This window comes from Apibacter sp. ESL0404, assembly GCF_019469245.1.
Taxonomy (GTDB): domain Bacteria; phylum Bacteroidota; class Bacteroidia; order Flavobacteriales; family Weeksellaceae; genus Apibacter.
In genome coordinates this window covers 1,095,757-1,153,427 of sequence record NZ_CP048267.1, presented here as the reverse complement: position 1 = coordinate 1,153,427, position 57,671 = coordinate 1,095,757, and the positions used below count along the sequence as shown (strand labels likewise).

The window sequence follows — 57,671 nt, the reverse complement described above, 5'->3', positions numbered from 1 at the left end:
ACATTTTATTCTAAAATTGGATTGCTTTTTATTTTTATATTGAGTTTTCAACTATGTATCTGTCAAAAAAGATCAACCAATCATTTAGCCGCCTTACATGCCGTAAAAAAAATTTTAACTGCCAGTACCAATCAAAGTTTTTCCGTACTAAAAGATACAGGTTCATTTCTGATCAATACAAAAATGGAAGAAGCCTTACCCGATGAACTTAAGGATATTAATACGAAACTCGAAACCTTAGGCTTATCCAGTATCGTTGAAAGTGAAAAGCAAAACATCGGAAATGCAGCTCAATCTTCAGTTAATTTATTTAAACCTATCATTAATTCTGCAATTAAAGACATCACGCCTATAGAGGCTGCTAAAATTATAGCAGGTGGAAAGGGAGCAGCCACTCAATTTTTGAAAAAGAAAACGGAAGCGAAACTTTTTGAAGCAATACAACCCGAGGTTGAAAATGAATTAAACAGCAGTGGAGTAACCGCATTGGTTAATTCTGCGTTAAACAACAAAACAATTCAAAATGCCTTAGCCATGATTACGGGAAACCCTGCTTCAACAACTGAAAACGGAGCTAATTCGATTGCAAAGTACGCAACTAGTCAAATTGTTAATGGATTTTTTCAAGTAGCAGAAGAATATGAAGTAAAAAATTCCAATCTTTCTACAGATCTTATTAAATCGTTAGTTAAATAAGCTAATAAGAAAGCTATTTTTGAATTAAACAGTATCTATCACTTAATTTTAGTCATTCGGAAAAAAGTAAAGAAATGGTTAAAATAGAGGATTAGATAACTAAAATAAGTTTTATTAAAATAAAATTAAAAAAAGCCATTCTGATTAGAATGGCTTTTAATGTATCAAAGATAATTTATTACTTTATCATTTCGTAACTTCTCTTAATAAAATCAGTAAGATCTTTACCTTTTAGTATATTTTGAGAAAGTTTAGCTAAGTCTAAAGCTTGTTTAATAATGGAAGCTTTTTCGTCTTTGTTTTCCTTCTTTAATATCTCGGAAGCAATAGGATTATTGGTATTAACGACAAGATTATAAGATTCAGGGAAATTACCCATCATGCCGTACATTCCACCGCCCACTTGTTGCATATCTTTCATTCTTCTCATAAATTCCGGCTGAGTCAAAATAAAAGGAGCGTCATCCTTACTTAAATTTTCTAACGAAATAGTATACGTTTTAGAATCTACATTTTCCTCAATTTCTTTTTTAAGAGTTTCTTTTTCTTCATCGGTTAAAACAGATACGGTGTTTTCGTCCTTCTTGATAAGATTGTTAATATGATCTGCATCTACTCGTACAAAAGAAATATTTTCTTTAGACGTTTCCAATTTTTGAATTAAATGAGGAACTATTGGAGAATCCAATAATAAAACTTCATAGCCTTTTTGTTTAGCCGTTTGAATGTATTGATCTTGCTCATCTAAATTGGTAGCATACAAGATCACTAATTTACCATCTTTGTCGGTTTGGTGATCTTTAATCTTATCTTTTAACTCGTCGAACGTATAATATACATGATCTACTGTAGGATAAAGCGCGAATTTATCTGATTTTTCATAGAATTTTTCTTCAGAAATCATTCCGTATTCTATTACTATTTTAATATCATTCCATTTCTTTTCAAAATCCTCGCGGTTTTCATTAATTAAAGAAACCATCTTATCAGCCACTTTTTTGGTGATGTAAGAAGAAATTTTCTTAACAGCGCCGTCAGCTTGTAAATAAGAACGAGAAACGTTTAACGGAATATCGGGAGAATCAATAACCCCTCTCAATAACATTAAGAAATCGGGAACGATGCCTTTAACCTCATCGGTAACAAAAACTTGATTTTGATATAATTGGATTTTGTCTTTATCTAAATTCAGGTTATTGGCTAATTTAGGAAAGAATAAAATTCCGGTTAAATGAAACGGATAATCTACATTCAAATGAATGTAAAATAAAGGTTCATCAAATTGCATCGGATACAGCTCATGGTAAAATGCTTTGTAATCCTCATCTTTCAATTCAGAAGGAGACTTTGTCCATGCCGGATTAGGATTATTGATGATATCATCAACGATTACTTTTTCGGGTTTGGCATCTTTATCAGCACCCTCAGGTAGCGGTAACATTTCTTCCTTAGTTCCGAATTTAATCGGAATAGGCATGAATCGATTGTATTTTAACAGCAGCTCGCGAATTTTGTATTCTTCTAAAAATTCAGAAGAATCTTCGGCAATGTGTAAAATAATTTCAGTACCGCGATCTTTTTTATCTGCAGGACCTAAATCGAATTGAGGACTTCCGTCGCAAACCCATTGCACGGCCGGAGCATCTGTATAAGATTTAGTTATGATTTCCACTTTATCGGCAACCATAAAAGCAGAATAGAAGCCTAAACCGAAATGACCTATAATGCCTTCTTTTTCAGCATCTTTGTGTTTAGAAATAAAGTCTTCAGCTCCTGAAAACGCTACTTCATTAATATATTTCTGTACTTCTTCTTCTGTCATACCGATTCCTTGATCGATAATATGAAGAGTTTTATCTTCTTTGTTTATTTTAATTTCAATAATTGGACTGCTATATTCAACATTAGCTTCTCCAATATTCGATAAATGTTTAAGTTTTAAAGTAGCATCGGTAGCATTAGATACCAGCTCACGTAAAAATATTTCGTGATCGTTATATAAAAACTTTTTAATCAGTGGAAAAATATTTTCAACCGATACATTAATATTTCCTTTTGCCATATATTTTTTTTATTTTTTTTCGATTTATTAATGAAAATTAATTTTTAAAAGTCAAAAAAAGTACCAATGAAAATCTTATGACAAAATGACGGGAAACAAAGGTAAAAGGCGGATTAGCAATAGATAATTTTTATTTCCATTATTTAAAAATGTATTCACAAATGAATTTACTATATACTATCCAATTTTTTATTTTCTAAAATAAGATAAATTTATTTTAATTTTTTATCTTTAATAGTTTAAATTAAAATTTTTATAAACTTTATTTTAAATGTAAATAAAATGATAAGAAAAGCAGTTAAAGGAGATTGTAAAAGATTAATGGAATTAGTACAAGAATTAGCCGATTTTGAAAAAGCACCGGAGGAAGTTACCGTAAATCTATCCCATTTTGAAGAAAGCGGATTTGGAGATCATCCCGTTTGGTGGGCGTTGGTAGCTGAAGATGAGAAATCTAAAACCCTTATAGGTTTTGCATTATACTATGTGAGATATTCGACATGGAAGGGGCAACGCCTGTATCTTGAAGATCTTTATGTATGCCCCGATTGGAGAGGAAAGGGAATAGGAAGTCAACTTTTTGAGGCTGTGATCAAAGAAACTAAAGATAAACAATTAAACGGGATGGTATGGCAGGTATTGGAATGGAACGAAACGGCGATAGAATTTTATAAAAAGTATAATGCAAAATTTGATGCAGAATGGATCAATTGCAGTATTGATTTATAGTTTCAAGCGTTAAAAAAATGTATCAATTGGTTTATTTTATGCAGCAAAGTATATAATTTACATTTTTTAGTGTTGAATCTTTAGTTTTAGTTGTGATTTGGTAAAAAATCATTGTTAATTTAGGAATAGATTTATCGAAAATGTAAGATTTTAACAGATATATATAATTAAAAAAACAGTTATTTTTCGAATTTCATTATATTTGTAAAATTTATTAAATTCCGTATAAAATAAGATAAATTTTATCTGAAATTATATATTATTTGAAAATAGAGCAAAAATAATTACAATTTTTTATACTAATACTAAATTACTAACTGTAAAGAATTAATTTTGAAGAATTTAAAGTCTGATAGAACAAAGAAAGAATTAAAAAGAGGATTATCTAATCGACATATACAACTTATCGCTTTAGGCGGCTCCATAGGTACCGGTTTATTTTTAGGAATCGGACCGGCTGCTGTCATGGCAGGACCATCCGTTATTTTAGGTTATACCATTGCCGGATTTATAGCATTTATGATTATGAGGCAACTGGGAGAAATGGTGGTTGAAGAACCGGTATCGGGAAGTTTTAGTCATTTTGCCAACAAATACTGGGGACCTTTTGCAGGTTTTGCTTCCGGTTGGAACTATTGGTTGTTATACACGTTAGTAAGCATGACGGAATTAACCGCCATAGGAACGTATGTACATTTTTGGTGGCCGGAAATTCCATTATGGGTATCGAGTTTATTCTTTTTTGTGGTTATTAATTTAATTAACCTGGCTAATGTAAAGATTTACGGAGAAGCAGAATTTTGGTTTTCAATCATAAAAGTTATTGCAATCATTGCTATGATTGTTTTTGGAAGCTATCTTTTGATAAGCGGTTCGGGAGGCCCTAAAGCATCCATAACTAATTTATGGAACGACGGTGGATTTTTTCCTAAGTGCTTATTTAATTCAGATGGAGCAGGAGGTTATCAAGGATTACTTGCCGCAATGGCTTTCATTATGTTTTCTTTCGGAGGGTTGGAGCTGATCGGGATCACTGCTTCGGAAGCAGAAAATCCTGAAGTAACTATCCCTAAAGCAACGAATCAGGTAATATACAGAATCCTTATTTTTTATACCGGAGCTCTACTGATTTTATTTTCACTTTCTCCGTGGAGAGAAATAACAACAGGAAGCAGTCCGTTTGTAACTGTTTTTGATACCCTTAACGGTTTTAGTTTTACATTATTAGGTCATACTTTTTATTTTACAAGCATCATTGCAAATGTTCTGAATGTGGTGGTTTTAACTGCAGCCCTATCTGTTTATAATAGCAGTGTGTACAGTAACAGCAGGATGTTATATGGTTTGTCCGTACAAGGAAATGCTCCTAAATTTTTATCGAAACTGAATGCCAATCATGTACCGGTAATGGCCATATTGGTTTCCGCCTTATTTGCTGCTGTTTGTGTTATTGTAAACAAAGTAATGCCGAAAGAAGCTCTTAATTATTTAATGTCGTTAGTAGTTTCTTCTCTAATCATCAATTGGATAATCATCAGTTTAACCCATTTTTATTTTAAAAGAAGTAAAAATAAAGAAGGAGTGTTTAAAACTAAATTTCCTTCTTTATGGTTTCCGCTGGGAAATATTATTTGTTTGATATTCTTAGTTGGAATTTTACCCATTATGTGGTTTACCGGTATGGAATTATCTATTGAGCTGATTCCTGTATGGTTGTTTGTTCTGTATTTCTGCTATAGATTTCCTAAATATAAATGGATCTTATTAATTATATTTTTAGCCTATTTTCTCTGGAGAATTTACTGCTTAATTTAGTGGGTTATTATATTTTCAAACATACAATGATTAAGAAATAGATTAGGGTTCTAATTAATTTAAAAAAATTAATTAGAACTTGTAAGCTTTTCTAAAGCATATTGTATCATTTTATCTATAGAGGAATAAGGATCTTTACTAAAAGTACCTGCATAACGGTTAGCTACAATAGTGTTTAATGATAAAGCACGATGCCCCATCAATTGAGATAAACCGTAAATGGCTGAAGTTTCCATTTCAAAATTGGTAATTCTGTGATTTTTATATTCGAATCGATTAAGTTTTTCGTTCATCTTTTCATCATCTAAGTCCAAACGTAAAATTCTTCCCTGAGGACCGTAAAAACCAATAGCGGTTGCAGTGATACCGGCTCTGACGGCTGAATTTTCACACATATGGTCTAGTAATTCCTGAGATCCGTCTACAACATAAGGAACTGCTCTTTTTTTATTCCAGTGGGTTTGCGATGTAAACGCTTCTGCAATTTCATTGGTGTAAAAATTTTCAGTATTTGCGTAAAAGCTCATTAAACCGTCAAATCCTAATCCTTTAGATGAGGCAACCATCGTATCTACCGGAATATCGGACTGTAAAGAACCGGAGGTTCCTAATCGAACAAAAGTAAGTCGGGTAGGGGTAGATTTAATTTTCTTATTAACTAAGTCAATATTGGCAAGAGCATCCAACTCATTCAAAACGATATCAATATTATCGGTACCCATACCTGTGGATATTACAGTAAGCCTTTTTGCGTTAAGTGTTCCCGTGTGTGTAACAATTTCTCGTTTTTGAGACGTAACTTCAATGGAATCGAAATATTGTGACACTTTAGGTACACGTCCCGGATCACCAACCAGTATAATGGTATCTGCCAGCTCTTCGGGTTTGATATTGCAATGATAAATACTCCCGTCGGGATTTAATACTAATTCTGAATTTGATAATTTAGAAGGCATAGTTTGTAAAGCTAATTTTTTTAAATTTGATATCTATATTTTATCCGCCCACTCGTTTAACGGAAAATCCTTTTTCTTTTAAAATATCCATTATTTTATCTCGATAATTTCCCTGAATAACAATAATTCCGTCTTTGGCAGATCCGCCCACACCTAATTGGGATTTTAGTTCTTTGGCAAGTTGTTTTAAATCTTCATCTGCTCCGTTATAATTTTCCAAGATAGTAACGGGCTTTCCATTTCTCCCTTTTTTTTCATATTTACAAATAATAGGGTCCTCCTGCATAAATAATTCTTTTTCAGGGGTGGAAGATGATTCTTCAGGTTCTTCAAACTGATGATTCGGAAATAATTTCTTAAGCTGATCTTGCAAATCCATGGTGTTGCTTTATATATACAATTACGAAATTAGTAATTTTTTATTGTAAGGAATGGATTTTACTTATCTATAGTTTGAAATTATTGAAAGGAATTGTTTCAATTAATAAAAAATCTATACGATCGTGTATGAAAAGTAATTTTAGTTTAATTTTGAATTTAAAAGAATTCAGGTAAAATGCTAGAGATACGAAAAATAAGTGAAAGAGATATAGAATCATTGGTTCATATAAGTTATAAAACGTTTGTTGAAACTTTTGGAAGTTCAAATACCCAAGAAAATATGGATCGTTATTTGAATGAACATGTAAATTCAGATCAATTGAAATCCGAGTTAGCTGATTCCAATTCTGAATTTTATTTTGCCGAAATCGATCAGAATCCTATAGGTTATTTTAAAATTAATTTTGGAGAAGCTCAAACGGAAATTAAAGAAAATGAGGGAATGGAAATTGAACGGATATATGTTCTTAGGGATTTTCAAAAACAATTTATAGGACAACAATTATTTAATCAGGCCATTGCCATAGCTAAAGAAAGAAATTGCACTTATGTTTGGTTAGGAGTTTGGGAGAAAAACACTAAGGCTATAAAATTTTATCAGAAAAATGGACTCAAGGTTTTTGATACGCATTTTTTTGTATTAGGAGAAGATAAGCAAACGGATCTTATGATGAAATTGGAATTTTAATATATGTATTTGATCAATTATAATTTATATAAAAATTTCTTGAATTGAATACGTTGAAGCATATAAACAAAAAAATACTATTTAAACATTAAATAGTATTTTTTTAAACTTTTTTATTCTATTACCTTGATTTTATGATCTTGTCCATTTCCAATCTTGATTTTGGAGTTTTAGAAGGTTGATTATTGTCATCCGGATTTCTATATCCAATGGCTACAGCGAAAAGGGTTGTATAATCGTTGAGTTTCAATATTTCATTATATTTTTTAGGCTCAATGCCTTCCATAGGAGTACTGTCAATACCTAAGGCGGCACAGGCACTTAAAAAGAATCCTAAGGATAGATATACTTGTTTTTGAAACCAAGATTTTATTTCAAATTCTGATTGCGGTTTCAGTACTTGATTATAATAAGCCATGCTGCCTTCAGGCAAATAATTAGGCATTTCCTCTTCAAATTTTTTGACATTATCCAGAGCAGTAAACACTATGATATGGCTGCAATCTTTTATTTTTTGTGAATTAAATTCAGAAGCTCCCGCTAATTGATCTTTAAGTGACGGATCTGATATAAAATAAAATTTCCAAGGTTGGCTGTCGATGGAAGAGGGACTAAGCCTCAAGATTTCTTTTAATTTTTGAATATTTTCTTCAGATACTTTTTTAGTGGGATCGTATAATTTAGTAGTATACCTGGTTTTTGCTAATTTCAAAAAATCCATATTTTCTAATTTTAAAATTTAAATAATTATTTATTCTGTTACTAAGTTATGAAGATATGACGAATTAATAAAATTATAGGGTTAATACTGAGATATTTTTACTATTTGATTAAAATCTTACAGTAATAAAAAATTCTATTTAGCATTAGTTTAAATGCTCTTCAAAAAATCGTTCCAATGTATCAAAAGGTATGATTGTTACGTTATCATATAATTCCACATGAACAGCATTTGGAATTAGTAGTAATTCTTTAGGTTCTGAAGCCGATTGATAGGCATCTTCACTGAAATATCGTGAATGTGCATTTTCTCCGGCAATTAATAATATCGGACGGGGTGAGATTTCTTTAATATAGGTTAAGATAGGCATATTCATAAAGGAGAGGGGATTGGTAGCATTCCAAGCTCCCGTTGAATTCAAAGAACGTTCATGAAATCCTCTGGGTGTACGATAGTAATCGTAATAATCTTTTACAAATTGCGGTTCATCGCCATTTAATTTCACAGGATTTAATAATGGGCCTGCATGAAATATGCCATCTTCTGCATCCATCCATCGTTGCTCACTCAATTGCTTTAAAATGTTGGTTCGCTCTTCTAAAGTCATTTTATCAAAATATCCTTTGGACATCACCCGGGACATATCATACATACTTGTTGTGGCAACAGCTTTTACTCGTTTGTCTACCGCCACAGCGTTTAGGGCAAATCCTGCCCATCCGCAAATACCAATAATTCCAATTCTATTTTTATCTACATTTTTTTGAATTCCCAGAAAATCAACGGCTGCACTAAAATCTTCAGTATTAATATCAGGAGATGCTACATTGCGAGGTTCCCCTCCGCTTTCTCCTGTATAAGAAGGATCAAAAGCCAATGCAATAAAACCTCGTTGTGCCATTTGATTGGCATACAATCCCGAAGCTTGTTCTTTAACTGCTCCAAAAGGTCCACATACAGCAAGAGCGGGCAGGGGGTTGTTAGTGTGTTTTTTAGGGATATATAAATCTCCGGTAAGACTAATTCCGTAGCGATTTTTAAATGTAACTTTCTGTCTTGTTACCTTATCGCTTAACGTGAATGTGTAATGTTCGGTTTGTTTTGTCTGATTCATTTCTACTTGATGTTTATTTTGCTGACCTGCTGCCCAAATAACTAGGTTCATTGCCAGTAATAGGATTATTTTTTTCATTCGTTGATGATTAATGGTACTAATAAAATCATTATTTCAACCTTATTAATGATATAATTGTATGGTTTGAATGATATTTATTTTTTCAAGTAAAAGTATAATGGGATTTCTTTTTTTATTTTGTTGTACGGTTCATTTTAATATTCTATAAGGCTCAATTGTAGAAACGAAATATACGTATCAAGTTTATTTAAATACAAAACAATACTAATATCAAAAATTTAATTAGTATTTATAGTTCTAAAATAGTCATCAATTTAAAATTGATAGATTTAATTATATATTATTTTTTTATATCAATATAATTTTTTGAAAATATGATTAAATAATATCTGTGGAATTTAAGTTTTAGATAAAATATTTAGATTTTTGTTATCTTTGCAAGATAATATAAAATTTAATACTATGAATAAAAATTTTACAATTTTTTTATTTTCATTTGCTTTATTTTCTTGCTCAAATCCTATGAAAAGAGAATATAATGCAATAAATTTAGATAGAGATATAATAGCTATCGAAAAGATTGAGAATATGAACCAAGAGGATAAAAATATTCTTAAGGAATGGTTAAGGAATTCAAATTTAAAACATCATTTAACAGGTAAAACATATAACCAAATTTTAGAAGATGCTAAAAAATTTGCTGAAATGGATGAACAGTTTTTACAAGATAAAATTAATAACGATGATGAAAATGAAGAAGATAAAGTAAATAAAGCTTTAAATATATCTATTAATGATTATAATCATAAACCTGCTAATATTAATGATTATCAATTTAATTCTTATCATATATTTAAATATACTATACATAACAATTCGGATAAAGAAATTAAAGCGATCAAATTCGGTTTTCATATTTACAATGCTTTAGGAGATGAAATTGGAGATGGTTATATGAAAAGTTTTACTGATAAAAGAATTAAGCCTTATGGGACATATAAAGGAACGATGAGTTTTGATGCAGAAAATGATATTAATGACCTGAAATTGGTTAATTCAAATTTTGACGATTTAATATTCAATTTTACAGTTAACAAAATTGTTTATACAGATGGAACTGAATTGATGTAAATGATAGGATTAAATTATAATACAAAAAAGAATGATTAAAGTTTTATAAATTTTATTTAAATAATTTCAATTAAAAATTTAAAAATTAATTTTAAGTCTGATATAAAAAATATCAGACTTTTATTTACAAAAATTTTTCAAAAATTTTTATAATGTTTTTTTTCCTTGCAATATATATTATAAAAGCTGAAAGTTTATTAAATAATATGAATGAATCTTTAATTTTGAAATATTTAATTTTCCTATAATTTATATTATGTTAAATAGAATATTTAATACTGTTATTTAAGTTTATCGATTCTATCTCCAAATTAGTTGAGCCTATATGAAAATAAATTTTGTCAACATATTGGAAAATATAATCAATCATCAATTTTTTAATTGAAGAATTGATACCTGTTCTCCAGTATTTCACTGCTATAAAAGTATATCCGATTACGATGCTTTTGTCATTTTCCGAATAATCATAAAACCGAGTACTTCCGATTAATTCTCCGGTTGCTTTATCAATAATTTTAAAAGCTCCTTTACTTTCAACTGCTTCTTTAAAAAATACTTTGAATACGTCTTCTTTCCAACGATTATGACAAGGATGTTGCCCAGATTTTTTTATCTTTTACTACTTGATACAAACTCTCAAAATCGTTGATTTCTAAGGGTAATATTTGTACATAATCATTTTCTAAATTGGGTTGAATTGAAAAATTCATTGTATTAATTCTTAAGGTTTAGTTTTTTATAAATTTTTTTAGGAATGGCTTTTTTGTTTACTAAAATTGCGGTGGTTTTGAATTGTACGTAATTTTTTGTGACGTATAAATATCCTTGATAATCATTGCTTATTCCCCAAGAATTTTTAACTAAATAATATTCCTTACCGTTTTGGTCTTTTGCCAAGCCCACTATATGCATGGCATGATCATCTGTTGTAGTTTTATTATTAAAGGCTTCCTGACGCAATTCTTCAGTGATAACCTTTTCCGGCTTGGGATAATTGAATAAATTTGCTTTTTCTTCGGAAGAAATGGAATAAATATTCGTATCGGGAACATAAGCGATACCATTTTTCCAACTGAAATACGGCTCGCTAACATCGCTGGCCCATCCAATCGTATATCCCGTTGATAAAGCATGATCAATAATTTCAGTCAATTCCTTCATGGGAACATTGTACATCTTGTCTCCACTCCAATTATCAGGTAATGGCGGATAAAATGGTGTATAATATTCGTAATCTTTAAAAGAAGAAATTTCTATATAATCATTTGGATCTAAATCAACAATTTCTTCTGCAAATGTTTTAGGTGTATATTCTTTTCCCTTATAAATAAATGTTTCAGGAACTTTTCCAATGTATTTATCTAAAATAGATGAAAAATTTTGCGTCCATTGGGTATTAATAGGTGCTTTTTGAGATTTTACCGTATCTAAATACTCTTTAAGTTCTTGCTGCATTTTACTGAAATTATTCTTTATAGCACCATTAATTAGTCCGGTATAGGCTTCCTGAGGAACCATTCCATATTTTTTGTACATATTAATAACATCGTGTAAAGAACCTCCATCACCATAATTAACGTAACCGTCCATTAAAATATAATTTTTGGCTTTATCCTCGTAAGTTTTTCTGGCAGTGTATATTTCTGCTATATCTAATACCCGATGATGTTTTTTATATATTTCAGATTCTAAAAAAGAATTTCCTGCATAACTCCAGCAAGTCCCTGAAGATCCTTGATTTTTTACGGAAGTATTATCCAGTTGTTTTATGATGGTAAAACGAAAATCGGTATGGGTTGACTTATTATCTTTAATTTTATTGATTAAATCATCTTGAGCATAACTTATTGAAGGTAAGATCCATAATGCCATTACAAAAAAGATGGTTTTCTTCATAATTTGATAATTATTTTTTATCGTTTGCTTTCTTTTTCTTTTTGTTAAAGTAATCGTATGCAAAATATCCTCCTAACAATAAGATAAATACAGGTATATAATTAGTTTTATCTTTAAGCGGAACATTTGTGTTAACGGTACGAAACATTCTATCCCATCTTATTTTGAATTTGGCAGGATGCCCGAAAGGATCATTTTCGAATAAACCTTGAATGCTTAACCAGGTAAAAATAGGAGTTCCTATAATGTGATCTTCCGGTACATATCCGAAATAACGGCTGTCTAAAGAATTATCTCGGTTGTCCCCCATCATCCAATAATAATTTTGTTGGATGGTATAGGTGTTAGTTTCCTTACCGTTTATGTAAAATTTGCCTTCCTTTTCCTTCAAATCATTATATTCATAATTTTTAATGATTCTTCTATATTGATCTATATTTTGACGGGTCAACGTAATAATATCCCCTTTTTTAGGTATCATGAGAGGTCCATATTGAGAGCCGTTCCAACCACTATGAAGGGGAAAAATGGAATTAGTTGTATCAATTTTTGTTTTTGCTATATCTCTATAATGGATGCCCTCCTCTCCTTTATTTGCATATAAAATCTGAATAGAGTCTACCGTATCAAAATTTTTTATTTTGTTTGCATTTTCTTGGGTAAGCCCTTTGAAATAATAAATAGTATTACCCTGTTCGTTCATTCCTTCTTGATACGTGGCATAACCCAATAGATCTTCAATTTTTCTTTGACTGATTCCGGCTTGGGTTGTATATACTAAATAGTCTCTTTGTTGTTCTTCATCTTTTTTTATTTCTTCGGGTTTTCCATTGATAAATAAATTTCCATCAATCAATTGAATTTTATCTCCCGGTAAACCCACACAGCGCTTAACATAAGGATCTTTCCTATCGATGGCAGTATGCAAAGAATCTGTAGGATAATTAAAAACAACGATATCATATCTGTTAACCTTTGTCCAACCGGGAAGTCTCATATACGGCAAACGAATTTTATCTACATAAGAATTTATTTGATTTTGAGGCTGTTGATTGTTTCCCAACGGAATTTTATTTTGTAAAAAAGGCAACGCTACCGGAGTCATCGGAATTCTTATTCCGTAATTCAACTTACTGACAAATAGGAAATCTCCTACCAGCAAGGTTCTTTCCATAGAAGCAGTCGGAATGGTAAACGGTTGAATGACGAAAGCATGGATGACTGTGGCAAATATAACGGCAAACAATACGGCAGATATAAATGTTTCTTTTCGTTCTTGTTTACCACTGTATTGTGTTTCAGGTGAATAGTTTATATATGCTAAAAAAATAAATGAGAAGAATAAAACTAAAACGGCATCTAAATACGAACGACGATTGTAATGTCTTATAAAATCTACTAATATAATAGCTCCCATAATTGGACCGACAATCGGGATAAATACTATAATAAACCACCACCAAGGTCGATGAATAATTTTTAAAGTAACTAAAATATTATAAAAAGGAACTAAGGATTCCCATGCTTTTCTACCTGCTTTTTGAAATAATTTCCAAGCAGTCAGGAAATAAAATATATTTGAAAGTAAAGCGAATAGTAAATAATAAGTTAAATAATGCATGAGATAATCTTTAAATCTTTTTAATATTTAGTTATTTAGTAGCCTAAAATAAAATAGTTTTTATCTAAAAGCCTAATACATCTTTCATGGTGAATACCCCTTTTTTTCCGATAAGCCATTGGGCTGCAATTAATGCTCCCATAGCAAATCCTTTTCTAGAATGGGCTACATGTTTCAGTTCAATATCGTCTATAGGCGAATTATAAATCACAGTATGTGTTCCGGGAACATCATGAACTCTTTTAGCTTCAATTCCCAATAAATTATTATTGGTTTTATAGGATAAATTCCATCCGTCAAAACCATAAATCGGTATGATTTCATCTGCAAGCGTTATGGCAGTACCACTGGGTGCATCTTTTTTTTCTGTATGATGAATTTCTTCAATGTGAACCGTATATTCCCGGAACTTCTGCATAATTTCAGCCGCTCTTTTATTTATTTCGAAAAATAAATTAACGCCTAAACTGTAATTGGAAGAATAAATAAATCCCCCGTTATGCTTTGCGCAATATTCTTTTACTTGAGGAAGTTTATCTAACCAGGCAGTTGTTCCACAAACAACAGGTATACCCAATTCTAAACAAGCAATTACATTTTCATAAGCAGTAGAAGGAGTTGAAAATTCAATAGCTACATCCGCACCATTTAAATTTTTTTGAGTTGGTTTTTCTTCTAATCGGGCTACAATTTCGTGATTATGATTTTTAGCTATTTCTTCAATGGCCTTACCCATTTTACCATAACCTACTAAAGCTATTTTCATAAGAATATATATTATTTTTTATAAACATTAATCATTTTAAAAAGACAAGCAAAATGAAAGTCCTACTTTTTGATTAGTAAACCAGGTATCGGCGTCTTCCATAATAACAGGTCGTACGGCAAGATCTTTATCTTTGTCGAATATTGATAGATGAGCATCAACGGTGGCATCAACAATATTTAAAAGATAAGCCAGAGAAGTCAGCACAATCGCATAATCCCTGTTTCTCCTTTCCGAATCTTGAGCGTTAGCTAAAACTTTAGGACTGATTCCTGCTACATCTGAAAATCGATGCTTTTGTCCGCTAAGTTCCGCTAAATAGGCTTTGTGATATTTATTATATCGATTGTCGTAGTATTTTATAAAACCGATCCCCGCACCAATAACCCCTAGCACAATAGGAGCTTTAATATATTTTTTATTGTACAATTGTCCTAAACCGGGAAGTATGGCAGAGTATAAAGAAGCTTTCAGAGGGCTTCTCAACATGGTTTGAGTAAGTGAATCTGTATGATTAATATTGCGTATTATAACGCCATCATCACTAATGGTGGCATGGTTTGTTTCTTGATTTTGCGCTAAAATAAAACAAGTAAGAAATAATGAAAGTATAACCAATATTTTCTTTTGTATCATTCTAATAATTTCTGAATTCTTTCAAATTCTTCCGTGGAATCAAAATTAATGATAATTTTTCCTTTTCCTTTTTCTGTAGCCTTTATTTCAATAGTTGTTTCGAAATAATCCTCAAAATTTTTCAAACCCTTTTTTAAATGATTGGGTAATTCTTTTTCTTTGGAAACTTTTTTGCTTTTAGGATTTTTAAAGGTTCGAATGAAACTTTCGGTTTGTCTTACGGATAATTGTTCACGTACAATTTTTTCATAAACAAATAATTGTTTCTCTTGCTCTTCCAAGGATATGAGCGCCCTTCCATGTCCCATGGAAATTATCCCGTCTCGGATTCCCGTTTGGATAATCGGAGAAAGTTTTAAAAGTCTTAAATAATTGGTTATGGTGCTTCTGTCCTTCCCTACTCTGTTACTCAAATTTTCTTGAGTAATATTGATTTCTTCAATTAATTTTTCAAAGCTTAAGGCAATTTCGATAGGATCCAGATCTTTTCGTTGAATATTTTCAACTAAAGCCATTTCTAAAAGTTCCTGATCGTTAGCTAATCGAACAAATGCAGGTAATTTTTTTAAACCGGCCTGTTTGGAAGCGCGATATCTCCTTTCTCCCGAAATTAAATCGAATTTGTCTCCATTTTTACGAACAGTTATTGGTTGTATTAATCCTAACTGTTTAATAGAAATGGATAATTCATCTAATGCTTTTTGATCAAAATTAGTTCTGGGTTGATTGGGATTGGTTATGATATCATCAAGTGAAATTTCCAAAATGTTACCCACTAATTCTTCTGCTCCTTTTTCTTCGGCAGAATTAACTTTTTTAGAATTCTCACTTAAGATTGCGGATAGACCTCTACCCATAGCTCTTTTTTTGTCTATAGCCATAATTTATTTAACTTCAGCCTTGTTTTTATTTAATACTTCTTCAGCAAGTAAGATATAGTTTATAGCACCTTTGCTTTCTGCGTCATATTTTAATATGGATTCGCCAAAACTCGGAGCTTCGCTTAATCGCACATTTCTTTGTATGAGACTGTCAAACACCATATCCGGAAAATGAGTTTTGACTTCTTCTACCACTTGGTTCGATAAACGTAAACGGGCATCATACATAGTTAATAATAACCCTTCAATAGTTAGATCCGGATTGTGCAGTTTTTGCACGCTGTTTATCGTATTAAGGAGTTTTCCTAAACCTTCTAAGGCGAAATATTCACATTGGATGGGAATTATTACAGAATCGGCAGCAGTTAAAGCATTTAAAGTAATTAATCCTAATGACGGGGCACAATCAATGATTATGAAGTCATATTCATCTTTTATATCTTTTAAAGCTTTTTTTAACATGTATTCTCTATTAACCTTGTCAACCAATTCAATTTCAGCAGCAACAAGATCTATATGAGCCGGTATTAATTCCACATTTGGGGAAGTAGAAGGTTGTATGGCATCTTTGGCAGAAGCACTGTGTTCCAACACTTCATATGTACCATATTCTACTTCTTCGATATTAATACCTAATCCGGAACTGGCATTTGCCTGAGGGTCTGCATCGATGAGTAAAACTTTTTTTTCAAGCACCCCTATGGCCGCAGCCAAATTTACGGCTGTGGTGGTCTTTCCAACTCCTCCTTTTTGATTAGCTATAGCAATAATTTTTCCCATCAGTATAATAAAATTTCAAGCTGTAAAAATACAATTTTTAAACGGTATATTCAGAAAAAATTATCAACATTAGAGGGATTTATAGCAGGTTATTGACTATTTTTTTGGTATTATTATGCTATTTTTTCTCTCTAATTTAATTATTTTACTTTGAACTTTATTTTAATTTTATTTGGTTTTAAACATTCATCGCAAAAGTATTACAAGTTAAAAAGTTTGCTCTTTATTATATATTAAAAAAATAGTTTAGAATATATAACTTTAAATTAAACCTTTTAAAATATGCTTTGTCAATAAAGTTGTAAATCTAAAGTTATATGAAAAAAATAATTTTTGTAGGAGCATTAGTATTTTCCTCTACTTTTGCTTTTACACAATCTAAATGTGAGGATCCTAAGGATCATGATAAAAAAGAAGAAAAAGTGAAAGAGATGAGGGATAGGATGGCTAAAGAACTTAATTTAACGGAAGATCAAATTAAAAAGATTAATTTAATTGAGGATAAATATAAAAGCCGTGAAGATGAATTGAGGAAAAAGTCAGAAGAATTGCGTCAACAAATTCATCAATTAAAGGAAGATAAAAAATCTGAAATAAATAAAGTTTTTACTGAAGAACAAAGACAAAAGCTTAAGAAAATTAAAGAGGATATGCATAATAAAAAGCATTTACATAAACAGGGTAAAAAATTTCATTCCTAGAGAAAATAGTATATAATACAATTCTTATTTTAATTAAAAAGTGCTTCTATTAGATAGAAGCTCTTTTTAATTTTATAGTATATATATTATTATCAAAAAGTTAAGAAAAATTTTGCATGTCAATTAATTTTTTATAAATACCATTTTTCTCCAATAATTCAGCATGAGTTCCTTGTTCCATTATTTTTCCTTTATCCATCACCACAATCATATCTGCATTGACAATGGTTGATAATCTATGAGCTATAACCAGGGATGTTCTGTTAGACATAAGATTATCTAAAGCATCTTGTACCAATCGTTCACTTTGGGTATCTAAGGCAGAGGTTGCTTCATCTAAAATCATGATAGGTGGATTTTTCAATATAGCTCTGGCAATAGCAATTCTTTGTTTTTGTCCACCCGATAATTTTCCGCCTCCTTCACCAATGGTTGTTTCGAAACCTTCCGGCATTTGCTCAATGAATTCCAGTGCATTGGCAACTTTAGCAGCTTCTATAACTTCATGCATCGATGCATTTGGATTGCTTAATTTAATATTATTGGCAATGGTATCATTGAATAATATGGATTCTTGGGTAACCATGCCCAGTAATTTACGGTAAACTTTTAAATTTAAATCTCTTAAATCATGACCATCCACATAGATCACGCCGCTGTCTACGTCATAAAACCGTGCAATTAAATTGGCTAAAGTAGTTTTACCGCTACCGCTTTGTCCCACTACTGCAATTGTTTTGCCTTTAGGAATAAATAAATTTACATCTTGAAGAATGGGATGTCCGTCAACATATTGGAAATTAATATTTTTCAGTTGAATTCCTTCTTTTATTTCGGATAATTCTATGGCATGTTCCGGTTCGTAAATCTGTATGCTGGTTTCTAATGTTTCCACCAAGCGATCTGTAGAGGCCGTACCTTTATGTAAATTCGTGATGGAAGTTGATAAGGTTTTGGCCGGTTCCAATAATTGAAAAAATAGGGCTATATAGACTAAAAAGGAAGGAAGATTTAAACCTTCACCGTCTAAAATAAGAACTCCGCCGTACCAGGTTATAAAAATCATGGCAACAGAACCTAAAAATTCAGAAGAGGGCGAAGCAAGTTCATATTTTTTCATCATATTTATGGATAGCCTTCTGAGATTAAGAACGCTATTCATAAATCTGTTTTTCATGGATTCTTCGGCATTGAAAATTTTGATTATTTTAGTTCCGTTTAGGGTTTCATCAATTACTGAAAGTACATTACCCGATTCGGCTAATCCCTTTTTAGCATCTTTTTTCAAACTTTTTCCAATTGCGGAAATAATCCACGCCATAAAAGGCAGAACAATAAATGCTATTAAAGTTAACGAAGGACTAATGGTAATCAAAGCGATAAGAGTAAAAAGAATGGAAAAAGGCGTTCTCCAAAGCTCTAAAATAGAAGTTAAAATATTGCCTTCCACCTCTCCTACATCTCCGGAAAGTCGTATCATAATATCCCCTTTTTTTCGATCAGTGAAATAAGAAACCGGAAGCGTAAGGATTTTATCATACATAGCAACCCGCAAATCTTTGGAGACTCCGCTTCGTAACAGTACAATAAAATATTGAGCTAAATATCTGAAAATATTTCTAAATAAAAATAAAACTATAACAGTAACACAAAGATAAGCTAAAATCGTTTTAGGATTGGTTCCTTCAAGGGAATGATCTAAAAATACATAAAATTTATATTTCAGCTCAGCCATCATACCCGTTGAGGCTTGCATTTCTTTTTTCGTTTGTTCAATTAAAATTTGATTTTTTCCTCCTAAAAGCATTTCCAAAATGGGCATAATGGAAAAAACGGAAACTATTGAAAATAAAGAATATAGAACGTTAAATAGAATTCCTAATATAAATTCTTTTCTGTAGGGAGAGGCAAATTTTTTTAGTATTTTTTTTAATGATTTCATGCTACCTTGAGATTAATACAAAGGTAAACAAAAATTCGATTCTATTTTGTCAAAAAGTAGCTTGTATTCCAATATGAATTTTAGAATCTGAAAAATTTACAGGTTCAGAATCGTATTTGCCAACGGCATAGTTCAATGAAAAAATCCCGAAACGTGTTAAAAAGCTAATTCCTACTCCGGTTCCCAGTAAAAAGGGTCTTGTATTTTGATTTTTATTCTCAATCCATGCAACATCTGTAAATAAACTTAAATACAGTTCTTCAAACGGAACGTATCTGTATTCTAAACTTCCAATGATATACGCATTGGCATAAATGGATTGTTCATTGAATCCGCGGATAGTTTTCAAACCACCGATTTTAAATAATTCATTTACTGTCAACGTATCCGACAGTAAGGTTGAAGCATTTATTTTCGGTTTTAGATAATGAGAAGCAGATAATTTTAATAATTTCTCTATGGAAGCACTTACATTATATTCAGTTAGATTTTTTCGATCTTCCGGTATATTCCTATATGCAATTCCTTTTATAGAGTATAAATTTTTAGGACCTAAAATTTCATTTTCATTTCTTTCTTTGTATTGATAACTTATGCCTAATCCTGTTTTGGAAAAGTTGTTATTATTATCTAATTCCGATACATATCGTGAGTTTTCATATAATCCTTCTATACCTAACCGTTGGTTTACGGTATATTGATAATATATATGTTCATTTAGGCGAATAGTTGCATAGGTGCTGTCTTGTTTAAATATAGTTAACGATGATTCCGATCCGAATTTAGATTTAAAAAGATAGGGTACGTTGACTTGAACTTCAAAGTTTTGAGATTTATCCGGTGTGGACAACCAATTTAAGTTAATGGTTTCAAATGAATTCAATACATTACCTAAAGAAAGTTGCAGTTGACCGTTGACTTTGAATTTTCCTTTTTCGTCATTACCAAAGCCTAACATTCCATCCAATGAACTGGCTTTTCTTTTTTTCAAATATAAATAAATCTTGGTAGAATCGGGAGTGAATAATACTTGCGGATTTTTTTCTTCTACTATAAATGCTGTTCCTTGTAACATAGCTGAAATTTCATTAAGTCGCTCGTCTGAGTAGGTTTTACCAAGAAATCCATATTCTAATTCTTTTATTATTCCTCGAGGAATTTTGGTATATCCGTTTAAAACAAATGAATTGATGATTCTTTTTTGATGAAGTTCAACATGTATGGATGCTTCTAATGGTTCATTTGCAAGGGATAATTTTGTGTGGACTTGGTTAAATGCATAGCCTTTTTTTATATAATAATAATGGATTACTCCTGCTAAAGAATCAATATTATCTGTTTGAAAATGATTTTTGTTAGTAATTGCCGCTTGCGAAAGTGAGTCTAATTGTACCCATACTTTTTTATAAAATTTTCCTCTGTTAATATAAACTAAGGTTTCTTTTTTATCTTTTTTTAAAGAATCCAGTTTTAGGGTATAAAAACCTAGATCTACTAAAGAATCTAAAATCGAACCTACTTTATTTTCAGAATAGGTTTTTGAAAACCATAGTTTTTGATTATTATATATCTTAATGAAATTTTTTTCTACTTGGCCATGAAGCAAAATGGGAAACATAATTATATAAATATAGAGCAGCTTAAATTTCATGAGTTATACTAACAAAAAAGCTCAATGGTAAGGTACAAATTTAAATCTAAATTATTTTATATTTTTATTTAATAAAATTCTTTAGTTTTTTGTAGGCGTCATTGTAAATGATGCTATTAATGGGAAAATAACAGATATTTTAGTATAATCGTCATGTAATAAACTATATAAATACTTATATACTTTCTAATTAATTATAGTTATGTATGCATTTCCTTTAAATAGATTGTAAAATATTTTGTGAATTTTTTACTAACTGAAATTTGAAAGAAAATGTAAGAGGTTATATATCAAAATTTTAAGATTTAAGGTTATTTGAGTTAATAATTTCTAACATATGCTCTTTACCTATAGTATGGGCTGTTTTAAGTGACAGAATCCATTGGATGGTATGATCCAGCTTTTCTTGTTTTTTTATACTATCTTTTTGATTGATACAATGAAGAAGCATAAACAGTATTGAAAAAAGAAGTAAAATAATAGCCAACGCAAGCGCGGGATTAAATTGTTGATAGGCGGAAGGTGATGGATTTACATCATAGATCCAATTAACTAATAAAACAAGGGCGGAAATTATAAACAATCCAATAGCTGTCATATAATTAAGCAATGATAATTGTCTTACTTGCTTTATTTTTTGTTCAGAACTTGCTATCCATAATTTAAATTCTTCCTCCAAGTTTTTCCAAGAATCAGAAGTATTGTTTTGTTCTTTTTTAATGAGCGTAAATTCATCGGTAGTAAAATGAGTGAATACCCAATATTCCCATCCCAAGCCTAAAGACAAAACAATTACAATAAAAATTATAGAAAGAAAGCTGTAAAATATCTCTTGGATGATATGGTAATAAAATCCTAAACCTACTAAGACTAACCCTAATAGGGTAACTAAAAAATACTTTAAGGATCCAGAATTTTTTTTCTTCTTTTGATCATTATCTTTTTTATCGATATTATCAATAGTATTTCCTATATTTTGTTTATCTGATATATTTTTATCCATTTTATAAATTTATTAACAAAATTATATAATATTTTAATAAATTCATAAAAAATTAACGTAAAATACCACCGGTTATCATTCTACCGGAATTTATGGTTTGCCTTCTTGCCGAAAAAAATAAATTAGGTTGAGTAACCGTACATAAATTTTTTATTTCAATATGATGAGCGATACAACCTGCTTGTTCCAGTAGCAACTGATTTGCTTTTCTAAGATCAATATGATATTTTCGGGTTTCTTTATTTTTAAAACTAATTAGATTACTATCAAAACCTTCTTTAATAAAATCTTCTATGACATGATCTCCTACTTCAAAACAATTCGCGCAAATGCACGGACCAATTCCTACTCTTATATTTTCAGGTTTGCAATTAAAAAGACGTACCATTTCCGACAGAGTTTTTAAAGCAATTTTGCTAACGGTTCCTCTCCATCCTGCATGGATGGCTGCCAAAGTGTGGGTTAAAGGATCATAAAGTATTATAGGTACACAATCGGCTGTAGTTATTCCTATGCAAATTCTCTTTTCTTGAGTCAGTAAAGCATCTTTATTTTGAAGAATTTCAGATTGTTTATCACTTTCTAAATCTAAAAAATTACGATCAATAAGTAACACGTGATTGCTGTGAGTTTGAACAGGTATAAATAATTTATGGGTTGAAATACCTATCTCATTACAGAGTCTTTTTCTGTTTTCAATCACATTTTTCGGATCATCCCCGGAGGTTGTTCCTAAATTGAACGATGCATACTTCCCGACACTTACTCCGCCTTCGATTGTAGTTGTAAAATGGGTTAATTCTCTGTATGCAGATAAATTATCAAATGTCAGGAGATTCATATAGTTAAAAGAGAATATTTATAAACTCATCAATTCTAGAGTGTTCTATATAAATTCTTAATGGGCTTCCAGCCAATTGGGACCCACTCCAACATCTACTATTAAAGGAACTTCCATTCTTACGGAGTTTTCCATTGTATTTTTAATCAGTGTCGATACTTCCTTAATTTCTTCATCGGGAGCGTCGAAAACCAATTCATCATGCACTTGTAACAAAAGTTTGGTTTGAAATTTTCTTACCTGCAAGAGTTCGTGAATTTGTATCATGGCTATTTTAATTACGTCTGCTGCAGTTCCCTGAATTGGCGCATTTACTGCATTTCTTTCTGCATGAGAACGCACTACGCTGTTTCCGGAATGGATATCCGGCAAATATCTTCTTCTTCCCAATAAGGTTTCTACATATCCGTTTTTTCGTGCTATCTGTACTTGTTCCGAAATGTATTCTTTTAAAACGGGATAAGCCTGATAATAAGCATCAATCAAACTTTTAGATTCGGATCTAGATAATCCGGTTTGTTCACTTAATCCGAATGCAGATACTCCGTAAATGATACCAAAGTTAACCGTTTTCGCTTGAGAGCGCTGCTCTTTAGTCACTTGATCCATAGGTACATTAAATACTTTTGATGCAGTAGCCCTATGGAAGTCCTCACCGTTTTTAAAGGAAGTGATCATGGTGGGATCTTTACTCATGGCTGCAATGATTCTCAATTCAATTTGAGAATAATCGGCAGAAATTATTTTATGTTTAGAATCCTTTGCTATAAAGGCTTTACGTACTTCTTGCCCTCTTTCGGTTCTAATAGGAATATTTTGAAGATTGGGATTATTAGAAGCTAAACGACCGGTAGCAGCTACAGTTTGTGCAAAGGTTGTGTGTACTCTTCCCGTTTGTGGATTTACCTCATTGGGTAGGGCATCAACATAGGTTGATTTTAATTTTTGCAGCTGTCTGTAATCTAATAATAAATCTATAATTTTATGTTTATGCGCCAGCTTTAATAAAACATCTTCGCCGGTTGCATATTGACCTGTTTTAGTTTTTCTGGGCTTAGTACCTAATTTTAATTTATCAAAAATAATATCTCCTAATTGTTTGGGTGAACTGATATTAAATTCTTCTCCGGCTAGAGAATATATTTCTTTTTCTAACTTTGAAAGGTCTTCAACTAATTCTTTAGACATTTCGCCTAATGCTTTGATATCTAAATTGATACCTTCCCACTCCATGTCTTCCAACACCTTCATTAAGGGCATTTCTATATCATCAAAAAGCTTTTTAAGATTATCATGTTTGAGTTGAGGTTCAAATTTGTCTTTAAGCTGTAAGGTAATATCAGAATCTTCAACCGCATATTCTTTTTGCAATTCAATAGGAACCGAAGAAAACAATTTTTGATTTTTTCCTTTTTTTCCGATTAAAGATTCTATGGGAACAGGCTTGTAATTAAGCTCTGTTTCAGCCAATAGGTCCATATTATGCCTTGCATCTGGGTTGATTAAGTAATGCGCAATCATGGTATCAAAAAGTACCCCTTTAACTTCTACCTTATATTTTCTTAAAACTTTACAATCATACTTCAAGTTTTGGCCTACTTTAACTATATTTTCATCTTCGAAAACCGGTCGGAGCAGTTCTATAAATTCTTGTGTTTTTTCTTTGTCCTTAGTACTAAAAGGTACATAGTATCCTTTGGCCTTTTCATACGAAAATGAAATGCCTACTAATTCCGCGATCATGGAATCAGTGGAAGTAGTTTCCGTATCAAAGCATACAATTTTTTGCTTTAAAAGCTTATCTACCAACAATTTTACTGCCACAGGCGTTTCTGTCAGTTGATAGAGATGATCTGTATTTTCAATAGTTTTCCAGTTGGCGCTTTCTTTCATTTCAATGTCCTGATCGGTTGTATCAAACAACGATCTTTGTCCATTTACCGGAGCTTTACCGGAAGAATTTTTTTCTAAATTAGATTCGCTTTCAGAGATAATATGATACGTTTTCTGAAAATTTGTAATCATATTTCTAAACTCTAATTCTTCAAAAATTTTAATGACCTCATCAACATTCGGCTGATCCACCGTTAAACTTTCATAATTAAATTCGATAGGAACATGAGTATCAATGGTTGCCAATTTTTTTGATAAAAGGCCTAGTTCCTCATTTGCTTCCACTTTTTCTCTCATTTTTCCTTTTAATTCAGAAGAATGAGCAAATAAGTTTTCAATGCTTCCGTATTCTTTAATAAATTGTCTAGCCGTTTTTTCGCCTACACCGGGTATTCCGGGTATATTGTCTACACTGTCTCCCATCATGCCCAAAAGGTCAATAACTTGAGACGGATTTTTAACTTCGAATTTTTCTTTAACAGATTCTACATCCCAAATTTCAATATCGTTTCCTCTGGATGCCGGTTTAAAAACAAAGATATTTTCGGAAACTAATTGCGCATAGTCTTTATCCGATGTCATCATATAGGTTGTATATCCCTCCTTTTCCGCTTTTTTTGCCAAAGTTCCTATAACATCATCGGCTTCGTACCCTTCTTTCCAAAGACAAGGAATATGTAATGCTTCCATCAGTTTATGAATATAAGGAACAGCTATGCGTATAGCCTCCGGTGTTTCTTGCCGATTGGCTTTGTATTCTTTATAGACCTGATGACGGAACGTTTCTCCCACATCAAAAACTACTGCCAGATGTGATGGCTTTTCTTTTTTCATTAAATCGAAAAGCGTATTGGTAAATCCGAAAATAGCGGAAGTATTTAACCCTTTAGAATTGATTCTCGGGTTTTTTATAAAGGCATAATAAGCTCTGAATATAAGAGCATAGGCATCAATCAGAAATAGTTTTTTATCGCAATCTAGACTGGTCATTCTTTAGGGTTATCTGTGTTTTTATTTTCAAATATAAGATATTTGAAGTTAACACTTGTTGCAAAATGTAAAAAGAAAAACCTTAAAATTATTAATTGAAAAAATGTTTATATTGATTTTAAAGTAGTAAATTCTATAAAATTCTAATATATCGATAATTAATATCGATAGTAAATTTAACACGTAAAGGATTTATTTAACAGATAAATAGAACTTTATAGAGTAGTATAGTATCTTTTAAGTATGATTTATAAATAATAAACTTTATATAATTCGTTAAGATAAAATGGTAGTTAATAGCGAATTATATAAAGCTTATTATGTAAGAATTTAGTCTTCTTGACCTTTTAGTTTTTCTGCATTTTCGGCAATTTTTACCGCTTCAATCATTTCATCAATATCTCCATTCATAAAGTTATCTAAATTATAGATGGATTTATTAATACGATGATCCGTTACACGACCTTGCGGGTAATTATAAGTACGAATTTTAGCCGAACGGTCTCCGGTGGATACCATCGTTTTTCTGTGTGCCGAAATTTTATCAAGATGCTCTTGCAACTTCATATCGTATAATTTGTTACGAAGCATTTGTAACGCCATCTCTCTATTGGCATGTTGTGAACGTGCTACCTGGCATTGAATCATTATTCCGGTGGGCTTATGCGTAAGCTGAACTTTGGTTTCTACTTTATTAACGTTCTGTCCTCCTGCTCCACTAGATCGAGCGGTTTGATATTCTAAATCCGCCGGATTAATTTCAACATCTACTTCTTCGGCTTCTGGTAAAACAGCTACAGTTATGGCCGAAGTATGTACTCTTCCTTGTGATTCGGTTTCAGGAACCCTTTGAACTCGGTGTACTCCCGATTCAAATTTCATGGTTCCGTAAGCTCCTTCTCCACTAACATTAATAATCATTTCTTTATATCCTTTAACGCTACCTTCCGTAGCGTCTACTACTTCAAAGTTCCAACCCTTTTGTCTCCAATACATGGTATACATTCGGAAAATGTCTTCCACAAAAATAGCCGATTCATCACCACCCGTTCCGGCTCTTAATTCAACGGTGATATTTTTGTCGTCTTCAGGATCTTTTGGAATTAACATATATTTTATGTTTTCTTCCATTTCAGGAATTTTGGCTAAGGCATCATTTTTTTCTTCTTTTGCCAATTCAACCATATCAGGATCAATGCCTTCTTTAATAATTTCATCGGCATCTGAAACTGTATTAAGTAAGGATTTGTATTGATGATAGATTTCAACTATTTTATTTAAGTCTTTATATTCTTTGTTTAGTTGAGCATATCTTTTTTGGTCTGAAATAACATCCGGTTGAATGATTAAATCTGATACTTCATCAAATCTTTGTTTAATAGCCTCTAATTTTGATACTAAATCTGACATATATACTGATGGTTTAAGTTTGCAAATGTACAACTTTGATAGAATATTTTCAGCTTCTTACTTTTATATATATTTTTTTAAAAATTATTTTAAAAGTTACAAGTTAGTATTTTAAATCATAAATACTTTGATAGTCGCTTAAACCGCAAGTTCAGTTGTTTAATTAATTATTCTGAATATATTTTCTTTGTTTAATTTTCTGTTAAGAATTCCATTATTTAGCAAATAAAACTACTATTTTTTGGATGTATGGTAAAAACGTGAATTTTCAATTACCGCATCTTTAATTACACTAAAATCAACGGTATTTTCATTTACCGGATTTAATTTTTTATCGACAACATCATACATTCCCGAGGAAAAAACATTAATTATCATATTTTTTTCAATGATAGCATATTTTTGATTATACCCGCAGATAAACCAATTTCTATTCTTGCAATCATATAAATTTTGGCCTACGCTATAATCGTAATAGTGATTTGTAACCCCCAAAACGGTATTCATAAGCGTTGGAATAATATCATAATGTAAAGTTAAATGAGTATAAGTTTTTGCCGGTCTAGAAGCATCAAATACAATTAGAGGTGTGCCAATTTGATAATCTGAAAAATTTCCTCCGTGTTGCCAATATCCTTTTTTATTGTCATTAAATTCTTGTCCGTGGTCCCCTGTAATAACTACAATTGAAGAGTCTAAGAGCTTTTTCTCTTCTAATTTTTTCAATATGTTACCGATGAGACCATCAATATAATTTAATGAATTTTTATATCTGTTATAAAAAGGGATTGGATTGTAATCATCGTTTAAGGCTATATAATTTACTTCATCTAAGGTCGGTTTAAATTTAACAGGAAAATCTGAAGGGTAATCAAAGCCATGAGCAGAATCAAAAAATAAGAAGCTAAAAAAGGGAGTATTTTCTTTTGAATCATAGCCGTTTATAAATTTTATCCATTCATTATAAATGTCTTTATCTCTTTCTGAGGGAGAATTTCCATTCGATTCCAGTCTCAAATTTTGAATTCCTGAAAATACATTTTTATTAAAAGGGGGATTTTCAAGCGTTGAGCTGGACAAAATTGATAATGTATAGCCTTGCTTGAGTATTTCATTGAAAAAAACCGGAGATACTTGTAGTCCTGTAAAATTATCATAATAGGTAGCAGGTATGGCATAAAATAGCGAAAATATGCCTCCTGTGGTCATATTTGATCCGCTTTTATGGTTTTGAAATACTTGTGATCTTTTGGACAATTCAAAAATATGCGGAGTTATATTTTCGGTCATGCAATTAAATCTCCATGAGTCTATTACTATGAAAATTATATTCTTTTTTTGGCTATTTTCAGATAGAATGGGCTTTAAAGGATAATTGATCAATGATTTTGAGTACGAGCGACTAAGTAAAGTATTTTTTTCAATTTCTTGTTTATTAATTAAATTAAGTTTGCGAAAAAGTGATTCAGAGGTTAACGGATAGAAGACAGGATATATATTTTTCATTTGAGCAATAGGCCTGTATCGACTCGCATCAGCCCAAGCATATATCAAGTTTGTACAAACTAATAAAAATCCTACAATCACTAAGATTAGCTTAATTTTTAAATTAGGTAATTTTTTGGATAGTTTGGAAGAAAAATACAGTATTAGTATCTCAAGTAAAATAAGTCCTATTAGGTAAAGTATTGCAATGGTAGTATTTATAGTTGAAAAATGAAAAATATCTGTAGCTCTTTTTCCAAAGACTAATTTATATACTATAGGGGATAAATGATACCTAAATTGGCTAAATACCAGTATATCTATTTGCAGATATAGTATAATAAGAATAGAGAGTAAGCTAAAAATAAGTTTAGATAGTAATTTTGATTTGGTAAAAAATAAGAATAAAAGACTCAGTAACAGTGGAACACAATTAAGAATAAAAAAATGTGTAATAAGTGAAGAAAATATATAAAAATATGTAATGAATCCGCTTAAATTTTCGGTATATTTTAAATATTTAATCCCTAAAAAAATTACCAGTAAAAAATTAAAAAAATTGGCTAAACATAATTGTTTACTAAACAAATTAATTTTCATTATATATATTTAAAAACAACAGTTTTGAATAAAGATACAAAATTTAATAAATTAATAGAACAATTTTCTTCAGTTAATATATTTAAATAGTATAAAAAACAATAAATCATCATTATTAGTAAGAAATATTTTAAAGCACCCAATGCCATTCCTGCTAGTTGGTTAGTGAAACCTAAACCTAATTTTTTTAAAATTTTTTCAATAATTCGGGATAAAAATAGAATACTTATAAATAAAATGATAAAAACGCAGACATAGCTAACCCATGTCGATGTTTCTTCTGAAATTATTTTATTTTGTAATAAAATGTGATGCATTTGAGATAAAAACAGAGAAGAAAATAAATATCCGACCGTGAGTCCTGCGATTGAAGAAATTTGTTTTAGAAAGCCTTTAATATATCCTATAATTGCACCGATTAGAGTGCCTCCCAATAAAATATATTCATAGTTCATTTTTAAATTTTATCTTCCTTATACTCCCCTAAGATATGTAAAAAATTGGTATTATTTTTTATCTCTTCCAACGCCCTGCGGTAATTGTCATCATTTCCTCCGGGAGTAATAATATCCGCATGAAAAGAATATTGGAAAACCGATCCTGATAAAGGCACAGATTGTATTTTAGTGATATTCATTTGATAGTTTGCAAGAATATTTAAAACTTTTGCTAAACTGCCCATTGTATGATCTGTAGTGAAGTATAAGGATGCTTTCGTAAAATTTTCAACTTTTTCCGTTTGAGGAGATAATAAATAAAAACGGGTGTAATTGTCAGAAACATCATGAATATTTTCAGCCAATACTTGCAAATGATACATTTCTGCTGCCAATTTTGAGCCAATAGTCGCTATACCTTTCATTTTCTTACTATGAATGTTGTATGCACAAGTTGCGGTATCGTCTTTAGATAATAATTTCCAATCAGGATATTTTTCAAGAAAATTTTCACATTGTAATAAAGCCATAGGATGGGTTCTAACTTCAGAAATAGAATCTAATGTTTCTCCCGGTAATGCTAATAAATGATGTTTAATCGGTAAGACCACCTCACCGACTATGTGTAACCCGTGTTTGGTAATTAAACTATAATTGGGTAAAATAGCTCCCGCTATTGAATTTTCTATGGCCATCATTCCATAGTTTGCTTTCCCATTAATTACATCCCTTACTACGGTTTTAAATGTAGGACTATCAATTATTTCCACTTTTTCATTTTGAAAAAAACGGTTTACGGCTTCATGATGAAACGATCCTTTAATCCCTTGTATTGATATTGACTTCATAAATTAATGGTACTAAATACCCAATTTTTTTTATTTTTATTAATTATATTTACATAAATTTAATGGAACAGCTTTGTTCAAGCTAGAAATAAAATGTCTGTAAAAATACAAAATCTATCTAAACATTATAAAGGACAAATTGCTTTACATGCTATTTCTCTGGAAATAAAAAAAGGTGAGATTGTCGGCTTATTAGGTCCAAATGGAGCAGGTAAAACAACCATGATGCGGTCAATTACAGGATCGTTATCTTTTGACCGGGGAAAAATTTGGATCAATGGTATGGATAATCAAGAGTTCCCATATAAAACCAAATCGTTAATTGGTTATCTTCCGGAAAATAATCCATTATATTTAGATATGTATGTTAAGGAGTATTTAAGCTTTGTTTCGGATATTCATCATACTCCCAAAAGCGAGATCTCCGACATTATTGAAAAGGTGGGCCTACAGAAGGAACAAAATAAGAAAATCAGTCAATTATCTAAAGGATATAAACAACGAGTGGGACTGGCACAAGCAATTCTCTTTGATCCTGAAATTTTAATTTTAGATGAGCCGACTAATGGCTTGGATCCCAATCAAATTATTGAAATCAGGCAATTAATTCAGGAATTAGGTAAAAAGAAAACCGTTATTTTATCTACTCACATTATGCAAGAGGTTGAAGCCTTATGTTCAAGAGTCATACTTTTAAATAAAGGATCTATTATTCAAGATAGAAGCATTGAGGATTTTAAAGGTAAATATTTAAGTTTGGAAGAAGCTTTTTTCGAATATACCCATCATTAATTCATTAACTATTGAAAAAATAACAACTTTACTTTTTCTAAAATAAAACAAAACTATCCTGTGATGTTTCTTCATCGTATAAATTGGTAGTTTCTTCATTGGTAAAATACAAATCATAGATAACATTTGAAGAAGAAATCATCTCTTGTTCAATCATTTTATCTTTACTAGATTCCATTTTTTTGGGAATTCTTTTAGGTGAACGTTTAGGAATATTATTAGTGGTTTTATGAATATTGGACGTTGAACCGGAAGATGGTATAAACGAATCCGACGGTTTAGGTGCATATAAATCATCTGTTAGAGCTAAATGGTTTTGATTTTCTAAGTTAGCACTTGTTATCGAAGAATCAGTAGTGTATTGATTTTTAGTACTATATATTCCCACCATTACAGCGAAAAATAAACAGGCTGCTGCCGGAATCCAATATATTTTTCTAGAAAATAAAGTAAAAATTTTTGGCTTTTCAGGAATTATTTTTTCAATCGTATTTGATACAATTTTCTTGTCTAAATTTTCAAAATAGTTATTTGGAATTCTGTAGGGAGACTCTGAAGGGTTATTAATTAACGATTTGGAAACAATATGTTTCTCCAACTGAGCAAAATAATTTTCAGGGGTTTGGAAAGGAGTAGATTTATTTTTATTGACGTTATTCATATAAGGTTTTAAATAAACTATTTTTCAATATTGGCTAAAAGAAATTGTTCAACTTTTTTAGAAGCATGGTGATAGGAAGACTTCAAAGCCCCTACAGATGTTTCCAGAATTTCAGACATATCTTCATATTTTATATCGTCAAAATACTTCATATTAAATACAATTCGTTGTTTTTCGGGTAATTCGGCTATGGCTTGTTGCAATTTGAATTGAATTTCATCTCCATCAAAAAAATTATCATCTTTGAGTTGAGAAGACAACTGAATGACTAATTCATCGCTTCTTATATTTTTTTTCTGAGCAGCACTATTAATAAAATTCAGCGATTCATTAGTTGCTATTTTGTATATCCAGGTTTTAAGACTTGAATTTCTTTTAAATCCAGGTAGATTTTGAAAAACTTTAATAAATACATTTTGAGTTATATCGTCTGCATCTGCATGAGTATAGACAATTTTACGTATATGCCAATATATGGGTTGACTATACCTTTTTACCAGCAGCCTGAATCCGCTGTTAACATCTTTTTCTAAAAGAAGTAAAAGTTCTGTTTCGTCCATTTTTATTCCTTATTATTAAGACAATAAGAAATTAGAAAAGTTTAATTTCAATTAATAATTTCATGCATTATAATAAAAATATTCTTTATTAAAGGAATGTTATTTCAAAAAATAAGATTTTATTTTTAAATATATAAAATAAACTATGGGATTAAACCAACGGCCTGTTATTTGATATAATAGTTTGATAACTAGCAGCATATAATTTTGTTATCGCAATTACAACGATTACCGTTAAATACTAAAAAATGGAAGAAAAAGAAATTATACTAATAACCGGAGCCCACGGAGCGGTTGCCAACCAATTATCGACACTCTTAAAAAATTACTCTCTCCGTTATCTTACCAGAAAAAAAACCAAACCGAATGAATATGAATGGGATATTGAAAAGCAATATTTGGATACCAACGCTTTGGAGGGAGTTAAACATATTATTCATCTAGCCGGTGCAGGTATTGCCGATGAAAGATGGTCGGATGAAAGAAAAAAAGTTATACTTTCCAGCCGTGTAGATTCGGCCAAACTTATTTTAAAAACTCTAAAGGATAGGAATCAAAAAATACTCACCTTTATCAGTGGTTCGGCTTCCGGCTATTATGGCAATACCACTTCAGACAAGATATATAAAGAAACAGATTCTAAGGGTAATGATTTTTTAAGTGAGGTATGTTTTCAATGGGAATCAGCAGCTGATGAATTTTTATCGGAAGGCGTAGCCGACAGAGTTGTAAAAATAAGGACAGGTATATCCATATCTAAAAATAAAAAAGGCATTTTATATAAAATTAAAAAAATGGTAAATTATTATGTAGGCGCCTGTCTCGGTTCTGGAAAACAGTATATTCCATGGATACATATTGATGATTTATGTTCTATATATAAATATGTTTTGGTAAATGAAGGTTTACAAGGTACTTACAATGCGGTGGCTCCTTCCTACACAACAAACAAAGATTTAACCATTGCTATTGCACGAAAGTTAAATAAACCTCTTTTTTTACCTAATGTGCCCGGTTTTATACTGCGCTGGTTATTTGGTGAAGTGTCTACACTTTTATTGGAAGGCAGCAGAATTTCATCGGAGAAAATTCGCACAGCCGGATTTACATTTAAGTATCCCGATTTAGATAGTGCTTTAGATTCTTTATTATAGTTTTAATATAGTTTAAAGAATAACGTTTGTGGTAGATAAAGGTTTAAAAGAAGTGGCAGTCTTTTCATACAAAAAGTTTGTGCTCAATTATAAATTTTTATAATTGAGCACAACACAAATTATTATTATTTATTTATTGTAAATAGTCTAAAGACTTTTTAATAGCAATTTCCAATCCTGATAAATCGCTTCCTCCCGCTGTGGAAAAAGAGGGTTGTCCTCCACCGCCGCCTTTTATTTCTTTAGATAAAGCTTTTATGATCGTTCCTGCATGTAAATTTTTAGCTTTGATTAAATCTTCAGAAATTCCTATGGAAAGTGTAGGTTTTTGATCTGTATGAGTACCTATAATAATAAACAAATTGGAAAATTCATTTTTTAGTTGAAAAATTAAATCTTTTACCGAAGCATTACTTAAGTCGGTCTGTAATCCAAGGTAATTTACTCCATTCACTTGAGTAATTGAATTTTTCCAAAGTATTTTTTCATGATTTGCTTTTTCTTTGTTGAGTTGCTCAACTTGTTTTTTTAGTTGATCATTTTCCGAATATAATTTCTCAATGGATTTAATAGGATCATCCGGCTGTTTTAAAAAGCTTTTTAAACGATCATATTGACTGAATTGATCTTTTAGAAATGCTATTCCCGTTTCGCCGGTAATCGCTTCAATTCTTCGTACTCCTGCGGAACTGGAAGATTCACTCATAATTTTAAAAAATATGATTTCATGCGTATTTTTTACATGGGTTCCTCCACATAATTCAACCGAATTTCCAAATTTAATTACCCGTACTAAATCGCCATATTTTTCACCAAAAAGAGCCATAGCTCCCATATCAATAGCTTTTTTAAATGGGACTGTCCTATTTTCGTCTAATTCGATTCTTTCATATATTTTGGTGTTGACCATCATTTCAACTTTTTGTATTTCTTCCGGACTCATTTTGCTGAAATGGGAAAAGTCAAAACGTAAATAGTCCGGTCCTACATAAGAACCTTTTTGTTCAACATGTTTACCAAGTACTTCACGCAATGCTTCATGTAAAAGGTGGGTCGCCGAGTGGTTTTTGGTTATAGCCTCTCTTCTTTTGCTGTCTACCTTTGCATTAAATGGAAATTCAGGGTATTTCGGAAGTTCTTTTACTGTATGGATAATTAAATTATTTTCCTTTTTAGTATTTAGAATTTCTATTTTTTCATTTAAATTTTCAATATACCCTATATCCCCTACTTGTCCTCCACTTTCGGCATAAAATGGGGTAATTTGAAATACTAATTGATAAAATTCTCCTTCTTTATTTTCTACCTTACGATATCTTGTTATTTTAACATGAGTTTCCAAAAAATCGTAACCTACAAATTCTTCTACATCATCTTCTTGTAAGATAACCCAATCATAATTTTTAAAAGTGGAAGCAGATTTGGAACGAGCTTTTTGTTTGCTCATTTCTTCATTAAAGCCATTCTCATCAATGCTTTTTCCATGATCTTCTGCAATTATTCGAGATAAATCTGAAGGAAAACCATAGGTATCATATAATTCAAAAACAACATCTCCGGGTATGATTTCTAATTTCGGATTGTTTTCCATGAAATTAGCCAATCGTACCAATCCTTGATCCAGTGTTCTTAAAAATCCAATTTCTTCTTCTTTTATAATTTCTGATATAAGGCTTTCTTGTTTAGAAATTTCGGGAAAAAACTCTCCCATTTGATTATTTAGAATCGGAACCAGCTTGTATAAAATAGGTTCTTTGATATGCAATACTCGGTATGCATAACCAATGGCCCGTCTTAAAATTCTTCGTATTACATATCCTGCTCCGGAATTAGAAGGTAACTGTCCGTCGGCTATAGAGAATGTGATGGCTCTTACGTGATCTGCCAAAACTCGCATGGCTATATCAACGTTAGTGTTTTCGCCATATTTTAGTTCGGATATTTCTTCTATTTTTTTTATTAAGGGAGTAAATACATCTGTATCGTAATTAGAAATTTTGCCTTGTAATACCATACAAAGTCTTTCAAATCCCATTCCCGTATCTACATTTTTTTTAGGAAGTTTTTCTAAACTGCCGTCCGCTTTACGGAGAAATTCCATAAAAACCAGGTTCCAAACTTCTATGACTTGCGGATGGTCGTGATTAACTAAATCTTTACCATCGATTTTTTTTCTTTCTTCATCCGAACGGATATCAACATGTATTTCGGAACAAGGCCCACAAGGTCCTGTTTCTCCCATTTCCCAAAAGTTGTCTTTTTTGTTACCTAGAAGTATTCGATCTTCTGAAATATGTTCTTTCCAAAAGTTGTAGGCTTCCATATCTTTTTCTAAGCCTTCTTCTGCATCTCCTTCAAATATGGTAACATAGAGCCTGTCTTTTGAAATTTGAAATACATCAGTTAACAATTCCCAAGCCCATTCAATAGCTTCTTTTTTAAAATAGTCTCCAAAACTCCAGTTTCCAAGCATTTCAAACATGGTGTGATGATAGGTATCTTTACCTACATCATCCAAATCATTATGTTTTCCTGAAACCCGTAAACATTTTTGAGTGTCGGCCGTACGCTTATTTTTAGGTTCTTTATAGCCTAAAAAATAATCCTTAAATTGTGTCATTCCGGAATTGGAAAACATGAGTGTAGGATCATCTTTTAAAACAATCGGAGCAGATGGAACTATACTATGTTGTTTAGATTTAAAAAAATCCAGAAAAGTTTTTCGTATTTCTTTAGAAGTCATTTTTACTACTTGGTTTTTGGAGCTACAAAAATAAGAATTTTAAAATTTCGTTTAAAAAAATTAATTTATTTCTGCGTTTTGCTTAAAATTTATGATATCCATTAAATCATTCATGGTGTATTGCATCCACTCGATTTGTTTTTTAATCTTTCCCTCTTTATCAAAATAGAACCATGAAGTGAATTTCATGGAATGTATTAATTTATCCTTATAATAATAGGGATTATATTGCCCACTGACTGCTACGATGCTATCATTCGAAACTATTTCTTTAATTGTTACGCTTTCGGGATAATCTTGATGTTTTTTAAAATTTTTGTCATTCCAACTGTTCTCATACATATCCAAAATTATATTTTTGCCTTCCAATAAAGATTGCGAAACGGCATCTACCCATTTAGGATTGTTGTCCGTATAAAAGCCTATAAGTTGTTTGGCGTCTTTTCTTTGAGCATATATTTTATAAAATTCTTCTACATTTTTTATATTTTTCTTTTTCTCAATTGAAGTACACGATAGTAAGACGAGGCATAAAAGAAAATAAGAAACAATTTTTTTCATTATATAATTACGTTTAGTTGTCAAAAATAATACTATTAATTTATATTTATTTATCAATAAAACATTTGTTTTTAATAAAGTGAATTTCATTTATGATTAATAGTGAAAAAAATTAACAAAATCAATATAATTTAACATTTTTTTAACTATCTCATTGAAACCCTTTATTTAAAATAAATATAGAAGTTTTCATATGTATGCTTACCATATGTGAAATGTATTTAAGAATATTTTAGATAATGAGATTGTAATTTTGCAGCACAAAAGAGTAAAACTAAAATATGAAGAAAGTAACTTTAGCATTGATGATTATTTTATTAGTGTCTTTATCATTTACATTTTTTCACAGTGAAGAATTGGTAAAAGCTCCTTCCCTTTCTCATGTATCCGGTGACACTATTAAAGTAAATTACCAAAATGACAGTTTGACAAGTAACGTTTCCAAAGAAGAGGTAGATAGTAATGAAAAATCCACTCTTTCCGGGCGTGTTTCTTGGTATGGAGGAAAGTTTCACGGTCGATTGACTTCAAGCGGAGAAAGATATAACATGAATGATTTTACTGCTGCACATAAAACATTACCATTTGGGACGAAAGTTAAAATTATAAATCCAAAAAATGGTAAAGAAGTTATTGTACGAATTACTGATCGTGGACCATTTGTACCTAAAAGAGAATTTGATTTAAGTAAAGCTGCTTTTGCAGAATTAACAAGCTTAAATGCAGGAGTCATAAAAGTTAATTATGAAATATTGTAATTTCATTACTTAAAAAAATTTTAATTATAAACTCCGGTTATTGTAACTGGAGTTTTTTTATGATTATAAATTTGGAATTGTTCATTTTAATTATTTTAAAATGAAATGGAGTAAATAAGTTGTATTTTAAAAGATATCTTTGATAAGACTTCAATTATTTTTCATTATTTACGTACAACTTATTATGTAATTAATGAATTTAAATTTCCAATATTTATAAAAATTTTTAATTGATATTTCTATATTCATTAGGAGTAATACCTAATTGATTTTTAAAAAATCGGGTAAAATGTTGAGGGTATTTAAATCCAAGTTCATAAGCGATTTCAGAAATATTTTTATTCAGATCTAAAATTTTTTCTTTAGCTAAATAAATAACTTTTTCTTGGATATATTCTTGAGCTGATTTTCCGGTTTCTTTTTTTACTAAATCTCCAAAATAGTTGGATGATAAATTCAATTGTGAGGCGCAAAAGGCTACCGAAGGTAAACCCAAATTTTTTGAATTATCAGAAGAAAAATATTCATAAAGTAGTTTTTCAAATTTTTCTAAGATTCCTTTATTAATATCTTTTCTTGTATCGAATTGACGATCAAAAAAACGAGAACTATAATTTAGTAGTAGTTCAATATTGGTAGTGATCAGTGTATTGCTGTGTTTATCAATAGGTTGTTCAATTTCATATTGAATATTCTTAAAACACTCTAAAATCATTTGTTTTTCTTTGTCGGATAGATGTAATGCTTCGTTACTGTCATAAGAAAAAAATGAGTATTTTTTTATGTCTTTACCTAATTGAGTTCCAAGTAATAGGTCGGGATGGAACAATAATCCCCATCCTTTAGGTGCATAGGTAGTTACATTGGGCTCCACTTTCATAATTTGTCCGGGTGAAATAAAAACGAGAGAGCCTTCTTGGAAATCATACGTATTTCTTCCATATTTTAATTCACCGCATTTTAATTCTTTTAAAAATATGGCATATAAACCGTAATTGAATGTTTGAGCTGTTATCGGTTTAGTTTTTGATAAATCAAGTACGTTAACTAATGGATGAGTGGTTTCAACTCCTCGCATGGTGTTATAGGTTTTAACACTATCTATAGAAATAATTTTTTCCATTTTAGATGATCATTAGATTCATTCAAATTTACGTAAATCATGTTTTTACTCGTATAAGAAATTAATAATCAGTAAAATTGATAACAATTTCAGTAAATTATATAAAATTAAAGCTATCTTATAAAAGTATCTTTGTTGATATAAATTTACTATTAAATATTTTTAAATGAAAACAAGAATATTAGGAACAAATGGACTTGAGGTTTCCGAATTAGGTTTGGGTTGTATGGGATTAAGTTTTGGTTTAGGTCCGTCCACTGAAAAAAAAGAAGCAATAAAAGTAATACAAACTGCTTACGATTCCGGAATAACTTTTTTTGATACAGCTGAAGTGTATGGCCCCTTTACGAATGAAGAACTGTTAGGAGAAGCGGTAAAAGAATTTAGAAATAAAATAAAAATAGCCTCCAAATTTGGATTTAAAGATGGAAATTCTGCCAATCCTCCCGACAGTAGACCCGAAAGTATCAGAAAAGCTCTGGAAGGCTCACTTAAAAGATTAAAAACCGATTATATTGATTTGTACTATCAACACCGAGTTGATAAAAATGTACCGATTGAAGAGGTGGCAGGAACAATCAAAGATTTAATGAAAGAAGGCAAAATTAAATATTGGGGATTATCGGAAGCAGGTCCTCAAACGATTAGAAAAGCCCATGCCGTTCAACCGGTTACTGCTCTTCAAAGTGAATATTCCTTATTTTATAGAGATCCTGAAAAAGAGATTATTCCTACACTGGAAGAATTAGGAATAGGATTTGTTACATTTAGTCCACTTGGTAAAGGTTTCTTAACCGGAACCATTAATGAAAATACCCGGTTTGACAAAAATGATTTTAGGAATATAGTTCCTCGTTTATCGGCTGAAAACAGGAAAAAAAACTTTGTATTAATTGATTTTATAAAATCTATCGGTATAGAACTCAATGCAACACCTGCCCAAGTTGCTATCGCTTGGTTATTAGCTCAAAAGCCGTGGATTGTTCCCATACCGGGTACTACTAAATTAAATCGTTTGCAAGAAAACATAGAAGCTACTTCTCTAAAATTAAGTCCTGAAGTTTTAAATCGAATCAATGAAGGATTGTCTAAAATTAATATTGTTGGAGATCGATATCCGGAAAATCTTAATAAAATGATTGATAAGAATTAAAAGAATTATAGTTGGATAGGGTTTGTAATGAGTTAAGATTGCTAAGCAATTTTATATGAGTTAATAAACGCCGAAAAATCAATCAATTATATTATTTTTTTTTTGCTTATTTGTGACAAACGTTGATTGTCATATAATTTAAGTAAATGTAACTTTATATAATGGACTGATATAAATTATATATCAGTCCCATTTTTATATTGTTTACCAATATGTAGAAGCAAATGCGTAAATAAGAATTTTTTTAATCAAATGAATCGATGATAAAAACTATTATTGATAGCCGGCAAAATTTTAAATAAATAGGATTATTAAACTAATTCGCCATAAAGGTCAAAATCTTCTGCACGATTAATTTTAACAGATACAAAACTTCCTACGGATAAATATACATCATGGGCTGAAATTAAAACTTCATTGTCCACATCCGGTGAATCATATTCAGTACGGGCAATATAATATTCTCCTTCTTTTCTATCTATAATACACTTATAGGTTTTACCGATCTTTTCTTGATTTAATTCCCACGAAATTTGAGATTGAATTTCCATGATTTCGTTTACTCGATTCATTTTTTCTTTTTCAGAAAGAGAATCTTCTAATGAATAAGCGGACGTGTTTTCCTCATGGGAATAAGAGAAACAACCTAAACGATCAAATCGTTGTTCTATAATCCAATTTTTTAATTCTTCAAAATGTTCTTGAGTTTCTCCCGGATAACCTACAATTAAGGTTGTCCTAATTGCCATGTCAGGAACTTTGGAACGGAAATCAGTCAACAATCGGTTGGTTTTTTCTTTGGTAGTTCCTCTTTTCATGGATTTTAATATATCGCTTGAAATATGTTGGAGAGGAATATCAATATAATTGCAAATTTTAGATTCATTTTTCATAAGTTCCAGAACGTCCATAGGAAATCCTGTAGGGAAAGCATAATGCAGACGAATCCACTCAATACCTTCCACTTTAATAAGCTCTTTTAATAAATCTGCGAGAGCTCTTTTTTTGTATAAGTCTAAACCGTAATAAGTTAAATCTTGAGCAATTAAAATTAATTCTTTGGTTCCACCTCGAGCCAACGATTGAGCTTCTTTTACCAATTCTTCAATGGGAGTTGAAATATGCTTTCCACGGATTAAAGGAATTGCACAAAAACTACACGGTCGATCGCAACCTTCCGAAATTTTTAAATAGGCATAATGTCTAGGAGTGGTAATTAATTTTTCTCCTACCAATTCATGTTTATAATCAGCACCTAAAGCTTTTAGTAATAAGGGCAATTCACGAATACCGAAATATTGGTCTACATTAGGAATTTCTTTTTCTAAATCGGGTTTATATCTTTCCGAAAGGCATCCGGTAACAAATATTTTTTCAATAGTTCCTTCTTCTTTTTGTTTGACACATTCTAAGATTGTATTAATACTTTCTTCTTTGGCATTATCTATAAATCCGCATGTATTAATTACTACAATGTCTCCATTTTGTTCATGAACAACCTCTTTGTTATTGGCTTTTAATTGATTGATGAGAACTTCAGAATCGTAAATGTTTTTAGAACAGCCTAAAGTTATAACGTTAATTTTTTTTTTCCCAACAGATTTTGTTCGCATTCGCTGTTATTTTAATAAGGCAAATTTATTTATATTTTTATGAAATGTATAGGATAGATTACAATCAAATAGTATTTTGATCAATTTAATTCTAAAATTTGTTTAACCCATGTTTTAACATGGTATTTATTAAGTATATGATCCGGAACTTTCTCATATTTTGAATATAAAAATTCATCCGGAATTTCAATATTTTCAGGGTCTATAATCAAAATGTTTGCAGGATTATAAAAATCGTAATTGATAATGTCTTTATTAGTAGTTATCAATTTTTTATGATGTCCTAAAGCTTCAAATACACGAAATGTCAAGCCTATCTGTTCAGGCCTTTGTATGTCAACCATGAGATTAGATCTTTTAATTTTTTCAAGAACTTCATCTCTGGAAACCATTTTATTTAAATATTTAATCTTGGTTTTGAATTTTTGAGTGTAAAAATTAAAATGGTTACGATTTACAACCAGAAATTCATAGGGATAATTTTTATTTTCTAAAATTTTTGCAATTTTTTCTAATATGGGAGTTCTATTATCTAATGATGAAATATTGAAAGCTATTTTTTGCTCATGAAGATTTATATCTTCCATTTGCTCATAAATATAATTGGGTATAAATTTTAAATTATATTTTTTAACATCATTTCTATCATAACTGTAAATTTTATCAAAATATTTAAAAGTATCTGTAATAGAAGGCATACGCTGAATACCATCGTAATGGTAAGCAATCATTTCATTACTTTTATGTATACAAAATTTTAAAGTTTCAGGAGATAACCATTCTGCATGAATAATAACGATCTTATCAAATTTATCGTTTTTAGATAAGGAATTTTTAATTAATTTTTCCAGGTGGGTTCTTTTGATGTTAGTATTAAAAAATGATTTAGTAATTAAATTTTTTAATCGAACCCATAGATTGGGATACCTATATCTGTTTGCATAAATATCAATATGAATAGCTTCTATATCTAATTCTTTCATTGCATAAATAATATATTTATCATATCTATAATAATCTAAAGATATTAAAGCGATTTTCATAATTTACTATTATTATATAACCATTGATAGTTATTAAAATATTGCAAATTTAACTGTATAAACTAAATTATTATATTATAATCAACAATTTTTACAAATTTTAACTAATTATCTTATCTTTTTACTTCCTTCATAAATATCGTATTGAAAAAAACGACATTCCAATTTCCCGTTATAAATTTTAATTTTTCTTGAGGGACGTAAGCCGATTTTTTTATAGGCTTCCAAATCTGAAGTAATGAACCAAGCTAAAGTGTTTTTATAATTATTTTTTAAAGTATCACCGATATTTTTATAAAAATGATCTGTAGTAATGGATAGTCTTTCATCGTAAGGAGGATTAAAAACAACTAATAAGGGAAATAGTTCTTTTTGTGAAGTAAAAAAATCCTGATTTTTTAATTCTATAAATTCTGACAAATCTGCTGCCTCAATATTATTTTTTGCTGAAACTAAAGCTTTATCAGAAATATCATATCCGATTATTTTACCTGAAAAATCCTTAATCCTGTTAATTCGAGTATCTTTTATTTTGTTAAACAACTCCAAATCAAAATTTTTCCAATTCATAAATCCAAATTGTTTCCGATATAATTGTGGAGGCATATTTAAAGCGATCATGGCGGCTTCTACTAACAAAGTGCCCGAACCGCACATTGGGTCAAGAAAATTTCCTTTCCCGTCCCATCCTGCTGAATTCAATAATCCGGCAGCTAATACTTCATTTATGGGAGCTTCAAAATGAGATTTTCTGTAACCTCTTTTAAAGAGTGGATCTCCACTGCTGTCTAAAGATATAGTTACATCTTGGTTACTGATATGTAGATGAAATTTTATATCCGGATTGTATCTTTCAATGTCGGGTCTTTTGCCAAATTTTTTTCTGAAACGATCAACAATTCCATCTTTCATTTTTAACATAATGTATTGGGAATGTTTAAAATAATCGGAATATACCGTTGCATCAATTGCAAAAGATTGCGAATTGAAAAAATAATTTTCCCATGGAATTTTATTTATTTCCTTTTCAAAAATAGTTTCATTTTTAGCTTTAAAATGGTGTATGGGCACCAAAATTTTCAGGGCTGTTCTTAACGAATAATTCGCTTTGTATAAAAATCCTAAATCTCCAAGGAATTCAACCGCTCTGTTTTTTTTAACAATTTGAGAAGCACCTAATTGTTTTAGTTCTTGTACAAGCGCATCTTCTAAGCCATAAAAAGTTTTGGCTTGCATCGTAAAGGAATCGTTATTAGCAAACATTATAATATTTCAATTAAAATGAAGTTAAATGTGTTAATAGGAATATATTAAATTTTATTTAAATATTTTTTTAAGATTTTATAGATTCTTAAAATATTTTTCAAATATAGGATTACTTTTTCTAGAAATAGATAATTGAGTGCTATTATTCGTTGAACCGAAATAATTTTTAATCAATAGTTTTTTATTACAGCTAAATTATAAAAAACATTCGCATATACTAATTAAGTAACAATTGAAAATCAATTGAAAAAAAGTAAAGCCCTGTAATACAGGGCTTTTTAACTAATAGTTTACTAATTATCTATTTTTATTTTGTAACCAATCGATTGAAAAGTTACATTTTTTATATTCATCTTGAACTGTTATAAAGGTTGAAGGAATTTGCGCTTCTACCCATTTTTCAATTACTTCATTTTCTTTAGTTTTCTGAGCAAAGCCTTTGATTCTGTTATAGTCAATTTCTAAATTCATTTTGTGAGCCGGAATAACATCGGTTATTTTCAATAGTTTCACTACCGTTCGGTTATTTTCTTTATCTTCAAAAACTTCGGATAAATCTCCTTTTCCAAGTCCTGAAAGATTATACAGTACTTTAGTAGGTAGTTTTATTTTTTCAAATCTGTTATCACCGGTTTGAGAATTTGATAATAAACCGCCATTGTATTTAGTATATTTATCGTCAGAATATTTTAAAGCAGCTTGATTGAATGTTATTTTTTCTGATTTAATATCTTCTCTAATATCTTCCAGTTTTTTTATAGCTGTTTTAATTTCTTCTTGATTAGGAACAGACATTAATAGTATATGTCTTAAATCTATCACTTGACCTTTCTTTTTTTCAAGATAAACAATATGGAATCCATATTCAGTTTCAAATGGTTCGGATATTTGGCCTTCTTCTAGTCCAAAAGCAACGGCATCGAACTCTTTTACCATTTGTTCTCTTCTAACATTTAAAATTTGTCCACCATTAGCAGCTGAACCCGGATCTTGTGAATATTTTTTAGCCATGTCAGCAAAACTGGCTCCTTCTTCAATTTGTTTTTTTATAAATTTTAATTGATTTATCAATTCTTGTTTATGACTTTCTGTTAATTTAGGATACATATAGATTTGCCCATATTCGATTTCTTCATTTAAAGTTGGAAATTCCGTTTCATGAGCTTTATAAAAATCTTTTAAATATTCTGGAGAAACGTCTACATTTTTGGTTATGTCAGCCATTTTCCTTTGGGTATACATTTGATTTTTAATCATTGTTTCGAGTAAACTTCTTAGCTCACCCATAGTTTTAAATTTGAAATTGGTTAGAATATTAGCATCTGAACCAAAATAATTTCTATATCCTTCAATTCGTGATTCAGCCTCTCTTGCTACTTCATCTTTATTAACAGTTATTAGAGTATCTTGTTTTGCTTTATATAAAATAATTTTTTCTTTCATCATATTTTCTATAAAGCTGCATCTATCAGTTACGGTTTGTCCTTCAGATCGAGCGTAATTTTCACCTTCTTTAACATCAGTTTCTGTAATAATTTCATTTCCCACGACAGCTACAATTCCATCAATTTTTGTTTCTTGGGCAAAAATGAAGGTAGCCATAAAAAAGGTTACAACTATAAATAATCTATTCATTTTAATTTATATATTCTGCAAATTTAAAATTCTTTTATGAGTAATTAGTGTTTATATTAGTTTTTAATGTTATCAATTATAAATCTCTTTTAATCTTTTTACTTGATTTGAATCTATTGTGACAACAGCTTTCTCTTTCATTAATTTAATTGTTTGTGACGTTTTATAATCAATATATTCATTTAAATAATATTTTTGAAGATCATCTAAACTCATTTTATCATTTTTAATGATTTTTTTAATATTAATTATCAATCTTCTATTTTTACTATCAACGACATATAATCCTTTGTTTAATTTTATATTTGCAGGCAAATTAAGAAATTCTCGAGTCTTTTTACCTTCTTCAATTATTAATTCTTCACGATTATCTTCAAATTGATTTTTTATAAAGTTTACTGACTTTTTATTTTTTAACCAGTTAAGGACTTTAGTTTCTATATCTGAATTGAGACAATAATAAAAAGTACCTTCAATTCTTTCCTTCCAGGTCAATCGAGCAGCTTCATCATGTAAAAATTTTTTTTGACCGATTTTATCATTTTGAGCTTCGTAAGCAATTAAATTAAGCGCATATTTAATAAGAAGTTGATTTTTTAAATTTTCATAATCCTCTTTAGTTGTGTTCAATTCGAAAAAGTGTGCCGTATAAAACTCTAAAATATACTCTTTTTCCCATTTATTTAAATAATCATATATCAAATGATTTCTTTCAGAATAATTTTCAGAATTTAAATATTTTTTAAGGTATACCAGTATATCATTGAAGGTAAGTGTATAGGAATCACCAATAGTAATAATTGTCTCATTATTTGGAATAGTAAAATCATTAAATTGATTGTAAGATTGAGGTAAAGAAGAAATAAAATTACTTAGGTGGATAAAATTTTCTTTATAGTAAGATTGGTTTTTTAATCTTAAAACTAATAAATCGTTTAATCGGTTGATTTCTTCAGATTTTTTTAATCGGTTATATATTTTTTTTCTAGCAATCGAATACGAATCATAATTATCATTAAAAAAATATTCACAAATAACATAACCACCTTCTAAATTAATGGGGTGAGAATAATCGGGGATATTATTAGGTTCGGATTTAATTTGATTAACCACATATGTGTATACTTCTTCATTCGAAAGGATATTATTTTTATTTAAAACATTATAATTTTTAAAAACTTTATCTTTAATTTTAGAAAAGCTTTCACCTTGTTTAAGTTCTTTATAAACTTTATCGATCTTAATTTTACCTAATCGAGAAGTATCCGGAATATATATTTGACCTAAAGATACTTCACCTAAGTATTTTCTTTCATTGGAAACCAAAATAAGATATATATTATCATTTTCATCTACATACGTAGTTAACTGATTTAGCGGTGCATTATATATTGCATCCACTACATTTTTATTTAATGCGAATATATTTAAATAAGAAGGTTTTTTAAAATCCGTAAGTATAGAATACTTTGATATGGCTTTTTCAAAGCGTAAGGGATCGTTATCGATACTATCAATAATTGCCTTTAAAAATTTGTTTTTATAGGTTTCGTTTTTATTGATTAAATATTCATTTTTAAAAACTAACAATTGAAATTTTTTTTCAACAACGATTTTTTTATAATAATCTTGCAGTATCGGTTCGAGTAAATCAGAAGGATAGAATAAGCTGTCTTTTAATTGGTTTGCTCCTTTTGCTAATTCTGTCTTAAAACCTATCGAATTTTCTAAATTTTTTGCAAGTGCATATTGTTTAAGAAGATTAAAGTCTATATAATTATCTATAGTCTTATCCGTTCCCAGTAGTTCTAAACTTTTTCGGTAATTATTTTCAAAATTATCGGTATCAATTATTTCATTATTTATGGTCATTAAAACCGATTGAGAAAATACAATACAGGTAAAAAAATATAAACAAACACTTATGGATTTTTTCACTTTTACTTATTTTATATGACACAAAAATATATAAAGAATTAGGACTCTGAAAATATTTTTAAGTATTTAGACAATGAAATAATTTGATTATAATTATTTTAGTATTTTATACTAACAAAGGTATAAGTTAAAAGATAAGATTTTCAAGATATTCATATACAATATGTGTTGGTAATCCCATAATAGTAAAAAATGAACCTTTTATTTTATCGATTTTAGCCAATCCAATCCAGTCTTGAATTCCATAAGAACCCGATTTATCAAAGGGTTTGAAATGGGATAGGTAAAATTCAATTTCTTTTTCATTCATGGGTAAAAAATGAACTTCTGTACAATCCGTAAAAACCTTAAAATCATTTTTGGTTGAAAATCCAACAGAAGTATACACTTTATGTGAATTTCCTGATAATTCAAACAACATTTTTTTTGCTTGTTCGAAATTTTCAGGTTTTTCCAATGCATGATCTTTCATCCAAACAATGGTATCCGCTGTGATCACAACCGTGTGATCATCTACTTCTCCATAATGTTTCGATTTCTGCTCTGCTAAATATTCGGTAATTTGATTTTCTTTTAATAAGGGAGAGTAACTTTCATCAATATTTAAATGTAGGGTCTCGAATTTGTAATTTAAACTTTTTAAAAATTCTTGTCTTCGTGGAGATTGAGAAGCTAAAATAATTTTAAATGTATTCATATAGTTGTAATTCGATAATCAATAAGTTAAAAAATAAAAGACTATCTATTAGTAAGATAGTCTTTTATTTTAAAATTATATTTTGCATCAATTATATATTTATTTAAATAGAATAAGAATTCACACTATTTAAACAGAACTATATAACTTAAAAACAATATTATAAATCGATTGCTTCTCCATATGCCGCCTCTGTTGCACCTTTAAATGCTTCTGAAATAGTCGGATGTGGATGCACAGTAGTTAAAATTTCATGTGAAGTAGCTTCTAATCTTCTCACAGCTACAGCTTCTGCAATCATATCAGTAACTCCGTTACCAACCATATGACAACCTAATAACTCACCGTATTTAGCATCATAAATAACTTTTATAAAACCATCAGTATCACCGTTAGCAGTTGCTTTACCAGATGCTACAAAAGGAAATTTACCCACTTTAATATCATAACCTGCTTCTTTGGCTTTTTTCTCTGTCATTCCCACAGAAGCGATTTCAGGAGAACAATAAGTACATCCCGGAATATTTCCATAATCAATAGGTTCAACATTCATACCTTTAATTTTTTCAACACAAAGAATTCCTTCTGCTGAAGCTACATGGGCTAAAGCAGGGCCGGGAATAACATCACCAATGGCATAATAGCCTGGAATGTTAGTATTATAAAAACTGTCAACAAGGATTCTTCCTTTATCAGTAGATATTCCTACCTCTTCTAATCCTATATTTTCAATATTTGCAGTAATACCCACTGCAGATAAAATAATATCAGCTTCTAAAGTTATTTCCCCGTTCGCTGTTTTAACAAAAGCTTTAACTCCGTCTCCCTGAGTTTCAACTCTTTCAACTGAAGAATTAACCATAACTTCTATACCATGTTTTTTAATAGATTTTTCAACATGTTTGGAAACTTCTTCATCTTCAACAGGGACAATATTAGGTAAAAATTCAACTACGGTTACTTTAGCTCCCATGGATGCATAAAAATATGCAAATTCAATACCTATAGCTCCCGAACCAACTACAATCATAGATTTAGGCATAGTTGGAAGAGTAAGGGCTTCTCTATAACCGATTATTTTTTTACCATCTTGAGGTAAATTAGGTAATACTCTTGATCTTGCACCGGTAGCAATAATAATGTGAGATGCTGAATATTCTGTTACTTTACCCTCTTTATCAGTAACCTCTATTTTTTTTCCGGGCTTAACTTTGGCATTTCCGTTAATTACATCAATTTTATTTTTTTTCATAAGGAAGCCAACCCCTTTATTCATTTTATCGGCTACCCCCCTACTGCGTTTAATAACATTAGAAAAATCAAAAGATGATTCGGTTTTATTCAATCCAAATTCTTCAGCATGATTTATTTCTTCATATACGTGAGCACTTTTAATAAGAGCTTTAGTTGGTATACATCCCCAGTTTAAACAAATTCCTCCTAGATTTTCTCGCTCTACTACAGCTGTTTTAAAACCTAATTGAGCGGCTCTAATAGCAGCAACATATCCACCGGGCCCGCTACCTATAACTATAATATCATAATTCATGGTACAGATTATTTTGTTGACAAAAATACTATTTTTTTTCTAAAAAGAAGATTTATATATATAAACCAAAAAAATGCATAATATTTGTTTATATATTAAAAATTATTTATAAGTTTACAGTTTTATAATTTTTTAATATAAAATTTAAATAAATAAATATGCAAGAAATGAATCAAACTAATGGTAATTCATCAGAAATTTCGATGGATCAACTAAAAGAAGCTAATAGTAAAAAATTAGTAGCCGGAATTTGTGGCATCCTATTGGGTGGCCTAGGTATTCATAAGTTTTATTTAGGATACACAAAACAAGGCTTAATTACTTTAGCTATTTCATTAGTCACTTGTGGTGCGGGAGCAATGATTATGGGTACTATAGGTATTATTGAAGGAATTACTTATCTGACTAAATCGGATGAAGACTTCTATAATACTTATATATTAAATAGTAAAGGATGGTTTTAATAAGATAAATTAAAACTAAAAATTGCTATGATTATTGTTGGAAACCATTAGTAATTCTACTAATGGAATCCTTTTTATCCTTTATAATTTCTTTTTTCTTTCTCTTTTTACAAAACAAATCACTGAATTTATTAAAAGATTTTTTGTAAACAATCCCCCCGCCATATGATTGATTATTTGCCCCTGTAGTGGATAATACCGATGTTTCCAGTCCAAAAGTGGAAGGTTTTGAAAAACCATTGATAATTAGCGATTTATCATTGTTTTTAGATATGTCATAATTAATTTTTGCACCATAGGTCCACACGTCGGCAGCACTTTTTTGTTCCAGTGGCATATTAACTGATCCTACTATGGATAACCTTTGATTCACTTTAAATGTAGGGTCTAAAGAGATCCGATCACTTGTATCATCAACTCTTGAACCGGCATTAAAATTAGCATCCAGAGAAAATACACCACTTATATTGTTTATTGCTGAAGTTAATTGTTTCAATACTACATCATAAGCAGAAGAAGCATAACTGCTACCTCCCATCTTATCGGATAAAAAGCTTCCAAAAACAACAATTCCTGCTACTTGATTGTATTTTTCCCCTTCATTATTATTTAGTTTAGTATTGAGTTGATCACGAACCGAAGAAGAAGCATCTGCTTGTATATCAAAAGTTAAACTTGGTTTAGATAAATATCCGGTTAATAATGCCGAAACTGTTACATTAGAAGCGGGTACTGTAGATATACCCAAATAATCGCCAATATTACTTACTAATCTGGTATAGGAAGCGCGAATATTTAAATCGGCTTCGGTAGGACCACGATTTTCCCATCGGATAGTACTTCCGGGAATAATAGTAAAATCTTTATTAACAAACATATTATAATAATATTTACTATCACCGGTTATTGTGTAAGTACCGTCCATAGAAATCACTCCTGCTTTTGACATGTCAAATTTTAGATGTTTTGCATCTCCCCGAACCACTATTTTATCTCCGGTTTCTTGACTGATAATTAGATTAACTACAGATTTATTGTCTGCTGTAACATCTGCACGAATGGATAATCCCATAGGTGGTTTAGTTTCTTTTTCATCTCCTTCTTTATGTTGTTCAGGAATGAATTTGATATATTGAATGTCGGTAGCATTAGTTGTACTACTGCTGTTTATTGTGAGACTACTTCCCTCAAGAGCCATGGCAGTTGCTGAAATATCAATACCTTTATCCGTAGTTCCTGTTATGGAAAAATTACCTGAAGCATAAATAGTTCCATAAAAAAGATCATTTTCTTTCATGGTAGTATTCAACACTAAAAGTTTATCCGAGGTAAAGTCTAAGTTCATTCCCCATTCAGAAAAATTTTTAGTCATTAAAGGTCCAAAAACTACTCCCTTAGTTTTTCTTTGAGTATCCATCAACTCAATATTATCAAATAAAAATATACCGTCAGATATTTGTAAATCTTGATCTTTAGTAAGTTGATAATCAACCCCTAAAAAGTTAACTTTAAATCCAACTTTAGACATTGTAAGGGATCCTTGATATTTAGGAGAAGTTATATCTCCTGAAATTTGAACATTTCCGGTGGCAATTCCTCTGAAATTTGAGAAGATACTTTGTAAAAAAGTCCCTATAGGAGCAATGTTCATTTGATTGGCTTGTAAATCTATATTCAACTGAGAAGGCTTACCATTTTGATTGGCTATATATCCGTCAGCTAAAAAACGATCTTGTCCGGAATCTTCTAATTTACTTTGTAGTAAATATCGGTTGGTTTTAGCATCGTAGATAGCTCTCATGGCCAAATTCCCTAAATTTTGACCATTGAATTTCAATTGATCGATATAAAGATCCACAAGCGGTTTTAGTTCACTTGAATTTTTAAGTACTTTGGCAGATCCATTGGCAACACCCTCAAAAGACATATCTTTAAGTAAACTATGAGGTAATATTTTTTCTAATTTAACATCTTTTAAATTCAGATCAAAAGTATATTCATTTTTGGTGGTATATTCTCCGGACAATAAAATTTCAGAATTTTCAGATGTTAATTCAATTTTTTGTAAAACTAATTTGTTAGTTAATAAATTATATTTCGCAATGGCTTCATCCGATTTAAAATTAGGATTCAGTTTCCATTTTGCTTGTGCCAAATTAATATTAGAAGGTTTAAATCCAATAATAATATCATTATTTTTTTGAGTTTGATATAAATTTAAATCAAAATTAGTTTGTTTTTCTTTATATTTTCCATGATAAAAATTCGTGGAAACAAAAAGGGAATCATTTTTATTATATCCGGAAAAATTGATTTTTTCAATATTCGTATTGTCTATATTTAAAGAAGATAAAGATCCCATAAATTGTCGTAAGGTATCTTCTGTATTTAAAAATATGTTCGGATTGGTTAGTTTGATATTTTTATAATATATATATTCTGAAATCATTTGTGCTTGTAACTTATTTCCATTGCCAACATACCTTCCTGTTATGGTCGTTCCCGGGGATAAGTTAACATCCATCATTAATAAATCAAATAAATCCTTTTGTATATCCAAAATAAATGAAAATTCTTGATTGTCAAATCGTTTATTAGTTTTAAAATTAGTTACCAGGTTCCCAATTCCTTTCTGTAACATATCAGGAATATCTTCTAATTTGTATTTACCATAAATATTGGCAGTAATCATGTTCGGAGAAAAAATATCTAAATTTCGATTTCCTTCCTCAAAACTTGTTTTTATTTGAATATCATTATAATTGGTAGTATTACCATTATCTTCAAGAGAAATTGAATTTATGTTGATTTGTCCAATTAAATCATCAATGGAGCTGAATTCAATATCTGCTTTGACTATTCCTTTAAATGATTTATTTTTATCGGCTTGAGAAATAAAATAGCCTAAATTTAATGATTGGATATCTGCATCAAAGTTGGTTTTAATATATTTTTGAGCAAAATTTATTGTACCATTAAAGTCAAAATTAGCGTATTTGTCATCGGAAATAATTTTACCTTCAAAAATTTTATCTCTTAAATTACCCACAGCTGAAATATCATTAATCGCTTTACCATTAATAACTAAGCTATTCAGTTTTGCATCAAATTTAGTATCCATATGGTCCAGATTAAATCCGCTGCCGTCAAATTGAATTTTAGCGGATATGGGACCTAGTGTTGTTGTTTTAATAAAAGAAGCTAAATTTAATTGGTATGTTTCTAATTTTCCTTTATATCTAGGTTTTTGGGAAGCGTAATCTTTTAATTGAGCATCCGCTTTTAATGTACCTAAAGAGCTAATCATTTTACCATTTATACTAAGGTCTTTTTTATCAATTAAAAATGAACCCATATAATTCATAGTTCCAAATTCTGAAACTATTTTGGGTATTTCCTTAGAAATAAATTTCGGTAACCATGAATTAAGAGAGGCATATGAAGATTGAAGATGCGTTTCTTTGGTTTCTATATTAAAAGATTGGGAAGGATCAGTAGTAACTAAATTTTTCAACACTAATCTAGGGGAAGAATAAAAAGTACCGTTAACCGATAAGATTGGATTAGTTAATGTTAAATTATTAAGTGTACCATTAACTTTCGAAGAAATGTTAAGTATAGAACTAGTATCCCAGTTTTTTACAAAATATCGTATGTCTTTACCTGATACTTTACTTCCTTTGGTAACATCCATATTCCAAGCTACCTTATCCGAAAAGTTGCTCCATCCATTTTCTTTGGTATGATTAAAAAATAAAGAACCTAATAACAATGAGGTATCTGATTCAAAAAGAAGGTCTTTGAAAGAAAGTTCTGTTTCTGAATAGTGAATATCGGATGAAAATTGGTAAACCGTATAATTTTCCTTATGTCTTTTAGCTTTGAAATTAAATTGCTCAACTAAAACCCTTACATCCGAATTGAAAACATCAACGCTGGAAGCTTTTAAATTTAATTCAGAAGTATCTAACCAGACTTGATCTTCTAATGGTAAATTTTGATTTACAATTGAAAATCGACCATTGATTATATCTACCCTACCATTTAATTTAAAATCTTTTTTTTGAGAAGGTTTATCTGAGTTAAAATTATCTATAAAAATAGAAAAATTATCATGATTTTCATTTTTATAAGTAATTACTTTAATGACAGGATCTTGTAAGCGCAATTGATCAATTTTGATATCATCAACATGCTTAATTACCAAATTTTCAATTAGAGATATGGTATTTAAATATCCTTTTAATTCTTTTACGGTTAGTAAATTATTCTGATGATGATCTTTAATAACTACATCATGTAAAGTAAGATTTCCAAAATAATCAACTTCAATTCTTTGAGCAGAAATGGAAGTTTTAAATTCTTTGTTTAAATAGGAAAGTGCCTCTTTTGCTATTTTATCTTTAACAGAAGGTAAATTTATAACAATAATTAAAGATAGAAGTAATAAAAATAAAATGCAAAATGCATAGAGAATTGCCTTGGATGACTTAAAAAATATTTTTTTAATTAGTAACTTTGTCATAAATGAAAACACCCATTATTTTAGGAATAGAATCGTCATGTGATGATACATCAGCAGCTGTAATACAAGGTAAAAAAATACTATCTAATGTAGTATCTACCCAAAAAATACACCAAAATTATGGCGGTGTAGTTCCGGAATTAGCCTCTCGTGCACATTTACAAAATATTATACCCGTTGTACATCAAGCAATTCAATTAGCAAATATAAATAAAAAAGCAATTGATGCGATATCTTTTACCCGTGGTCCGGGTTTATTAGGTTCCTTATTAGTAGGGACCAGTTTTGCTAAATCATTATCTATGTCATTGAACGTTCCTCTTATTGAAGTTAATCACATGCAGGGGCATATATTTGCACACTTTATTGAGGATGAATCTAAAGAAAATATATCATTTCCATTTTTATGTCTTACGGTAAGTGGTGGACATACCCAAATTGTTCAGGTAAATGATTATTTTAATATGGAAGTGTTGGGAGAAACTTTGGATGATGCGGCGGGCGAAGCTTTTGATAAGATAGGTAAAATTTTGGGACTTGAATATCCGGCAGGGCCTACTATTGATAAACTTTCTCAAAATGGAGACAAAGATAAATTTAAATTTCCTTTACCAAAATTGGAAGTAATCAAATTTTCTTTTAGTGGCATAAAGACTTCCGTGCTTTATTTCATACAAAAAGAACTACAGAAAAACCCGGATTTTATAAAAGAGAATCTTGAAGATATATGTGCATCCGTCCAAAAAACAATCCTATCTTCATTGTTAGATAAATTAAAGTTGGCTATTGAAATTACGGGAATTAAAAATGTAGCAATTGCCGGTGGTGTTTCGGCGAATTCGGAGTTAAGGAGAGAAATAAAAAAATTAGAATTAGAAAAAAATTGTAAAACTTTTATTCCCAAATTCGAATATACAACAGACAATGCAGCCATGATTGCCGTGGTTGGAAGCATTAAATATGAACATAATAAATTTTCTGATCTTAAAACTATAGCTACCGCTAGATATAAAATGTAAGATTATGATTAGTAATAACTTTTATAAAAAAAGCTTACTATTTATTTTAAGTTTATTAATTTTTAATTCCTGTAAAAAAGAATCTCTATTGTTTAAAGATGATTTTCATACCAATACCAATCATTGGGATACGATATCTACAGATGCACTATATACTAAACTTGAAGAAGGACATTTATTGATGAAAGCTGATTTGAAAAATGTTTTAAATTATTCTTTACTCTCCCTTCCAATATCCGATCGAAATATAACCTATACTACTTCATTACAAATTAATAATTTTTATGATCCTAAGGGCGTTGCGGGTATAATTTTATATGCTGATGATCGAAAATATCCTGAAAATTATCTCCTATTTGGAATTAATGCAGAAAACGAAGTAGTTATATCATACGAGAGCAAAAGAGAAGGAAAATCACAAATTTATTTTAAACAAAAAACTCAAAAATATAAAAAAAAGGAAAAGAATAGTTTTTCAATCGTAACAGACAAAAGTTCTATTCAATTCCTTTTGAATGGTAAACTATTGACAACCATATCCAAAAATAAAGATTTAGGATCAAATTTTGGTTATATGGTAATCAATTCGAATATATCTGTTTCTTCTTTTCAAATTAAAAGTCATTAGTTAAAGCCAAATTACATGCCAATAAAGATTAATTCATATTAATTAGCTTTATAAGCTTGATAGTATTGTAATGCTTTAGGCATTATTTTATTTATATCTGCAATTCTATTTTGAGGATTCGGGTGCGTGGAAAGAAATTCAGGTGTATCGGTACTTCCGGTAGCGTCAATCATTCTTTGCCAAAATAAAGGGGCTTGTCTGGGATCATATCCTGCCATTGCCATAATATATAAACCCATTTCATCTGCATCAGATTCTTGTTTACGACCATAACGTAAAAGAGTGATACCACTGGCTACGGGGTAATATTGATTAATTGCCGAACGCAAAGCTTGGTTATTGGTAACCCCTCCTAATACCTGTCCACCGATTTCTGAAATATATGATTGTGAAATTTTTTCAGCTCCGTGACCTGCCAGAGCATGGGCAATTTCATGTCCTAAAACAACAGCTAATCCTGTGTCGTCTTTACAAATAGGTAAAATTCCTGAATATACAGCCACTTTTCCTCCGGGCATACACCATGCATTAACCGTTTTGGGATCATCAATTAATACAAATTGCCATTGATAACCGTTTAAAGCCGAAGACTTTCCAATGGATCTATAATAATCTTCTGCGGCTTTTTTTATTCTGTTACCAACTTCTTCCACTTGCCTTGCTTGAGGAGTTCCGGTAATAATTTTATTGGAAGATAAAACTTGTTGATATTGCTGAAATGAAGATGGCAATAATTGAGAATTGGATACAAAATTTAACGATTTTCTTCCGGTTAACGGATTAGTTGCACATGCTACTGTTAATAAAGATACTAGCGATAATAATAAGCATTTTTTTGAATTCATAAACTCTATAATAATTTTTGAAATATAGTAAATTTATTAATTAATGTTCTTAAATTTGCAATGATTATAATAAAATAAAAGCAAAAAATATGCCTTACTTATTCACATCCGAATCGGTTTCGGAAGGCCATCCAGATAAAGTTGCTGATCAGATTTCAGATTCGATATTAGATAATTTTTTAGCATTTGATCCCGATTCTAAGGTAGCTTGTGAAACTTTAGTTACTACCGGTCAGGTAGTATTAGCCG

Annotated in this window: 50 protein-coding genes (2 of these 50 only partly in view); 14 read left to right on the top strand and 36 right to left on the bottom strand. The window is 30.2% G+C overall.

What is annotated here, in order from left to right:
- A protein-coding gene (locus GYM72_RS04865; RefSeq protein WP_220263621.1) for a DUF4197 family protein crosses the window boundary here: on the top strand, window positions 1-696 show its 3' portion. 9 nt of this gene lie to the left of the window's left edge; only the last 696 of its 705 coding nucleotides appear in the window; its start codon lies off the left edge, out of view; it ends in the stop codon at window positions 694-696.
- 178 nt (window positions 697-874) lie between these two features.
- Here GYM72_RS04865 and htpG read toward each other — a convergent pair whose 3' ends face one another.
- Window positions 875-2,758 (bottom strand): molecular chaperone HtpG, encoded by a 1,884-nt coding sequence (gene htpG, locus GYM72_RS04860; RefSeq protein ID WP_220263620.1) that lies wholly within the window; start codon window positions 2,756-2,758, stop codon window positions 875-877.
- Between the two features lie 282 nt (window positions 2,759-3,040).
- Here htpG and GYM72_RS04855 point away from each other — a divergent pair, with 282 nt between their 5' ends.
- Window positions 3,041-3,487, top strand: a complete 447-nt coding sequence (locus tag GYM72_RS04855; protein WP_160556663.1) for a GNAT family N-acetyltransferase — start codon at window positions 3,041-3,043, stop codon at window positions 3,485-3,487.
- A 333-nt stretch (window positions 3,488-3,820) separates the two neighbouring features.
- A complete protein-coding gene (locus GYM72_RS04850; RefSeq protein WP_220264912.1) occupies window positions 3,821-5,302 on the top strand; it encodes an amino acid permease in 1,482 nt (493 codons plus the stop codon).
- 68 nt (window positions 5,303-5,370) lie between these two features.
- On the opposite strand, the gene GYM72_RS04845 is transcribed toward GYM72_RS04850, so the two are convergent.
- Together GYM72_RS04845 and GYM72_RS04840 are read right to left on the bottom strand one after the other, a co-directional pair.
- Window positions 5,371-6,258, bottom strand: a complete 888-nt coding sequence (locus GYM72_RS04845) for a nucleoside phosphorylase (RefSeq protein WP_220264911.1) — start codon at window positions 6,256-6,258, stop codon at window positions 5,371-5,373.
- A gap of 40 nt (window positions 6,259-6,298) precedes the next feature.
- Window positions 6,299-6,637 (bottom strand): translation initiation factor, encoded by a 339-nt coding sequence (locus GYM72_RS04840; protein ID WP_220233144.1) that lies wholly within the window; start codon window positions 6,635-6,637, stop codon window positions 6,299-6,301.
- Window positions 6,638-6,814: 177 nt separating this feature from the next.
- Here GYM72_RS04840 and GYM72_RS04835 point away from each other — a divergent pair, with 177 nt between their 5' ends.
- Window positions 6,815-7,327 carry a GNAT family N-acetyltransferase gene (locus GYM72_RS04835; protein ID WP_220264910.1) on the top strand — a complete coding sequence of 171 codons (513 nt, stop codon included), beginning with the start codon at window positions 6,815-6,817 and terminating at the stop codon, window positions 7,325-7,327.
- Between the two features lie 121 nt (window positions 7,328-7,448).
- On the opposite strand, the gene GYM72_RS04830 is transcribed toward GYM72_RS04835, so the two are convergent.
- Complete coding sequence (locus GYM72_RS04830; RefSeq protein ID WP_220264909.1) at window positions 7,449-8,048, bottom strand: nitroreductase family protein; 600 nt, start codon at window positions 8,046-8,048, stop codon at window positions 7,449-7,451.
- A 145-nt stretch (window positions 8,049-8,193) separates the two neighbouring features.
- The gene (locus GYM72_RS04825) at window positions 8,194-9,240 is read right to left on the bottom strand and encodes an alpha/beta hydrolase (RefSeq protein WP_220264908.1); all 1,047 of its coding nucleotides are present in this window, start codon (window positions 9,238-9,240) and stop codon (window positions 8,194-8,196) included.
- 405 nt (window positions 9,241-9,645) lie between these two features.
- Between GYM72_RS04825 and GYM72_RS04820 the strand changes: the two genes are divergently transcribed.
- Window positions 9,646-10,314: a hypothetical protein gene (locus GYM72_RS04820; protein WP_220264907.1), complete on the top strand. Its 669-nt coding sequence runs from the start codon at window positions 9,646-9,648 to the stop codon at window positions 10,312-10,314.
- A gap of 259 nt (window positions 10,315-10,573) precedes the next feature.
- On the opposite strand, the gene GYM72_RS09900 is transcribed toward GYM72_RS04820, so the two are convergent.
- From GYM72_RS09900 to GYM72_RS04785, 8 genes are all read right to left on the bottom strand, one after another.
- Window positions 10,574-10,801, bottom strand: a complete 228-nt coding sequence (locus GYM72_RS09900) for a GNAT family N-acetyltransferase (protein ID WP_370626055.1) — start codon at window positions 10,799-10,801, stop codon at window positions 10,574-10,576.
- A 94-nt stretch (window positions 10,802-10,895) separates the two neighbouring features.
- Complete coding sequence (locus GYM72_RS09895; RefSeq protein WP_255571590.1) at window positions 10,896-11,024, bottom strand: hypothetical protein; 129 nt, start codon at window positions 11,022-11,024, stop codon at window positions 10,896-10,898.
- A 4-nt stretch (window positions 11,025-11,028) separates the two neighbouring features.
- Window positions 11,029-12,210 carry an aminopeptidase C gene (locus tag GYM72_RS04810; protein ID WP_220264906.1) on the bottom strand — a complete coding sequence of 394 codons (1,182 nt, stop codon included), beginning with the start codon at window positions 12,208-12,210 and terminating at the stop codon, window positions 11,029-11,031.
- A gap of 10 nt (window positions 12,211-12,220) precedes the next feature.
- Complete coding sequence (lepB, locus tag GYM72_RS04805) at window positions 12,221-13,831, bottom strand: signal peptidase I (RefSeq protein WP_160542093.1); 1,611 nt, start codon at window positions 13,829-13,831, stop codon at window positions 12,221-12,223.
- Between the two features lie 64 nt (window positions 13,832-13,895).
- Window positions 13,896-14,597, bottom strand: coding sequence for a 4-hydroxy-tetrahydrodipicolinate reductase (gene dapB / locus GYM72_RS04800; RefSeq protein ID WP_160556652.1), 702 nt, complete (start codon window positions 14,595-14,597; stop codon window positions 13,896-13,898).
- 36 nt (window positions 14,598-14,633) lie between these two features.
- Window positions 14,634-15,233, bottom strand: a complete 600-nt coding sequence (locus GYM72_RS04795; protein WP_220264905.1) for a DUF5683 domain-containing protein — start codon at window positions 15,231-15,233, stop codon at window positions 14,634-14,636.
- Window positions 15,230-16,114 (bottom strand): ParB/RepB/Spo0J family partition protein, encoded by an 885-nt coding sequence (locus GYM72_RS04790; RefSeq protein WP_105297598.1) that lies wholly within the window; start codon window positions 16,112-16,114, stop codon window positions 15,230-15,232. Before GYM72_RS04790 ends, GYM72_RS04795 begins: the two co-directional genes overlap by 4 nt.
- A gap of 3 nt (window positions 16,115-16,117) precedes the next feature.
- Window positions 16,118-16,894, bottom strand: coding sequence for a ParA family protein (locus GYM72_RS04785; protein ID WP_220264904.1), 777 nt, complete (start codon window positions 16,892-16,894; stop codon window positions 16,118-16,120).
- 317 nt (window positions 16,895-17,211) lie between these two features.
- Between GYM72_RS04785 and GYM72_RS04780 the strand changes: the two genes are divergently transcribed.
- The gene (locus tag GYM72_RS04780) at window positions 17,212-17,595 is read left to right on the top strand and encodes a Spy/CpxP family protein refolding chaperone (protein WP_160566165.1); all 384 of its coding nucleotides are present in this window, start codon (window positions 17,212-17,214) and stop codon (window positions 17,593-17,595) included.
- 100 nt (window positions 17,596-17,695) lie between these two features.
- Here GYM72_RS04780 and GYM72_RS04775 read toward each other — a convergent pair whose 3' ends face one another.
- From GYM72_RS04775 to GYM72_RS04735, 9 genes are all read right to left on the bottom strand, one after another.
- Window positions 17,696-19,537 carry an ABC transporter ATP-binding protein gene (locus tag GYM72_RS04775; protein ID WP_160542097.1) on the bottom strand — a complete coding sequence of 614 codons (1,842 nt, stop codon included), beginning with the start codon at window positions 19,535-19,537 and terminating at the stop codon, window positions 17,696-17,698.
- Window positions 19,538-19,586: 49 nt separating this feature from the next.
- Entirely contained in the window at window positions 19,587-21,155 is a 1,569-nt protein-coding gene (locus GYM72_RS04770) for a BamA/TamA family outer membrane protein (RefSeq protein ID WP_220264903.1), read from the bottom strand.
- A gap of 331 nt (window positions 21,156-21,486) precedes the next feature.
- A complete protein-coding gene (locus GYM72_RS04765) occupies window positions 21,487-22,191 on the bottom strand; it encodes a hypothetical protein (RefSeq protein WP_220264902.1) in 705 nt (234 codons plus the stop codon).
- 52 nt (window positions 22,192-22,243) lie between these two features.
- On the bottom strand, window positions 22,244-23,032 hold the full coding sequence (pgeF, locus tag GYM72_RS04760; RefSeq protein WP_220264901.1) for a peptidoglycan editing factor PgeF: 789 nt from the start codon (window positions 23,030-23,032) through the stop codon (window positions 22,244-22,246).
- Between the two features lie 57 nt (window positions 23,033-23,089).
- Entirely contained in the window at window positions 23,090-25,915 is a 2,826-nt protein-coding gene (polA, locus tag GYM72_RS04755) for a DNA polymerase I (RefSeq protein WP_220264900.1), read from the bottom strand.
- A 330-nt stretch (window positions 25,916-26,245) separates the two neighbouring features.
- Complete coding sequence (gene prfA / locus GYM72_RS04750; protein ID WP_105297590.1) at window positions 26,246-27,325, bottom strand: peptide chain release factor 1; 1,080 nt, start codon at window positions 27,323-27,325, stop codon at window positions 26,246-26,248.
- A 234-nt stretch (window positions 27,326-27,559) separates the two neighbouring features.
- Window positions 27,560-29,410 carry a DUF3413 domain-containing protein gene (locus GYM72_RS04745; protein WP_220264899.1) on the bottom strand — a complete coding sequence of 617 codons (1,851 nt, stop codon included), beginning with the start codon at window positions 29,408-29,410 and terminating at the stop codon, window positions 27,560-27,562.
- Window positions 29,410-29,865, bottom strand: coding sequence for a CvpA family protein (locus tag GYM72_RS04740; protein WP_160542103.1), 456 nt, complete (start codon window positions 29,863-29,865; stop codon window positions 29,410-29,412). The genes GYM72_RS04745 and GYM72_RS04740 overlap by 1 nt, the downstream gene beginning before the upstream one ends.
- 2 nt (window positions 29,866-29,867) lie before the next feature.
- Complete coding sequence (locus tag GYM72_RS04735; protein ID WP_220234318.1) at window positions 29,868-30,695, bottom strand: prephenate dehydratase; 828 nt, start codon at window positions 30,693-30,695, stop codon at window positions 29,868-29,870.
- Between the two features lie 93 nt (window positions 30,696-30,788).
- On the opposite strand from GYM72_RS04735, the gene GYM72_RS04730 reads away from it, so the two are divergent.
- Entirely contained in the window at window positions 30,789-31,487 is a 699-nt protein-coding gene (locus GYM72_RS04730) for an ABC transporter ATP-binding protein (RefSeq protein ID WP_105297586.1), read from the top strand.
- Between the two features lie 37 nt (window positions 31,488-31,524).
- Here the strand turns inward: GYM72_RS04730 and GYM72_RS04725 are convergent, their stop codons facing one another.
- Window positions 31,525-32,148, bottom strand: a complete 624-nt coding sequence (locus GYM72_RS04725) for a hypothetical protein (RefSeq protein WP_220264898.1) — start codon at window positions 32,146-32,148, stop codon at window positions 31,525-31,527.
- Between the two features lie 17 nt (window positions 32,149-32,165).
- Complete coding sequence (locus tag GYM72_RS04720; protein ID WP_160542106.1) at window positions 32,166-32,708, bottom strand: RNA polymerase sigma factor; 543 nt, start codon at window positions 32,706-32,708, stop codon at window positions 32,166-32,168.
- A 248-nt stretch (window positions 32,709-32,956) separates the two neighbouring features.
- Between GYM72_RS04720 and GYM72_RS04715 the strand changes: the two genes are divergently transcribed.
- Window positions 32,957-33,862, top strand: a complete 906-nt coding sequence (locus tag GYM72_RS04715) for a TIGR01777 family oxidoreductase (protein WP_220264897.1) — start codon at window positions 32,957-32,959, stop codon at window positions 33,860-33,862.
- Between the two features lie 133 nt (window positions 33,863-33,995).
- Here the strand turns inward: GYM72_RS04715 and alaS are convergent, their stop codons facing one another.
- Both alaS and GYM72_RS04705 read right to left on the bottom strand, forming a co-directional pair.
- Window positions 33,996-36,605 carry an alanine--tRNA ligase gene (alaS, locus tag GYM72_RS04710; protein WP_220264896.1) on the bottom strand — a complete coding sequence of 870 codons (2,610 nt, stop codon included), beginning with the start codon at window positions 36,603-36,605 and terminating at the stop codon, window positions 33,996-33,998.
- A gap of 60 nt (window positions 36,606-36,665) precedes the next feature.
- Window positions 36,666-37,166 carry a hypothetical protein gene (locus GYM72_RS04705; RefSeq protein WP_220264895.1) on the bottom strand — a complete coding sequence of 167 codons (501 nt, stop codon included), beginning with the start codon at window positions 37,164-37,166 and terminating at the stop codon, window positions 36,666-36,668.
- 281 nt (window positions 37,167-37,447) lie between these two features.
- On the opposite strand from GYM72_RS04705, the gene GYM72_RS04700 reads away from it, so the two are divergent.
- Window positions 37,448-37,924 carry a septal ring lytic transglycosylase RlpA family protein gene (locus tag GYM72_RS04700; protein ID WP_220264894.1) on the top strand — a complete coding sequence of 159 codons (477 nt, stop codon included), beginning with the start codon at window positions 37,448-37,450 and terminating at the stop codon, window positions 37,922-37,924.
- A gap of 226 nt (window positions 37,925-38,150) precedes the next feature.
- On the opposite strand, the gene GYM72_RS04695 is transcribed toward GYM72_RS04700, so the two are convergent.
- A complete protein-coding gene (locus GYM72_RS04695) occupies window positions 38,151-39,047 on the bottom strand; it encodes an AraC family transcriptional regulator (protein WP_160566122.1) in 897 nt (298 codons plus the stop codon).
- 166 nt (window positions 39,048-39,213) lie between these two features.
- Between GYM72_RS04695 and GYM72_RS04690 the strand changes: the two genes are divergently transcribed.
- Window positions 39,214-40,200: an aldo/keto reductase gene (locus tag GYM72_RS04690; protein ID WP_220264893.1), complete on the top strand. Its 987-nt coding sequence runs from the start codon at window positions 39,214-39,216 to the stop codon at window positions 40,198-40,200.
- A 311-nt stretch (window positions 40,201-40,511) separates the two neighbouring features.
- On the opposite strand, the gene rimO is transcribed toward GYM72_RS04690, so the two are convergent.
- The 7 genes from rimO to lpdA all read right to left on the bottom strand — a co-directional run bounded on the left by rimO (window position 40,512) and on the right by lpdA (window position 49,941).
- A complete protein-coding gene (gene rimO / locus GYM72_RS04685) occupies window positions 40,512-41,813 on the bottom strand; it encodes a 30S ribosomal protein S12 methylthiotransferase RimO (protein ID WP_220264892.1) in 1,302 nt (433 codons plus the stop codon).
- An 80-nt stretch (window positions 41,814-41,893) separates the two neighbouring features.
- Window positions 41,894-42,856 carry a hypothetical protein gene (locus GYM72_RS04680; protein ID WP_220264891.1) on the bottom strand — a complete coding sequence of 321 codons (963 nt, stop codon included), beginning with the start codon at window positions 42,854-42,856 and terminating at the stop codon, window positions 41,894-41,896.
- 108 nt (window positions 42,857-42,964) lie between these two features.
- Window positions 42,965-44,119 carry a class I SAM-dependent RNA methyltransferase gene (locus GYM72_RS04675; RefSeq protein ID WP_220264890.1) on the bottom strand — a complete coding sequence of 385 codons (1,155 nt, stop codon included), beginning with the start codon at window positions 44,117-44,119 and terminating at the stop codon, window positions 42,965-42,967.
- Between the two features lie 300 nt (window positions 44,120-44,419).
- Window positions 44,420-45,757, bottom strand: a complete 1,338-nt coding sequence (locus tag GYM72_RS04670) for a peptidylprolyl isomerase (RefSeq protein WP_220264888.1) — start codon at window positions 45,755-45,757, stop codon at window positions 44,420-44,422.
- 72 nt (window positions 45,758-45,829) lie between these two features.
- On the bottom strand, window positions 45,830-47,695 hold the full coding sequence (locus GYM72_RS04665) for a hypothetical protein (protein ID WP_220264887.1): 1,866 nt from the start codon (window positions 47,693-47,695) through the stop codon (window positions 45,830-45,832).
- Window positions 47,696-47,822: 127 nt separating this feature from the next.
- Complete coding sequence (locus GYM72_RS04660; RefSeq protein WP_220264886.1) at window positions 47,823-48,392, bottom strand: Maf family nucleotide pyrophosphatase; 570 nt, start codon at window positions 48,390-48,392, stop codon at window positions 47,823-47,825.
- A gap of 160 nt (window positions 48,393-48,552) precedes the next feature.
- The gene (lpdA, locus tag GYM72_RS04655; protein ID WP_220264885.1) at window positions 48,553-49,941 is read right to left on the bottom strand and encodes a dihydrolipoyl dehydrogenase; all 1,389 of its coding nucleotides are present in this window, start codon (window positions 49,939-49,941) and stop codon (window positions 48,553-48,555) included.
- 167 nt (window positions 49,942-50,108) lie between these two features.
- Between lpdA and GYM72_RS04650 the strand changes: the two genes are divergently transcribed.
- Entirely contained in the window at window positions 50,109-50,405 is a 297-nt protein-coding gene (locus GYM72_RS04650) for a TM2 domain-containing protein (RefSeq protein ID WP_255571589.1), read from the top strand.
- A 31-nt stretch (window positions 50,406-50,436) separates the two neighbouring features.
- Here GYM72_RS04650 and GYM72_RS04645 read toward each other — a convergent pair whose 3' ends face one another.
- Complete coding sequence (locus tag GYM72_RS04645) at window positions 50,437-54,930, bottom strand: translocation/assembly module TamB (RefSeq protein WP_220264884.1); 4,494 nt, start codon at window positions 54,928-54,930, stop codon at window positions 50,437-50,439.
- A 2-nt stretch (window positions 54,931-54,932) separates the two neighbouring features.
- Here GYM72_RS04645 and tsaD point away from each other — a divergent pair, with 2 nt between their 5' ends.
- Complete coding sequence (gene tsaD / locus GYM72_RS04640; protein ID WP_220264883.1) at window positions 54,933-55,949, top strand: tRNA (adenosine(37)-N6)-threonylcarbamoyltransferase complex transferase subunit TsaD; 1,017 nt, start codon at window positions 54,933-54,935, stop codon at window positions 55,947-55,949.
- 4 nt (window positions 55,950-55,953) lie between these two features.
- Window positions 55,954-56,577: a hypothetical protein gene (locus GYM72_RS04635; RefSeq protein ID WP_220264881.1), complete on the top strand. Its 624-nt coding sequence runs from the start codon at window positions 55,954-55,956 to the stop codon at window positions 56,575-56,577.
- Window positions 56,578-56,615: 38 nt separating this feature from the next.
- Here the strand turns inward: GYM72_RS04635 and GYM72_RS04630 are convergent, their stop codons facing one another.
- Window positions 56,616-57,422 carry a M48 family metallopeptidase gene (locus GYM72_RS04630; RefSeq protein ID WP_220264880.1) on the bottom strand — a complete coding sequence of 269 codons (807 nt, stop codon included), beginning with the start codon at window positions 57,420-57,422 and terminating at the stop codon, window positions 56,616-56,618.
- A gap of 89 nt (window positions 57,423-57,511) precedes the next feature.
- Between GYM72_RS04630 and metK the strand changes: the two genes are divergently transcribed.
- Window positions 57,512-57,671, top strand: partial view of a methionine adenosyltransferase gene (gene metK / locus GYM72_RS04625; protein WP_160556621.1) — the beginning only. The gene runs 1,109 nt beyond the window's last position; the window shows 160 of its 1,269 coding nt (coding positions 1-160); it begins with the start codon at window positions 57,512-57,514; its stop codon lies beyond the right edge, outside the window.

Excerpts from the sequence above, each read along its gene's own strand:
- htpG (WP_220263620.1), bottom strand. The coding sequence starts at position 2,758 with ATGGCAAAAGGAAATATTAATGTATCGGTTGAAAATATTTTTCCACTG.
- GYM72_RS04855 (WP_160556663.1), top strand. The coding sequence starts at position 3,041 with ATGATAAGAAAAGCAGTTAAAGGAGATTGTAAAAGATTAATGGAATTA.
- GYM72_RS04845 (WP_220264911.1), bottom strand. The coding sequence starts at position 6,258 with ATGCCTTCTAAATTATCAAATTCAGAATTAGTATTAAATCCCGACGGG.
- GYM72_RS04840 (WP_220233144.1), bottom strand. The coding sequence starts at position 6,637 with ATGGATTTGCAAGATCAGCTTAAGAAATTATTTCCGAATCATCAGTTT.
- GYM72_RS04835 (WP_220264910.1), top strand. The coding sequence starts at position 6,815 with ATGCTAGAGATACGAAAAATAAGTGAAAGAGATATAGAATCATTGGTT.
- GYM72_RS04830 (WP_220264909.1), bottom strand. The coding sequence starts at position 8,048 with ATGGATTTTTTGAAATTAGCAAAAACCAGGTATACTACTAAATTATAC.
- GYM72_RS04825 (WP_220264908.1), bottom strand. The coding sequence starts at position 9,240 with ATGAAAAAAATAATCCTATTACTGGCAATGAACCTAGTTATTTGGGCA.
- GYM72_RS04820 (WP_220264907.1), top strand. The coding sequence starts at position 9,646 with ATGAATAAAAATTTTACAATTTTTTTATTTTCATTTGCTTTATTTTCT.
- GYM72_RS09895 (WP_255571590.1), bottom strand. The coding sequence starts at position 11,024 with ATGAATTTTTCAATTCAACCCAATTTAGAAAATGATTATGTACAAATA.
- GYM72_RS04810 (WP_220264906.1), bottom strand. The coding sequence starts at position 12,210 with ATGAAGAAAACCATCTTTTTTGTAATGGCATTATGGATCTTACCTTCA.
- lepB (WP_160542093.1), bottom strand. The coding sequence starts at position 13,831 with ATGCATTATTTAACTTATTATTTACTATTCGCTTTACTTTCAAATATA.
- dapB (WP_160556652.1), bottom strand. The coding sequence starts at position 14,597 with ATGAAAATAGCTTTAGTAGGTTATGGTAAAATGGGTAAGGCCATTGAA.
- GYM72_RS04795 (WP_220264905.1), bottom strand. The coding sequence starts at position 15,233 with ATGATACAAAAGAAAATATTGGTTATACTTTCATTATTTCTTACTTGT.
- GYM72_RS04790 (WP_105297598.1), bottom strand. The coding sequence starts at position 16,114 with ATGGCTATAGACAAAAAAAGAGCTATGGGTAGAGGTCTATCCGCAATC.
- GYM72_RS04785 (WP_220264904.1), bottom strand. The coding sequence starts at position 16,894 with ATGGGAAAAATTATTGCTATAGCTAATCAAAAAGGAGGAGTTGGAAAG.
- GYM72_RS04780 (WP_160566165.1), top strand. The coding sequence starts at position 17,212 with ATGAAAAAAATAATTTTTGTAGGAGCATTAGTATTTTCCTCTACTTTT.
- GYM72_RS04775 (WP_160542097.1), bottom strand. The coding sequence starts at position 19,537 with ATGAAATCATTAAAAAAAATACTAAAAAAATTTGCCTCTCCCTACAGA.
- GYM72_RS04770 (WP_220264903.1), bottom strand. The coding sequence starts at position 21,155 with ATGTTTCCCATTTTGCTTCATGGCCAAGTAGAAAAAAATTTCATTAAG.
- GYM72_RS04765 (WP_220264902.1), bottom strand. The coding sequence starts at position 22,191 with ATGGATAAAAATATATCAGATAAACAAAATATAGGAAATACTATTGAT.
- pgeF (WP_220264901.1), bottom strand. The coding sequence starts at position 23,032 with ATGAATCTCCTGACATTTGATAATTTATCTGCATACAGAGAATTAACC.
- polA (WP_220264900.1), bottom strand. The coding sequence starts at position 25,915 with ATGACCAGTCTAGATTGCGATAAAAAACTATTTCTGATTGATGCCTAT.
- prfA (WP_105297590.1), bottom strand. The coding sequence starts at position 27,325 with ATGTCAGATTTAGTATCAAAATTAGAGGCTATTAAACAAAGATTTGAT.
- GYM72_RS04745 (WP_220264899.1), bottom strand. The coding sequence starts at position 29,410 with ATGAAAATTAATTTGTTTAGTAAACAATTATGTTTAGCCAATTTTTTT.
- GYM72_RS04740 (WP_160542103.1), bottom strand. The coding sequence starts at position 29,865 with ATGAACTATGAATATATTTTATTGGGAGGCACTCTAATCGGTGCAATT.
- GYM72_RS04735 (WP_220234318.1), bottom strand. The coding sequence starts at position 30,695 with ATGAAGTCAATATCAATACAAGGGATTAAAGGATCGTTTCATCATGAA.
- GYM72_RS04730 (WP_105297586.1), top strand. The coding sequence starts at position 30,789 with ATGTCTGTAAAAATACAAAATCTATCTAAACATTATAAAGGACAAATT.
- GYM72_RS04725 (WP_220264898.1), bottom strand. The coding sequence starts at position 32,148 with ATGAATAACGTCAATAAAAATAAATCTACTCCTTTCCAAACCCCTGAA.
- GYM72_RS04720 (WP_160542106.1), bottom strand. The coding sequence starts at position 32,708 with ATGGACGAAACAGAACTTTTACTTCTTTTAGAAAAAGATGTTAACAGC.
- GYM72_RS04715 (WP_220264897.1), top strand. The coding sequence starts at position 32,957 with ATGGAAGAAAAAGAAATTATACTAATAACCGGAGCCCACGGAGCGGTT.
- alaS (WP_220264896.1), bottom strand. The coding sequence starts at position 36,605 with ATGACTTCTAAAGAAATACGAAAAACTTTTCTGGATTTTTTTAAATCT.
- GYM72_RS04705 (WP_220264895.1), bottom strand. The coding sequence starts at position 37,166 with ATGAAAAAAATTGTTTCTTATTTTCTTTTATGCCTCGTCTTACTATCG.
- GYM72_RS04700 (WP_220264894.1), top strand. The coding sequence starts at position 37,448 with ATGAAGAAAGTAACTTTAGCATTGATGATTATTTTATTAGTGTCTTTA.
- GYM72_RS04695 (WP_160566122.1), bottom strand. The coding sequence starts at position 39,047 with ATGGAAAAAATTATTTCTATAGATAGTGTTAAAACCTATAACACCATG.
- GYM72_RS04690 (WP_220264893.1), top strand. The coding sequence starts at position 39,214 with ATGAAAACAAGAATATTAGGAACAAATGGACTTGAGGTTTCCGAATTA.
- rimO (WP_220264892.1), bottom strand. The coding sequence starts at position 41,813 with ATGCGAACAAAATCTGTTGGGAAAAAAAAAATTAACGTTATAACTTTA.
- GYM72_RS04680 (WP_220264891.1), bottom strand. The coding sequence starts at position 42,856 with ATGAAAATCGCTTTAATATCTTTAGATTATTATAGATATGATAAATAT.
- GYM72_RS04675 (WP_220264890.1), bottom strand. The coding sequence starts at position 44,119 with ATGTTTGCTAATAACGATTCCTTTACGATGCAAGCCAAAACTTTTTAT.
- GYM72_RS04670 (WP_220264888.1), bottom strand. The coding sequence starts at position 45,757 with ATGAATAGATTATTTATAGTTGTAACCTTTTTTATGGCTACCTTCATT.
- GYM72_RS04660 (WP_220264886.1), bottom strand. The coding sequence starts at position 48,392 with ATGAATACATTTAAAATTATTTTAGCTTCTCAATCTCCACGAAGACAA.
- lpdA (WP_220264885.1), bottom strand. The coding sequence starts at position 49,941 with ATGAATTATGATATTATAGTTATAGGTAGCGGGCCCGGTGGATATGTT.
- GYM72_RS04650 (WP_255571589.1), top strand. The coding sequence starts at position 50,109 with ATGAATCAAACTAATGGTAATTCATCAGAAATTTCGATGGATCAACTA.
- GYM72_RS04645 (WP_220264884.1), bottom strand. The coding sequence starts at position 54,930 with ATGACAAAGTTACTAATTAAAAAAATATTTTTTAAGTCATCCAAGGCA.
- tsaD (WP_220264883.1), top strand. The coding sequence starts at position 54,933 with ATGAAAACACCCATTATTTTAGGAATAGAATCGTCATGTGATGATACA.
- GYM72_RS04635 (WP_220264881.1), top strand. The coding sequence starts at position 55,954 with ATGATTAGTAATAACTTTTATAAAAAAAGCTTACTATTTATTTTAAGT.
- GYM72_RS04630 (WP_220264880.1), bottom strand. The coding sequence starts at position 57,422 with ATGAATTCAAAAAAATGCTTATTATTATCGCTAGTATCTTTATTAACA.